51 protein-coding genes (2 of these 51 running past the window's edge) are annotated in these 55,850 nt (G+C 67.9%); 28 read left to right on the top strand and 23 right to left on the bottom strand.

Annotation, left to right across the window (positions count from 1 at the left end; genetic code table 11):
- The 3 genes from D6860_RS06145 to D6860_RS06135 all read left to right on the top strand — a co-directional run.
- Positions 1-1,688 carry the 3' portion of a RelA/SpoT family protein gene (locus tag D6860_RS06145; protein ID WP_076622591.1) on the top strand. It extends 451 nt beyond the left edge of the window, so 1,688 of the gene's 2,139 nt are visible here — the last part of the coding sequence; the start codon falls outside the window, past its left edge; its stop codon occupies positions 1,686-1,688.
- A 74-nt stretch (positions 1,689-1,762) separates the two neighbouring features.
- Complete coding sequence (locus D6860_RS06140) at positions 1,763-2,413, top strand: DUF2062 domain-containing protein (RefSeq protein ID WP_076622590.1); 651 nt, start codon at positions 1,763-1,765, stop codon at positions 2,411-2,413.
- A 50-nt stretch (positions 2,414-2,463) separates the two neighbouring features.
- Positions 2,464-3,324: a DMT family transporter gene (locus D6860_RS06135; RefSeq protein WP_076622589.1), complete on the top strand. Its 861-nt coding sequence runs from the start codon at positions 2,464-2,466 to the stop codon at positions 3,322-3,324.
- 12 nt (positions 3,325-3,336) lie between these two features.
- Here the strand turns inward: D6860_RS06135 and polA are convergent, their stop codons facing one another.
- Positions 3,337-6,144, bottom strand: a complete 2,808-nt coding sequence (gene polA, locus D6860_RS06130; protein ID WP_076622588.1) for a DNA polymerase I — start codon at positions 6,142-6,144, stop codon at positions 3,337-3,339.
- Positions 6,145-6,341: 197 nt separating this feature from the next.
- Between polA and D6860_RS06125 the strand changes: the two genes are divergently transcribed.
- From D6860_RS06125 to D6860_RS06115, 3 genes are read left to right on the top strand one after another with little or no spacing between them, the layout of a single operon-like run.
- Positions 6,342-6,848, top strand: a complete 507-nt coding sequence (locus D6860_RS06125) for a (2Fe-2S)-binding protein (protein WP_017469750.1) — start codon at positions 6,342-6,344, stop codon at positions 6,846-6,848.
- The gene (locus D6860_RS06120) at positions 6,845-7,867 is read left to right on the top strand and encodes an FAD binding domain-containing protein (protein WP_076622587.1); all 1,023 of its coding nucleotides are present in this window, start codon (positions 6,845-6,847) and stop codon (positions 7,865-7,867) included. The genes D6860_RS06125 and D6860_RS06120 overlap by 4 nt, the downstream gene beginning before the upstream one ends.
- Positions 7,864-10,056: a xanthine dehydrogenase family protein molybdopterin-binding subunit gene (locus D6860_RS06115; RefSeq protein WP_076622586.1), complete on the top strand. Its 2,193-nt coding sequence runs from the start codon at positions 7,864-7,866 to the stop codon at positions 10,054-10,056. Before D6860_RS06120 ends, D6860_RS06115 begins: the two co-directional genes overlap by 4 nt.
- 163 nt (positions 10,057-10,219) lie before the next feature.
- Here the strand turns inward: D6860_RS06115 and mbfA are convergent, their stop codons facing one another.
- Entirely contained in the window at positions 10,220-11,194 is a 975-nt protein-coding gene (gene mbfA, locus D6860_RS06110; RefSeq protein WP_076622585.1) for an iron exporter MbfA, read from the bottom strand.
- Between the two features lie 196 nt (positions 11,195-11,390).
- On the opposite strand from mbfA, the gene D6860_RS06105 reads away from it, so the two are divergent.
- Entirely contained in the window at positions 11,391-12,017 is a 627-nt protein-coding gene (locus D6860_RS06105) for a TetR/AcrR family transcriptional regulator (RefSeq protein WP_076622584.1), read from the top strand.
- A gap of 15 nt (positions 12,018-12,032) precedes the next feature.
- Here D6860_RS06105 and D6860_RS06100 read toward each other — a convergent pair whose 3' ends face one another.
- The 4 genes from D6860_RS06100 to gloB all read right to left on the bottom strand — a co-directional run bounded on the left by D6860_RS06100 (position 12,033) and on the right by gloB (position 17,572).
- Positions 12,033-12,743, bottom strand: a complete 711-nt coding sequence (locus D6860_RS06100; protein ID WP_017468857.1) for an NYN domain-containing protein — start codon at positions 12,741-12,743, stop codon at positions 12,033-12,035.
- A gap of 142 nt (positions 12,744-12,885) precedes the next feature.
- Entirely contained in the window at positions 12,886-13,659 is a 774-nt protein-coding gene (locus tag D6860_RS06095; protein ID WP_076622583.1) for a potassium channel family protein, read from the bottom strand.
- Between the two features lie 670 nt (positions 13,660-14,329).
- Complete coding sequence (gene clpA / locus D6860_RS06090) at positions 14,330-16,660, bottom strand: ATP-dependent Clp protease ATP-binding subunit ClpA (RefSeq protein ID WP_076622582.1); 2,331 nt, start codon at positions 16,658-16,660, stop codon at positions 14,330-14,332.
- Positions 16,661-16,816: 156 nt separating this feature from the next.
- Positions 16,817-17,572 carry a hydroxyacylglutathione hydrolase gene (gloB, locus tag D6860_RS06085; protein ID WP_076622581.1) on the bottom strand — a complete coding sequence of 252 codons (756 nt, stop codon included), beginning with the start codon at positions 17,570-17,572 and terminating at the stop codon, positions 16,817-16,819.
- 63 nt (positions 17,573-17,635) lie between these two features.
- On the opposite strand from gloB, the gene D6860_RS06080 reads away from it, so the two are divergent.
- From D6860_RS06080 to D6860_RS06050, 7 genes are all read left to right on the top strand, one after another.
- Positions 17,636-18,385: a class I SAM-dependent methyltransferase gene (locus D6860_RS06080; RefSeq protein ID WP_017468008.1), complete on the top strand. Its 750-nt coding sequence runs from the start codon at positions 17,636-17,638 to the stop codon at positions 18,383-18,385.
- A gap of 462 nt (positions 18,386-18,847) precedes the next feature.
- The gene (locus D6860_RS06075) at positions 18,848-19,414 is read left to right on the top strand and encodes a F0F1 ATP synthase subunit delta (RefSeq protein ID WP_017468007.1); all 567 of its coding nucleotides are present in this window, start codon (positions 18,848-18,850) and stop codon (positions 19,412-19,414) included.
- Positions 19,415-20,953: a F0F1 ATP synthase subunit alpha gene (gene atpA / locus D6860_RS06070; protein WP_076622580.1), complete on the top strand. Its 1,539-nt coding sequence runs from the start codon at positions 19,415-19,417 to the stop codon at positions 20,951-20,953. It begins immediately after the preceding gene.
- 21 nt (positions 20,954-20,974) lie between these two features.
- The gene (locus D6860_RS06065; RefSeq protein ID WP_076622579.1) at positions 20,975-21,859 is read left to right on the top strand and encodes a F0F1 ATP synthase subunit gamma; all 885 of its coding nucleotides are present in this window, start codon (positions 20,975-20,977) and stop codon (positions 21,857-21,859) included.
- A 16-nt stretch (positions 21,860-21,875) separates the two neighbouring features.
- On the top strand, positions 21,876-23,300 hold the full coding sequence (gene atpD, locus D6860_RS06060; RefSeq protein ID WP_076622578.1) for a F0F1 ATP synthase subunit beta: 1,425 nt from the start codon (positions 21,876-21,878) through the stop codon (positions 23,298-23,300).
- A gap of 44 nt (positions 23,301-23,344) precedes the next feature.
- A complete protein-coding gene (locus tag D6860_RS06055) occupies positions 23,345-23,779 on the top strand; it encodes a F0F1 ATP synthase subunit epsilon (RefSeq protein ID WP_076622577.1) in 435 nt (144 codons plus the stop codon).
- Positions 23,780-23,882: 103 nt separating this feature from the next.
- The gene (locus D6860_RS06050; RefSeq protein ID WP_076622576.1) at positions 23,883-24,230 is read left to right on the top strand and encodes an H-type lectin domain-containing protein; all 348 of its coding nucleotides are present in this window, start codon (positions 23,883-23,885) and stop codon (positions 24,228-24,230) included.
- 138 nt (positions 24,231-24,368) lie between these two features.
- Here D6860_RS06050 and D6860_RS06045 read toward each other — a convergent pair whose 3' ends face one another.
- A complete protein-coding gene (locus D6860_RS06045) occupies positions 24,369-25,379 on the bottom strand; it encodes a ribose-phosphate pyrophosphokinase (protein ID WP_076622575.1) in 1,011 nt (336 codons plus the stop codon).
- Between the two features lie 102 nt (positions 25,380-25,481).
- Between D6860_RS06045 and D6860_RS06040 the strand changes: the two genes are divergently transcribed.
- Entirely contained in the window at positions 25,482-26,081 is a 600-nt protein-coding gene (locus D6860_RS06040) for a 2-hydroxychromene-2-carboxylate isomerase (RefSeq protein ID WP_076622574.1), read from the top strand.
- Positions 26,082-26,105: 24 nt separating this feature from the next.
- Here the strand turns inward: D6860_RS06040 and D6860_RS25190 are convergent, their stop codons facing one another.
- The 6 genes from D6860_RS25190 to D6860_RS06015 form a co-directional block, all read right to left on the bottom strand.
- Positions 26,106-26,249 carry a hypothetical protein gene (locus D6860_RS25190; RefSeq protein ID WP_164845631.1) on the bottom strand — a complete coding sequence of 48 codons (144 nt, stop codon included), beginning with the start codon at positions 26,247-26,249 and terminating at the stop codon, positions 26,106-26,108.
- Positions 26,250-26,358: 109 nt separating this feature from the next.
- The gene (gene plsY, locus D6860_RS06035) at positions 26,359-26,970 is read right to left on the bottom strand and encodes a glycerol-3-phosphate 1-O-acyltransferase PlsY (protein ID WP_076622573.1); all 612 of its coding nucleotides are present in this window, start codon (positions 26,968-26,970) and stop codon (positions 26,359-26,361) included.
- Positions 26,970-28,259 (bottom strand): dihydroorotase, encoded by a 1,290-nt coding sequence (pyrC, locus tag D6860_RS06030; protein ID WP_076622572.1) that lies wholly within the window; start codon positions 28,257-28,259, stop codon positions 26,970-26,972. Before pyrC ends, plsY begins: the two co-directional genes overlap by 1 nt.
- 99 nt (positions 28,260-28,358) lie before the next feature.
- Positions 28,359-28,754: a hypothetical protein gene (locus D6860_RS06025; RefSeq protein WP_076622571.1), complete on the bottom strand. Its 396-nt coding sequence runs from the start codon at positions 28,752-28,754 to the stop codon at positions 28,359-28,361.
- A gap of 43 nt (positions 28,755-28,797) precedes the next feature.
- Entirely contained in the window at positions 28,798-29,349 is a 552-nt protein-coding gene (locus D6860_RS06020) for an aspartate carbamoyltransferase catalytic subunit (protein WP_076622570.1), read from the bottom strand.
- Positions 29,346-30,296, bottom strand: a complete 951-nt coding sequence (locus D6860_RS06015; RefSeq protein ID WP_076622569.1) for an aspartate carbamoyltransferase catalytic subunit — start codon at positions 30,294-30,296, stop codon at positions 29,346-29,348. The genes D6860_RS06020 and D6860_RS06015 overlap by 4 nt, the downstream gene beginning before the upstream one ends.
- Positions 30,297-30,435: 139 nt before the next feature.
- Here D6860_RS06015 and D6860_RS06010 point away from each other — a divergent pair, with 139 nt between their 5' ends.
- The 5 genes from D6860_RS06010 (at position 30,436) to D6860_RS05990 (ending at position 37,325) form a co-directional block, all read left to right on the top strand.
- Positions 30,436-31,248, top strand: a complete 813-nt coding sequence (locus D6860_RS06010; RefSeq protein WP_076622568.1) for a uracil-DNA glycosylase — start codon at positions 30,436-30,438, stop codon at positions 31,246-31,248.
- On the top strand, positions 31,245-31,811 hold the full coding sequence (locus tag D6860_RS06005) for a hypothetical protein (protein ID WP_229743257.1): 567 nt from the start codon (positions 31,245-31,247) through the stop codon (positions 31,809-31,811). The genes D6860_RS06010 and D6860_RS06005 overlap by 4 nt, the downstream gene beginning before the upstream one ends.
- Positions 31,812-31,819: 8 nt before the next feature.
- Entirely contained in the window at positions 31,820-32,362 is a 543-nt protein-coding gene (gene moaB / locus D6860_RS06000) for a molybdenum cofactor biosynthesis protein B (protein ID WP_076622567.1), read from the top strand.
- A gap of 106 nt (positions 32,363-32,468) precedes the next feature.
- Entirely contained in the window at positions 32,469-33,932 is a 1,464-nt protein-coding gene (locus tag D6860_RS05995; protein ID WP_076622566.1) for an efflux RND transporter periplasmic adaptor subunit, read from the top strand.
- Positions 33,933-33,935: 3 nt separating this feature from the next.
- Complete coding sequence (locus tag D6860_RS05990; protein WP_093411792.1) at positions 33,936-37,325, top strand: efflux RND transporter permease subunit; 3,390 nt, start codon at positions 33,936-33,938, stop codon at positions 37,323-37,325.
- Here D6860_RS05990 and D6860_RS05985 read toward each other — a convergent pair whose 3' ends face one another.
- Positions 37,326-38,117, bottom strand: a complete 792-nt coding sequence (locus tag D6860_RS05985; protein ID WP_076622565.1) for a protein-disulfide reductase DsbD domain-containing protein — start codon at positions 38,115-38,117, stop codon at positions 37,326-37,328.
- Positions 38,118-38,268: 151 nt separating this feature from the next.
- Here D6860_RS05985 and D6860_RS05980 point away from each other — a divergent pair, with 151 nt between their 5' ends.
- Positions 38,269-38,844, top strand: coding sequence for a YqgE/AlgH family protein (locus tag D6860_RS05980; protein ID WP_076622564.1), 576 nt, complete (start codon positions 38,269-38,271; stop codon positions 38,842-38,844).
- 24 nt (positions 38,845-38,868) lie between these two features.
- Here D6860_RS05980 and D6860_RS05975 read toward each other — a convergent pair whose 3' ends face one another.
- Positions 38,869-40,347: an ABC transporter substrate-binding protein gene (locus D6860_RS05975; RefSeq protein WP_076622563.1), complete on the bottom strand. Its 1,479-nt coding sequence runs from the start codon at positions 40,345-40,347 to the stop codon at positions 38,869-38,871.
- A gap of 144 nt (positions 40,348-40,491) precedes the next feature.
- Here D6860_RS05975 and panB point away from each other — a divergent pair, with 144 nt between their 5' ends.
- Together panB and panC are read left to right on the top strand one after the other, a co-directional pair.
- Positions 40,492-41,325 carry a 3-methyl-2-oxobutanoate hydroxymethyltransferase gene (gene panB, locus D6860_RS05970; RefSeq protein WP_076622562.1) on the top strand — a complete coding sequence of 278 codons (834 nt, stop codon included), beginning with the start codon at positions 40,492-40,494 and terminating at the stop codon, positions 41,323-41,325.
- Positions 41,319-42,164: a pantoate--beta-alanine ligase gene (gene panC / locus D6860_RS05965; RefSeq protein WP_093411790.1), complete on the top strand. Its 846-nt coding sequence runs from the start codon at positions 41,319-41,321 to the stop codon at positions 42,162-42,164. The genes panB and panC overlap by 7 nt, the downstream gene beginning before the upstream one ends.
- Before the next feature lie 15 nt (positions 42,165-42,179).
- Here the strand turns inward: panC and D6860_RS05960 are convergent, their stop codons facing one another.
- Both D6860_RS05960 and D6860_RS05955 read right to left on the bottom strand, forming a co-directional pair.
- Positions 42,180-43,451 (bottom strand): acetylornithine deacetylase/succinyl-diaminopimelate desuccinylase family protein, encoded by a 1,272-nt coding sequence (locus D6860_RS05960; protein ID WP_076622560.1) that lies wholly within the window; start codon positions 43,449-43,451, stop codon positions 42,180-42,182.
- A gap of 107 nt (positions 43,452-43,558) precedes the next feature.
- Entirely contained in the window at positions 43,559-44,506 is a 948-nt protein-coding gene (locus tag D6860_RS05955) for a DUF2125 domain-containing protein (RefSeq protein WP_076622559.1), read from the bottom strand.
- Between the two features lie 65 nt (positions 44,507-44,571).
- On the opposite strand from D6860_RS05955, the gene D6860_RS05950 reads away from it, so the two are divergent.
- The 4 genes from D6860_RS05950 to serB all read left to right on the top strand — a co-directional run bounded on the left by D6860_RS05950 (position 44,572) and on the right by serB (position 49,373).
- A complete protein-coding gene (locus D6860_RS05950; RefSeq protein WP_017468976.1) occupies positions 44,572-45,114 on the top strand; it encodes a gamma-glutamylcyclotransferase in 543 nt (180 codons plus the stop codon).
- Between the two features lie 54 nt (positions 45,115-45,168).
- Positions 45,169-46,380: a biopolymer transporter ExbB gene (locus D6860_RS05945; protein WP_076622558.1), complete on the top strand. Its 1,212-nt coding sequence runs from the start codon at positions 45,169-45,171 to the stop codon at positions 46,378-46,380.
- A gap of 3 nt (positions 46,381-46,383) precedes the next feature.
- A complete protein-coding gene (locus D6860_RS05940) occupies positions 46,384-48,342 on the top strand; it encodes a peptidoglycan -binding protein (RefSeq protein WP_076622557.1) in 1,959 nt (652 codons plus the stop codon).
- A gap of 167 nt (positions 48,343-48,509) precedes the next feature.
- Positions 48,510-49,373 carry a phosphoserine phosphatase SerB gene (serB, locus tag D6860_RS05935; RefSeq protein WP_076622556.1) on the top strand — a complete coding sequence of 288 codons (864 nt, stop codon included), beginning with the start codon at positions 48,510-48,512 and terminating at the stop codon, positions 49,371-49,373.
- A 75-nt stretch (positions 49,374-49,448) separates the two neighbouring features.
- On the opposite strand, the gene D6860_RS05930 is transcribed toward serB, so the two are convergent.
- A complete protein-coding gene (locus D6860_RS05930; RefSeq protein WP_076622555.1) occupies positions 49,449-50,447 on the bottom strand; it encodes an asparaginase in 999 nt (332 codons plus the stop codon).
- 173 nt (positions 50,448-50,620) lie between these two features.
- Between D6860_RS05930 and D6860_RS05925 the strand changes: the two genes are divergently transcribed.
- Positions 50,621-51,151, top strand: a complete 531-nt coding sequence (locus D6860_RS05925; protein WP_179949485.1) for an invasion associated locus B family protein — start codon at positions 50,621-50,623, stop codon at positions 51,149-51,151.
- A gap of 195 nt (positions 51,152-51,346) precedes the next feature.
- Here the strand turns inward: D6860_RS05925 and arfB are convergent, their stop codons facing one another.
- The 5 genes from arfB to D6860_RS05900 all read right to left on the bottom strand — a co-directional run.
- Positions 51,347-51,769, bottom strand: coding sequence for an alternative ribosome rescue aminoacyl-tRNA hydrolase ArfB (gene arfB, locus D6860_RS05920; protein WP_076622553.1), 423 nt, complete (start codon positions 51,767-51,769; stop codon positions 51,347-51,349).
- 286 nt (positions 51,770-52,055) lie between these two features.
- On the bottom strand, positions 52,056-52,697 hold the full coding sequence (locus D6860_RS05915; protein ID WP_017468215.1) for a queuosine precursor transporter: 642 nt from the start codon (positions 52,695-52,697) through the stop codon (positions 52,056-52,058).
- Positions 52,698-52,763: 66 nt separating this feature from the next.
- Complete coding sequence (locus D6860_RS05910; RefSeq protein ID WP_076622552.1) at positions 52,764-53,678, bottom strand: esterase-like activity of phytase family protein; 915 nt, start codon at positions 53,676-53,678, stop codon at positions 52,764-52,766.
- Positions 53,651-54,574 carry a penicillin-insensitive murein endopeptidase gene (mepA, locus tag D6860_RS05905; protein ID WP_017468757.1) on the bottom strand — a complete coding sequence of 308 codons (924 nt, stop codon included), beginning with the start codon at positions 54,572-54,574 and terminating at the stop codon, positions 53,651-53,653. The genes D6860_RS05910 and mepA overlap by 28 nt, the downstream gene beginning before the upstream one ends.
- On the bottom strand, positions 54,559-55,850 hold the 3' portion of the coding sequence (locus tag D6860_RS05900; RefSeq protein ID WP_076622551.1) for an MFS transporter. Its footprint extends 55 nt past the window's final position; the window shows 1,292 of its 1,347 coding nt (coding positions 56-1,347); the start codon falls outside the window, past its right edge; it ends in the stop codon at positions 54,559-54,561. The genes mepA and D6860_RS05900 overlap by 16 nt, the downstream gene beginning before the upstream one ends.

Below are 55,850 nucleotides of genomic sequence, written 5' to 3'. Positions count from 1 at the left end.
GCGCCGAGAAGCAGGTGCAGAAGGCGCGCGAGACGATGGATATCTACGCGCCGCTCGCCGGCCGGATGGGCATGCAGTGGATGCGCGAGGAGCTCGAGGACCTTGCCTTCCGCGTGCTGAACCCCGAGGGGCGCGCCTCGATCATCCGGCGCTTCATCACGCTGCAAAAGGAAGCCGGCGACGTCATCCACCGCATCACCGGCGACATGCGGCACGAGCTGGAAGCGGCAGGCATCGACGCCGAGGTGTTCGGTCGGGCCAAGAAACCCTATTCGATCTGGCGCAAGATGCAGGAGAAAAGCATGGGGTTCTCCCGGCTCTCCGACATCTACGGCTTCCGCGTGATCACCCGGAACGAGATGGACTGCTACCGCGCGCTCGGCGTCATCCACCAGCGCTGGAAGTCGGTGCCGGGCCGGTTCAAGGATTACGTCAGCCAGCCCAAGTCGAACGGTTACCGGTCGATTCACACCACGGTGTCGGGCCGCGACGGCAAGCGGGTCGAGGTGCAGATCCGCACCCGCCAGATGCACGAGGTCGCCGAGACCGGCGTTGCCGCGCACTGGTCCTACCGCGACGGCGAACGCGCCGAGAACCCCTTTGCCGTCGATCCGGCCAAGTGGATCTCGTCGCTCACCGAGCAGTTCGACAGCGAGCAGGATCACGACGAGTTCCTCGAGGCGGTCAAGCTCGAGATGTATTCCGACAAGGTGTTCTGCTTCACGCCCAAGGGCGACGTGGTGAAGCTGCCGCGTGGGGCGACGCCGCTCGATTATGCCTACGCGATCCACACCCGCATCGGGTCGGCCTGCGTGGGGGCCAAGGTCGACGGGATCCGCGTGCCGCTCTGGACGCGGCTGAAGAACGGCCAGTCGGTCGAGATCATCACCGCCGAGGGGCAGACCCCGCAGGCGACCTGGCTCGACATCGCCACCACCGGCAAGGCCCGCACCGCAATCCGTCGCGCCCTGCGCGAGGCCGGTCGCGAGCGCTTCATCCGGCTGGGTGCGGAACTGGCGCGGTCGGCGTTCGAACACGTCGGCAAGAAGGCCACCGACAAGGTGCTCGAGAAGGCGGCGCAGACACTGCGGCTCGAGGGGCGCGATACGCTTCTCGCGCGACTGGGCAGCGCCGAGCTCACCTCGCGCGAGGTGGTGCATGCGGTCTACCCGGACCTCGGCGACAACGTCGAGGCCGAGGTCGACGCCCATCGCGCCGTGATCGGCCTCGAGCCCGGCACCGGTTTCACCCGTGCGCGCTGCTGCCAGCCGCTTCCCGGAGAGCGTATCGTCGGCATCACGCAGCGCGGCAAGGGCGTATTCGTCCACGCCATCGACTGCGAATCGCTCGCTGCCTACGAGGACCAGCCCGACCGCTGGGTCGACCTGCGCTGGGCCGAGGGAACCCATCCCGCTGCCTACGACGTGAGCCTCGAGTTGACCATCGGCAACGACGCGGGGGTGCTCGGGCGCGTTTGCACCTTGATCGGCGAGCGGCAGGCCAATATTTCGGACCTCGAGTTCTTGGATCGTAAACCCGATTTCTTCAGACTGCGCCTGAACGTCGAGTTCAGGGACGCGGAGCATCTGCACTCGGTGATCTCGGTGCTCGAAGCCGAAAGCGACGTTGCCTCGGTGCATCGTTGCCGCGACGCCTCGCACGGGTCGATACCGGCGGCGGCAGAGTGACAGACGCGGCTCTCCCGGCCGCAGCATGAGAACGCGCGGCCCGAGGGTCGCCGAAGTACGGACGGATCAGGCCTTTGGTCTTCAAACGCCGCGACAGACGGCCCCTGCTCAGGATCGTGTTGGAGTTCTTCTGGCCGCGTGGCGGCTGGGCCCGCGCCGCCCGTTATATCCAGCACCGCCTGCACCGTCTGCCCGATCCGCCCGAGAAGATCGCGCGCGGCATCTTCGCCGGGGTCTTCACCACCTTCACGCCGTTCTACGGGCTGCACTTCCTCATCGCCGCATCGCTCGCGTGGATCCTGCGGGGCAACGTCATCGCCTCGCTTCTGGCGACCTTCTTCGGCAATCCGCTCACCTACGTGCCCATCGGCATCGCCGCGCTGCGCACCGGCTACTGGCTGCTCGGGATCGACCGGCACGCGCCGCACCACCGCTCGCTGTTCGAGCAGTTCGGCTATGCCGGCACCGACCTGTGGGACAACCTCTGCGCCTGGCTGCTCGGGGAGCCCACCAACTGGTCGAACCTGCACATCTTCTACGACAAGGTCTTCTATCCCTACATGATCGGGGGCATCCTGCCCGGCATCATAACCGGGCTCGTGGCCTATTATCTTACCGTGCCGGTGATCCGGGCCTACCAGAGCCGCCGGCGCGGCGCGCTGAACGCCAAACTGGCGGCGCTCAAGGCCAAGAAGGCGCGCGAGCGGGGCTCTCCGCCGAACTGAGCCGGACGGGGAGGGGCACCGGAGTGGGAAGCCCATGGAAGGGGAGGCCCATGCGACTGTTTCTGCTGGTGGCGCTGACGATGACGGCCTTCGCTGCCAATTCGTTGCTGAGCCGTGCCGCGCTTGCCTCGGGCGGTATCGACCCGGCGAGCTTCGGCACACTGCGGCTGCTGTCGGGTGCCGTGGTGCTCGCCGCGCTGGTGCTGATCCGCACCGGCGGCCTGCGTCTTGGCGGGCGCGGACGGCTGGCCGGCGTGGCCGGGCTGTTTCTCTACATCTACGGTTTCTCGGCGGCCTACGCCGGTCTGCCGGCGGGGCTGGGCGCGCTGCTGCTCTTCGGAATGGTGCAGGTCACCATGTTCGGCGGCAGCCTTGCGGGCGGCGAACGGGTGCCCGCGCAGCGATGGCTTGGCGCGGCGCTCGCCTTTGGCGGGCTGGTCTGGCTGCTCTCGCCCGGTGGTGCGGCCGCCCCGAGCCTGCCGCACGCGGCGGCGATGCTGCTCGCGGGGATCGGCTGGGGCGTCTACTCGCTTGCCGGTAGGCTGGCAGACGAGCCGCTGGCCTCGACGGCATCGAATTTCGTGCTGACCGCGGGGCTCGGGCTGCTGGTGCAGGCCGGGCTGACGATGACGGGGCAGGGGGCGGCGGACTGGCAGATGAAAGCGGTCACGCTGGCCGTCGTCTCGGGCGCGGTAACCTCGGGGCTCGGCTACGCGCTGTGGTACACGGTGCTGCCGCGCCTGCCGGGATCTGTGGCCGCCGTGGCGCAGCTCACCGTGCCGCTGATCGCCATGGCGGGAGGCATGGCCTTCCTCGCGGAACCGCTGACGCTGCGCTTCAGCCTTGCCGCCCTGCTGGTGCTGGGCGGCGTCGCGGTGTCCATCGTCACGCGCCGCCCCCGGGCGGGGTAGGGCCAGGGCGCCTCAGTGCGCCTCGGCCCAGTTGCTGCCCTGACCCGCATCCGCGACGAGCGGCACGTCGAGCTTCACGACCGGTTCCGCCGCGCCCTCCATGACAGCGCGGGCGGCCTCGATCAGCGCGTCCTCGGCGCCGGTCTCGACCTCGAACAGCAGTTCGTCGTGGACCTGCAGCAGCATCTTCGCGGGCAGGCCCTCGATTGCCTCGGGCATCCGGATCATCGCGCGGCGGATGATGTCGGCCGCGGTGCCCTGGATCGGCGCGTTGATCGCGGCGCGCTTGGCGAAGCCGGCGCGCGGGCCCTTGGCGGCGATCTCGGGCGTGTGGATCACCCGGCCGAACAGGGTCTCGACCCGCTTGTGTTCCTTGGCGAACTCGGTGGTGTCGTCCATGTAGGCCTTGATGCCCGGGAACCGCTCGAAGTAGCGGTCGATGAAATCCTGCGCGTCCTTGCGCGGAATGCGCAGGTTGCGCGCCAGCCCGAAGCCCGAGATGCCGTAGATCACGCCGAAGTTGATGGCCTTGGCCTGCCGCCGGATCTCGGGCGTCATCTCGTCCATCGGCACGTTGAACATCTCCGACGCGGTCATCGCGTGAATGTCCTGGCCGTCGCGGAACGCCTGCTTCAGGGCGTCGATGTCGGCCATGTGGGCGAGGATGCGCAGCTCGATCTGGCTGTAGTCGAGCGATACCAGCGTCTTGCCCTCGGGCGCGACGAAGGCCTCGCGGATGCGGCGGCCTTCCTCCGAGCGCACGGGGATGTTCTGCAGGTTCGGATCGGTCGAGGCCAGCCGGCCGGTGTTCGCCCCCGCGATCACGTAGGAGGTGTGCACCCGGCCGGTCTCGGCGTTGATATGGCCCTGCAGCGCGTCGGTGTAGGTGCTCTTGAGCTTCGAGATCTGCCGCCAGTCGAGCACCCGCGCGGGCAGCTCGTGCTCGGTCGCCAGGTCCTCGAGCACGTCGGCGCCGGTGCCATAGGCGCCGGTCTTGCCCTTCTTGCCGCCTTCGAGCCCCATCTTGTCGAAGAGGATCTCGCCCAGCTGTTTCGGCGAGCCGACGTTGAAGCTTTCACCGGCAAGCTCGTGGATCTCTTCCTCGAGCTGCGCCATCTTCTGGGCAAAGGCGCCGGACATGCGCGACAGCACGTTCCGGTCGACCTGCACGCCGTTGCGCTCCATCTCGGCCAGCACCGGCACCAGTGGCCGCTCGAGCCCCTCGTAGACGCGGGTGACATGGGCCCGGTGCAGCTGCGGCTTGAAGATCTTCCACAGCCGCAGGGTGATGTCGGCGTCCTCGGCGGCGTATTTCACCGCGTCCCCGATCGGCACCTGGTCAAAGGTCTTCATCTTCTTGCCGCTGCCCAGCAGCGTCTTGATCGGGATCGGCACATGCGAAAGATAGCGTTCCGAGAGCGCGTCCATGCCGTGCGTGTGCAGCCCCGCGTTCATCGCGTAGGACATGAGCATGGTGTCGTCGATCGGCGAGATGTCGATGCCGTAGCGCGAGAACACCTTGGCATCGTATTTCATGTTCTGCCCGATCTTCATCACCGCCGGGTCCTCGAACAGCGGCTTCAGCGCGTCGAGCGCCGCCTGCATCGGCATCTGACCCTCGGCAAGGTCGCCGTCGCCGAAAAGCCCGCCGTCGCTGTCGCCGCGGTGGGCGAGCGGGATGTAGCAGGCCTCGCCCGGCTCGATGCAGAGCGAGATCCCCACGAGGTCGCAGGCCATCTCGTCGAGGCCCGTGGTCTCGGTGTCGACGGCAACCCAGCCGCGTTCGTGCGCGGCGGCGATCCACGGCGCGAGATCCTCGGCCGTCTTCACCCAGACGTAGCTCTCGGGGTCGATGGCGGGCATCTCGGGCGCGTCGTCCTCGGGCGGGTTGGCGCCTTCGGGCGTGGTGTCGGGCAGGACCGGCGCCTCGACGCCCAGCGAGTCCGAGATCCGCTTGGTCAGCGAACGGAATTCCATCTTGGTGAGGAACTCCAGCAGCGTCTCGGGATCGGGCTCCCGCACCTCGAGATCGTCGAGCGTGAAGTCGAGCGGCGTCTCCTCGTCGAGCTGGACGAGCCTTTTCGACAGCTCGATCTGCTCGCGTTTGTCGATCAGCGTCTGCCGGCGCTTGGGCTGCTTGATCTGCTCGGCGTTGTCGAGCAGCTCCTCGAGCGAGCCCCACTCGTTGATGAGCAGCGCGGCGGTCTTGATGCCGATGCCGGGCGCGCCGGGCACGTTGTCGACCGAGTCGCCGGCGAGCGCCTGCACGTCGACCACGCGGTCGGGCCAGACGCCGAACTTCTCCATCACCCCGTCGCGGTCGATGCGGCGGTTCTTCATCGCGTCGAGCATCTCGACCCCGTCGCCGACGAGCTGCATCAGGTCCTTGTCCGAGCTGATGATCGTCACCCGCCCGCCGGCCTCGCGCGCCTGCCGCGACAGGGTGGCGATGATGTCGTCGGCCTCGTAGCCCTCGAGCTCCTTGCAGGCGATGTTGAACGCGATGGTGGCCTCGCGGGTCAGCGGGATCTGCGGGCGCAGATCCTCGGGCATCTCCTCGCGGTTGGCCTTGTACTGGTCGTAGAGGTCGTTGCGGAAAGTGTGCGAGCCCTTGTCGAAGATCACCGCGACATGCGTCGGTGCATCGGGGCCGGCGTTGTCCTCGACGTATTTCTGCAACATGTTGCAGAAGCCCGAGACGGCGCCGATGGGCAGCCCGTCCGACTTCCGCGTCAGCGGCGGAAGGGCGTGATAGGCTCGGAAGATGAAGGCCGATCCGTCGATCAGGTGCAGGTGGCAGCCCTTGCCGAACTGGGTCATGGTCGCGTCTCCCTTGGCCGTGCGCTTCGCCGGTTTGCCATGCCCGCGCGCCGGCTTCCAGCCGGAATGAGAGTCTCACGGCGGCGTGAGGGCGCCTTGCGAGGCTCGGAACCCTGCCGCGCTCCACGGGTTGAACGCCGAGACCGCGCGCATCCCGTGCGGCATCTTCCAGCTTCAAGCCAGGAAAGCCGAACACCATGAAAACCAGTTTCACCGTGAACGGGCAGGCGCAGGAGGTCGAGCACGATCCCCGCCGCACCCTGCTCGACACGCTCCGCGATCAGCTCGGGCTGACGGGCACCAAGAAAGGCTGCGACCACGGCCAGTGCGGCGCCTGCACCGTGCTCGTCGACGGCAAGCGTGTGAATTCCTGTCTGTGCCTCACCGCCCAGCAGGAGGGCACCGACGTCACCACCATCGAGGGCATCGGCACCCCCGAGAAACTCAGCGCGCTGCAGAAGGCCTTTGTCGAGATGGACGGCTACCAGTGCGGCTACTGCACCCCCGGTCAGATCATGTCGGCCACCGCGATGCTCGAGGAGCTGTCGCGCGGCGATCCCTCCTATGTCTCGGAAAGCCTCGACGCGCCGAAGCTGCGCGACGACGGCGAGATGGCCGAGCGCATGAGCGGCAACCTGTGCCGCTGCTCCGCCTACCCGCTGATCCGTGAAGCCATCGCCATGGCGGCGGAGGTGAAATCATGAGGGAATTCGATTTCACCCGCGCGGGCGGCCTGTCCGACGCAGCCGAGGCGCTTGGACCCGAAGCCAGCGTCATCGCCGGCGGCACCAACCTGCTCGACCTGATGAAGATCGAGGTGATGACGCCGCGCGCGCTCGTGGACATCACCCACATCGAGGGGCTTTCCGAGATCACGGCCGAGGGAGAGGGGCTGCGCATCGGTGCGCTCGTCACCAACTCGGACCTTGCAGCCGACAAGCGCATCCGCGCGGGCTGGCCGCTGCTGTCGCGGGCGATCCTCGCGGGGGCCTCGGCGCAGATCCGAAACAAGGCGACCACCGGGGGCAACCTGCTGCAGCGCACCCGCTGCCCCTATTTCTACGACACTTCCACGCCCTGCAACAAGCGCAGCCCGGGTGAAGGCTGTGCCGCCAAGAACGGCGTCGGCCGGATGCTCGCGCTCTTCGGCACCTCTGAGCACTGCCTTGCCGCGCACCCGTCCGACATGGCGGTCGCGATGACCGCGCTCGAAGCCGAGGTCGAGATCCGCAGCGCCGATGACAGCACCCGCCGCGTGCCCATGCACGAGTTCTATCGCGGGCCGGGCGACCGTCCGGACGTCGAGACGGTTCTCGGCGCAGATGAACTCGTCACCGCCGTGATCCTGCCCGCGCCGAAGCCCGACACCCTTCAGAGCTACCGCAAGGTGCGCGACCGCGCGTCCTATGCCTTTGCGCTGGTTTCGGTCGCGGCCATCGTGAAGATGCAGGGTGACACCATCGAGAGCGCGAAACTCGCCTTCGGCAGCGTCGCGCCGCACCCGTGGATGGACCATGACGCCGAGCGGATGCTCGAGGGTAAGGCGCCCTCCGACGCGCTCTTTGCCGAGGTGGCGGACGCGATGCTGCCCGACAGCGCGCCGCATCCGGATACCGAGTACAAGCGCCCGCTGCTGCGCCGCACCCTGATCGCCACCCTGCGCGAGGCCACGGGTCTCGTGCCCGACGCGGCTGGCGTCGATACCGCAAGGAGCCCCGCATGACACGCATGTTCCGAATGGATGAAGCGCAGCCGCGGCTGCTGGACGAAACCGGTCAGGGCGTCATCGGCAAGCCGCTCGACCGCACCGACGGGCCCAGGAAGGTCTCGGGCACCGCGCCCTATGCCGCCGACGGGCTGCCCGATGGCGCCGCGCATGGCGTGCTGGTGCGGGCCACGATCTCTCGCGGCCGGGTGACCGACATCGACCAGGGGCCGATTGCCGACATTCCGGGTCTGCTGTGCGTGCTCGCCGACGAGCGGATGCTGCGCAACCCCGCGCAGGGCATGGCCGGTGCCGCCCCGGTCCAGCCGGGCGCCGAGGTGCATTACTACGGACAGCCCATCGCGCTGGCCGTGGCCGAGACCTTCGAGGCGGCACGCGATGCGGCGCAGCGACTCAAGGTGAGCTACGAGACCGAGGACGGCGTCGAGACCCGGCCCGACATGGCCAGCGAACTCGAGGTCGGCGACCCTGAAACCGCTGGAGATTTCGATACGGCCTTCGCCGAGTCCGAGGTGACGATCGACAGCCATTTCACCACCGCGCCGCATGCGGCGGCGGCGATGGAGCCGCATGCCTCGATCGCGGAGTGGGACGGGGATACCGTCACGCTGCACAGCTCGCTGCAGATGCTGCGCTTCAACAAGAAGGAGCTTGCGGACTCGCTCGGGATCGACCCGGACAACGTGCGCATTCTCTCGCCCTTCATCGGTGGCGGCTTCGGCTCGAAGCTGGGCCTCGGTCCCGAGGGCGTCGCGGCGGCGCTGGCGGCGAAGAAGCTCGGTCGTCCCGTGCGCGTCGTGATGACCCGGCAGAACGTCTTCGATGTCGTGCTGCGCCGCACCGAGACCGCGCAGCGCGTGCGCTTCGGCGCCGACAAGGATGGCAAGATCCGCGCGATCTCGCATGACGACCGGGTGTCGAACATCGAGGGCGAGGGCTTCGCCGAGCCGGTCACGCAGGCGTCGCAGTTCCTCTACGGTGCCGACGGTCTCAGCTTCACGCAGACGCTTGCCCGCATCAGCCGCGCGCCGACTGGGTCGGTCCGCGCTCCCGGTGAAGCGGTGGGCATGCTGGCCTTCGAGGCGGCGATGGACGAACTGGCCGAGAAGCTCGGCATCTGCCCGGTCGAGCTGCGCCTGAAGAACCTGCCCGAAACGCACCCGATGACGGGCCAGCCCTACAGCGCCCGCCGCCTGGCGGACTGCCTGAAGGATGGCGCCGAGCGGTTCGGCTGGGCCGACCGTGGCGCGCCGCGCAGTCGCCGCGAAGGCGACTGGCTGATCGGCATGGGCGTCGCCTCGGCCGCGCGGTCGAACACGCTGGTGCCCTCGGCGACCCGCGTGCGCCTCAAGGGCGATGGCGCGGTGGTCGAGACCGACATGACCGACATCGGCACCGGCAGCTACACGATCCTCGGCCAGGTGGCCGCCGAGATGCTGGGCCTGCCCATCGAGAAGGTCGAGGTGCGCCTTGGCGACACCGACCTGCCGGGCGCCTCCGGCTCCGGCGGCTCCTTCGGGGCGAACTCGGCGGGCTCCTCGACCTTCCTCGCGGCCAAGCAGATCCGCGAGAAGATCGCCGAGATGCTCGGCTGCCCGTCCGATGAGCTGACGCTGCAGAACCGCATCGCGCGCGGCGCCAACCGAGAGGTGCCGCTGACCGAGCTGATCGAGGAGGAAATCGTCGAGGAAGCCTCCATCGAAGGCGGCAAGACGGCGGAAAGCCACTTCTCCTCGGGCTTCGGTGCGCATTTCGCCGAGGTCGCGGTGAACGAATGGACCGGCGAGGTCCGCGTCCGCCGGATGCTGGGCGTCATGTCCATGGGCCGCATCCTCAACGAGAAGACCTCGCGCAGCCAAGCGCTTGGCGGGATGATCTGGGGCATCGGCTCGGCGCTGACCGAGGAGATGAGCCACGATCCGCGCACCGGCCACGTGGTGACGCGTGACCTTGCCAACTACCACGTGCCCGCCCATGCCGACGTGCCGGGCGACATGCAGGTGGTGTTCCTCGAAGAGCGTGACGACATGGCAAACCCGATCCAGACCAAGGGGATCGGCGAGCTGGGCATCTCTGGCGCCGGCGCTGCGGTGTTCAACGCCATTGCGCATGCCACCGGCGCGCGGGTGCGTGACTTCCCGGCGCTGCCCGACCGGGTGATCGCCGCGATGGACGGCGCTGCCTGAGGCGCGCATGCCCTGAGTGAATGACGGAACGGCCCGGCATGACTGCCGGGCCGTTTTCTTGTCGGAGGGGGGAGCTGTCGCGTCCCGAACGCCAACGCTCTGATGGCTTGAGGCTCGGGCGTGGCCGTTTCGTCAGTATGAATGCCGAGGACCTCGTGTCCCTTCAGCCACTGCCGATGAGAACCCCCGCCGCCAGCACCAGCGCACCGCCGAGCACGACCTGCATCGAGGCGCGCCAGAAGGGCGTCTCCATGAACTTGTTTTGGATCCAGGCGATGGCCCAGAGCTCGAAGAACACGATGATCCAGGCGATGGTCGTGGCGGTCCAGAAATGCGGGATCAGGTAGGGCAGGGCATGGCCGAGGCCGCCCACGGTGGTCATCACGCCCGACGCGATGCCGCGTTTCATCGGCGAGCCCCGTCCCGACAACTCGCCGTCGTCCGAGGCCGCTTCGGTGAAGCCCATCGAGATCCCCGCGCCGACCGAGGCCGCGAGCCCCACGAGAAACGTCGTCCACGGGTCCTGTGTCGCAAAGGCCGTGGCGAAGATCGGCGCCAGCGTCGACACCGAGCCGTCCATCAGCCCCGCGAGCCCTGGCTGTACCCAGGTCAGCACGAACTGGCGATGCGCAAGCCGATCCTCGTCACTCCGCGCCTCGTCGCCGAGGTGCGCCTCGGCAAGTTCCCCCGCTCGGGTCTCGTGCCCGGCCTCGGCAGCGGCGAGATCGCCGAGCAGCTTGCGGGTCGCCGCGTCGGGGCTGCGCTTCGCCGCCTCGAGGTAGAACCGCCCGGCATCGCGCTCCATGATCTCGGCCTCCTCTCGGATGCGCTCGAGCGACAGGTTCTTCATCAGCCACACGGGCCGCCGTGCGTAGAATCCCGCGACATGCTCGCGCCGGATCAGCGGGATGACTTTGCCGAAGCGCACCCGGAAGGCCGCGATCAGCGCCTTGCGATGGCCGTCCTCTTCCTCGGCCATCCCGTCGAACACCTTGGCCGTGTCCGGGTAGTCGGCGCGCAGCATCTCGGCGTAGCTGCGGTAGATCCGCGCGTCGTCTTCCTCCGAAGAAATCGCGAGCGCCAGGATCTCCTCCTCGCTCAGATCCTTGAAATGGCGGCGTTGAGTGAAAAAGCGCATGTCGAGCCTCTAGTTTGGAATGATTCTAAACTACGGTGCTGCCGCGAAAGCGCAACGGCTTTTTCCCGGCGTCCGTGCAACCGATTGTCGCGGAGACTAGTTTTCCCGGCACAGGGGCGTGATCACGCCCGGCACCGGATCGCTTGCCCGATGGGAGCAGGCCGGTCTAAGGTTGCTGACGAATGGGAGACGAAGCATGCCGGCCAGCACGGTCACCGTCCGGCGTGGACGCAAATACGACCAGGTCCTGAAGGGCGCCCGCGAGGTCTTCCTGCGCGACGGCTTCGAAGGCGCGAGCGTCGACGACATCTCCCGCGCGGCGGGGGTCTCCAAGGCCACGCTCTACAGCTACTTTCCCGACAAGCGCCTGCTGTTCATGGAGATGGCGAGCACCCAGTGCAGGATGCAGGCCGACGAAGCGCTGGTGACGATTGACCTGTCGCAGCCGCCGCAGGTCGTGTTGCCGCAAGTGGGGCGCACCTTCCTCGGCTTCCTGCTGTCGGAGATGGGCCAGCGCGTCTTCCGCATCTGCGTCGCCGAGTCGGACCGCTTCCCCGAGCTCGGCGCCGAGTTCTACCGCTGCGGTCCGATGCGGATGCACCGCGAGGTGAAGCGCTACCTTGGCGAAGCGCAGGCCCGTGGCGAGATCCGCGTGGAGGACAGCGGCCTCGCGGCGGACCAGTTCACCGAGCTCTGCAAGGCCGATCTCTGGTCGAAGTTCGTCTTCGGTGTCCAGACCAGCTTTTCCGAAGCCGAGATCGGTCGGGTGGTCGACGGGGCCGTGACCACCTTTCTTGCCCGCTATGGCGCGCGGCCTGACTGACCGACGCCCGGCGCGCTAGTCGAGGCGCCGGACAAGAAGCTGGTTGCCCGGGCCGCGCTTGGTCTCGAAGACCTTCAGCTCGCCGACGAGATCCGACAGCTTGCGTTTGCCGAAGGTGCGGGTGTCGAAGTCGGGATTGGCGGCGGTGATGAACTGCCCGAGCTGGCCCAGCGTGTACCAGTCGTCTTCCTGCTCGATGGCATCCATCGCGGTGAATATGAGGTTGCGCGCCTCTTCGAGCTTGCCGCTGGGCCGCGGCGCGGTGCTGCCGGTCTTCTGCTCGGGCGCGCCGTCGAGGTTCTCGAGGAAGATGAACCGCTTGCAGGCCTTGCGGAAGGCGTCGGGCGTCTTCTGCATGCCCATGCCGTAGACGTCGAGCCCCTGCTCGCGCAGGCGGCTGGCAAGCCGGGTGAAATCGCTGTCCGAGCTGACCAGCACGAAGCCGTCGAAGCGGTTCGAATGCATGAGGTCCATCGCGTCGATCACCAGCGCGATGTCGGAGGCGTTCTTGCCCACCGTGTTCGCCGGGGAGTGATGCGGCACCAGCCCGAATTCGGCGGAGATCTTCGACCAGCCGGCCAGCTGCTGGCTGGAGAAGTCGCCGTAGACGCGCCGCACGCTGGCCTCGCCCATCGAGGCAAGCTCATCGAAGATGGCCTTGGTGTATTTCGGCGAGGTGTTGTCGGCGTCGATCAGGACGGCGAGCAGGCGGGTGTCTTCGGGCACGAGGTCTCCTTTCGGCGGGTCAGTCCGCACGTCGGGACTTATTACATGAGCGGCGCGGCGACAGAACCCTTTTCACTCTGTCGGAACGCGGCGCGAGACGGGCGGTTCCGGTCGACCTCGGGGCAGGCGGGATCGAGCGGGATCAGGCCTGTCCCTCGGTCTCGATATGGATCACCGCCCCGCAGTGCTTGCAGTGCACCGCGTCGGCGTCATGCAGCGACAGGCCGCAGTTCTGGCAGGTCTGCCGGACCTTGAGCGGCCGGAACAGCACCTGCGCGAGCCGCAGGAACAGGGTGACGCCGCAGATCATCACCACGACCGAGATCGCCCGTCCCAGCGAGCCCTTGAGGGTGATGTCGCCGAAGCCCGTGGTGGTGAGCGCGGTTACCGTGAAGTAGAGCGCGTCGGCATAGTTGTCGATCTGCTCGTTGCGGCCGTGCTGCGTGGCATAGACCAGCCCGGTCATCACGAAGATGAAGACCACGAGGTTGATGCCCGCGACGAAGACGTCCTGGTTGTGGCGGAAGAACGGGAAGTCGGACCGGAGCCGTTTCATCAGCTGGTAGGTGTGCAGGAAGCGCAGCGTCCGCACCACCCGCAGGAACCCCAGCCCCTCGCCCGCGAGCGGTGCAAGAAACGAGACGATGGACACCATGTCGGCCAGCGTCACCGGCTGAATCAGGAACCGCCACCGGTTCGGCGCGATGGCAACGCGGGCGATGAAATCGGCAAGGATGAGCACGCCGAAGACCGCATCGATTCCCTCGACCACGCGCCCATGATCGGTAAACGAGGTGACGATCACGAAAAGGATCGTGACGATATCGAAGAACAGAACGGCATAGCGAAAGCGATAGGCGCGATGGCTCTCGCCCTCGTAGAGTTCCCTCAGGGTGTTCAGAAACCTGTCTTTCATGCCGCTCCGGTCCTTGCCTCCGTCCAGCAGCTATACGCGTGCCCGACGGTCCCGGGCAAGGAGAAGGCCCCTTGGGTCGGCTTGCAATGGTGCATAGGGTCAACAGGCGCGCGGCCTGGGGCAGATCAAGCCGCCTGACTGCCCAGTCCTCTGCGCACGCGGCCGACGCGCCGCCGCACCCGCAAGGCTGCAACGCGTCGTACACTCGGGCGCAGGATGTTTTGTCCGCTCAACCGGAAACGGTCAGGCTCGAGCCATTTCGGCCTGCGCCCCCCTCAAGCATGCCATGCTGCTTTTACCCGCTCCCGACGCCTCCCGTCGACAGCCAACCGCCACCTGGCATAGGCTAGACCCGAGCAGCCCGACATCCGCCGGGACGAGGCGCAAGCGTCAGGCCCTTCTTCTCTTTCAAAATACCTCGGGGGGAGTCCGGGCCGTGCCCGGACGGGGGCGGAGCCCCCGGGTCCGACCGGGCGCAGCCCGGTCGGACGTCTCTCTCGCCCGACGGCATCCAGCCTTGCCGAGGCTCGCCTCGAGACACGCCCTCGAGCGAAGGGCCAAACACTTGAGCCAATCGGCTCCTCCAGACCTGCCACAATCCTAATGAAATAAAAAAAGCCCCGCCGCGCGGAGGGCGCGGCGGGGCCATGTGTCGGATCCCGTGCCGAGATCAGTCGGCGGTCAGAAGCGGCGGGCGCTTTGAGGAGAGCCGCAGCTTGTCGGGGCCGTCGATGGTAAGCGACAGCTGGCCGTCCTTCACGCCGACCTTGACCACGCCGCCCTTGGTGAGCTTGCCGAACAGCAGCTCCTCGGCCAGCGGCTTCTTCAGGTTCTCCTGGATCACCCGGCCCAGAGGGCGGGCGCCCATGCGGTCGTCGTAGCCCTTGTCGGCGAGCCATTCGGCCGCCGGCTTGGTCAGCTCGATGGTCACGTTGCGATCCATGAGCTGCGCCTCGAGCTGAAGGACGAACTTCTCGACCACCGAGAGGATGACCTCCTTCGGCAGCGGCTGGAAGCTGATGACCGCATCGAGACGGTTGCGGAATTCCGGCGTGAAGGTCCGCTCGATGGCGGCGGTGTCCTCGCCCGTCCGGCGGTCGCGTGCGAAACCGATTGCCGCCTTGGCCTGCTCCGCGGCACCCGCGTTCGAGGTCATGATGAGGATCACGTTGCGGAAGTCCACCGTGCGCCCGTTGTGGTCGGTCAGCGTGCCGTGGTCCATCACCTGCAGCAGGATGTTGTAGACATCCGGGTGCGCCTTCTCGATCTCGTCGAGCAGGAGCACGCAGTGCGGGTGCTGGTCCACGCCGTCGGTGAGCTGGCCGCCCTGGTCGAAGCCGACGTAGCCCGGCGGCGCGCCGATCAGGCGGCTGACCGCGTGCTTTTCCATGTATTCCGACATGTCGAAGCGCAGCAGTTCGACGCCCAGCGTGCTGGCGAGCTGGTTGGCCACCTCGGTCTTGCCGACGCCGGTGGGGCCGGCGAAGAGGTAGTTGCCGATGGGCTTCTCGGGCTCGCGCAGGCCGGCACGGGCCAGCTTGATCGATGCCGACAGCGCCTCGATCGCGGTGTCCTGACCGAAGACCACGCGCTTGAGCGAGGCTTCGAGGTCCTTGAGCACCTCGGCATCGTCCTTGGAGACGTTCTTGGGCGGAATGCGGGCGATCTTGGCCACGACATTCTCGATCTCCTTGGCACCGATGGTCTTGCGCCGCTTGCTCTCGGCCACGAGGTGCTGCGCCGCGCCGGCCTCGTCGATGACGTCGATGGCCTTGTCGGGCAGCTTGCGGTCGTTGATGTAGCGCGCCGAAAGCTCGACCGCCGACTTGATCGCGTCCGCCGTGTACTTGATCGAGTGATGCTCCTCGAAATAGGGCTTGAGCCCCTTGAGGATCTTCACGGTGTCCTCGACCGAAGGCTCGGTCACGTCGATCTTCTGGAACCGGCGGCTGAGCGCGCGGTCCTTCTCGAAGTGCTGACGGAACTCCTTGTAGGTGGTGGAGCCCATGGTGCGCAGCTTGCCGCCCTGAAGCGCGGGCTTCAGCAGGTTCGAGGCATCCATGGCCCCGCCCGAGGTGGCGCCGGCGCCGATCACCGTGTGGATCTCGTCGATGAAGAGCACCGCGTCGGGGTGTTCCTCGAGTTCGGTGACAACGGCCTTCAGCCGCTCTTCGAAGTCGCCGCGGTAGCGGGTGCCGGCGAGCAGCGCGCCCATGTCGAGCGAGTAGATCGTGGTGTTGGCAAGCACGGCCGGCGTGTCACCGTTGACGATCTTGCGCGCCAGGCCCTCGGCGATGGCGGTCTTGCCCACGCCGGGATCACCCACCAGCAGCGGGTTGTTCTTGCGGCGGCGGCAGAGCACCTGGATCGCACGCTCGACCTCGTGTTCGCGCCCGATGAGCGGGTCGACGTCGCCCTTGCGGGACTTCGCGTTGAGATCGACACAGTACTTCCCGAGCGCCGATTCCTTGTTGTCGGAGGGCGCTTCCTGCGACTGGGTCTTGGCTTCTTCCTCGGCCTCCTGCGCGCCCTGCACGGGGCGGGCTTCGCCGTAGGCCGGGTTCTTGGCCACGCCATGCGCGATGAAGTTCACCGCGTCGTAGCGGGTCATGTCCTGCTCCTGCAGGAAGTAGGCCGCGTTCGATTCGCGCTCGGCGAAGATCGCGACGAGGACGTTGGCACCGGTCACCTCGGTGCGGCCCGAGGACTGCACGTGGATGGCGGCGCGCTGGATCACCCGCTGGAAGGCGGCGGTCGGGACCGCCTCGGAGCCCTCGATGTCGGTGACGAGGTTCGACAGATCCTCGTCGATGAACTCCACCAGCGTGGTGCGCAGCTCCTCGGTGTCCACGGAGCAGGCCTTCATCACGCGGGCGGCATCGGGTTCGTCGATGAGTGCGAGCAGGAGGTGTTCCAGCGTCGCGAATTCATGGCTGCGCGAGTTCGCGAGAGCCAGGGCAGCGTGAATGGCCTGTTCGAGGGTATTCGAGAAAGACGGCACGGGCGGCGCTCCTCATTGTCTGCGTCGGGCGGCGAGGCCCAACATTGCCTTCTACAGTTAAAGTTTGGTCGATACCGACCACGCTTCAAGGAATTTCTGAGGCCCCGCCGGTCACATTTAAGTCTTACCAGGCAATCTGGCGTGAAAAGCGGCGGGTCAGAAGCTGTCCTTCCGGGCCCGGATTTCGGCGAAAACCTCGGCCGCGGGCGCGCCTTGAAGGCCCAAGAGATCTTGGATCTCGGGGGAGTCGGGACGCAGGAAGGGGTTGGTGGCCAGTTCCTCGGACAGCTTGCAGGCGGCGGTGGGGTGCCCCTCTGTCCGGGCTTTGGCGATGGCGTCTGCCCTAGATTTAAGCGCGGCGTTGTCCGGTTCAATAGTCAATGCGAAGCGGGCGTTCGCGCTCGTGTACTCGTGACCCGAGTAGACCATCGTCTCTGGCGGCAGCGCGGCGAGCTTCGACAGGCTGTCCCACATCATCGCGGGGGTGCCCTCGAAAACGCGGCCGCAGCCGAGCGCCATGAGGCTGTCGGCGGTGAAGACCGCCGCGGCCTCGGGCAGATAGAATGCGACGTGGCCCAGCGTGTGGCCCGGCACGAAGATCACCTCGACCGGCGTGCCGGCCACGGTGATCGTGTCGCCACCCTCGACCGCGCGGTCGAGCGGCGGCAGTTTCGCTTCTTCCGCCCCGGGCCCGATGACGGTGCAGCCGTATCTTTCGCGCAGCTCGGCGACGCCGCCGACGTGGTCGTGGTGATGATGGGTGATCAGCAGCGTGTCGAGGCTCCAGCCACGCGTCTCGAGCGCCTCGATGATCGGCCCGGCTTCGGGGGCGTCCACCAGGCAGACGCCATCGGGTCCCTGCACGAGGTAGGCATAATTGTCGCTGAGGCAGGGGACTGTAATGATCTCCATGGACTTTTCCTCTCGGGCTTTGGCAGTCTGCACCCAGCTAACCGGATGAGGAGCGCCGCCGCAATGCACCTGGACGTGCACGACCTGCGGGATTTCTACTACCGCAGCGCGCTCGGGCGCGCGGCGCAGAGGATCGTGCGGGACCAGGTGGTGCGCTTCTGGCCGGACACCACGAAGCAGACGGTCGTCGGCTACGGCTTCGCGGTGCCGCTGCTGCGCCCCTATCTCAAGACCAGCCGTCGGGTCGTCGGGCTGATGCCCGGACCGCAGGGGGTGATCCCCTGGCCGGCCGGGCAGCCCAACGTGGCGCTGCTGTGCGAGGAAACGCTCTGGCCGCTCGAGACCGGCCATGTCGACCGACTGGTGATGATGCACGGGCTCGAGACCTCCGAGCGGCCCTCCGAGGTTCTGGAGGAATGCTACCGTGTGCTGGGGCCGGGGGGCGAGGCGCTGCTGGTGGTGCCCAACCGCTCCGGGCTCTGGGCGCGTTCCGACAACACCCCCTTCGGTTATGGGCGGCCCTATTCCCTGAGCCAGCTCGACGCGCAGCTCAAGCGGCACGACTTCGTGCGGCGGTCGCATGTCTCGGTGCTTTACCAGCCGCCCTCGAGCCGGCGCTTCTGGATGCGCACCGGTCCGATGTGGGAGAAGGTCGGCCGCGCCATTCCGGCGCTGGTCGCCGGCGGCGTGCTGATCGTGCGGGTCTCGAAACGCTACCCGCCACAGAGGCGCGGGCTGGGTGACAAGGTCCGCGTACCGAACCCGCTCGACGTGCTCACGCCGCGGCCCGAAAAGGGCTCAAAGCCGATCTGAAGACTGCCGGGCGCACCGCAGAATCGGATCACCGGGACGTGACGTGCGCGGCATTGACCCATGCCTCGACCCTGCGCGAGATACACCTCCGGCCGGACCGCAACCCCCGACTTCAGTTGGTGCCGCGGTGTGTCCGGGATGCCGCGAACGGGCATGTTTTGCCCCGTTTGCGCTATCTTGGAGGCTCGATCGACGGGAGCGTCAATATGCGCGCTAACCCCCTGATACGAAGAAAAATGTTTATTTAACAAAACCCTGCCGCACGTGCTCTTGCACGGTCTTTCGGCAGGGGGCGCAAAACCTGCCTTCACCGACCCTTTAAAAACCCCTAAGCATGTTGCGAGCTACGGGTGGCTCTGCTACATCCGCGCTGATTTCGACGCCTTGAGCTCTTTCAAGGCAGGGACAACGCCTCCGGACGCCGGGACGCCCCGTGTGTCGCGGGGGCCTTACGACGGAAGGGTGGACGTGTCAGAACCAGCTTCGATCTCCAGCGGCATCGCGGCACGCTATGCCACGGCGATCTTCGAAATCGCCAAAGAGAACAACAATCTCGAAAAGCTCGAAGAGAACGTGGGCGACCTGGCGCTCGCGATCGGCGACAGCCCGGACCTGCGCGACCTGATCGCGTCGCCCGTCTACTCCCGCCAGTCAATGAAGACCGCGATCCTCGCGGTCGCGGACAAGATGGACCTGATCCCGGCGCTGCGGAACGCGCTTGGCCTGATGGCCGAGAAGCGCCGCCTGTTCGTCGTGCCGCAGCTCCTCGAGCACCTGCGCGAGATGATCGCGGATGCGAAGGGCGAAGTGACCGCCGAGGTGACCTCGGCCACGGCGCTGTCCGACGAGCAGGCTGCGAAGCTGGCGGAGACGCTCAAGTCGAGCGTCGGCAAGGACGTGAAGATCAAGACCACCGTCGATGAGGGGCTTATCGGCGGTCTAGTTGTCAAGGTGGGCTCGAAGATGATCGACACCTCGATCCGCTCGAAGCTCAACTCCCTCCAGAATGCAATGAAAGAGGTCGGATAAATGGGTATCCAAGCAGCCGAGATCTCGGCGATCCTGAAGGAGCAGATCCAGAACTTCGGACAGGAAGCCGAAGTCGCCGAGGTGGGCCGCGTGCTCTCCGTCGGTGACGGTATTGCTCGTGTTCACGGCCTCGACGCGGTCAAGGCCGGCGAAATGGTCGAATTCCCGGGCGGCATCATGGGCATGGCCCTGAACCTCGAGAACGACAACGTCGGCGTCGTGATCTTCGGGTCCGACCGCGACATCAAGGAAGGCGATGTCGTCAAGCGCACCAACTCGATCGTGGACGTGCCGGCGGGTGAAGCCCTGCTCGGCCGCGTGGTCGACGGCCTCGGCAACCCGCTCGACGGCAAGGGCCCGATCGAGGGCTCCGAGCGTCGCGTCGCCGACGTGAAGGCGCCCGGCATCATCCCGCGTAAATCGGTGCACGAGCCGATGGCGACCGGCCTCAAGGCCGTCGACGCGATGATCCCGATCGGCCGTGGCCAGCGTGAGCTGATCATCGGCGACCGCCAGACCGGCAAGACCGCGATCGCGCTCGACTCGATCCTCAACCAGAAGTCCTACAACGACGCCGCGGGCGACGACGAGAGCAAGAAGCTCTACTGCATCTACGTCGCCGTCGGCCAGAAGCGTTCGACCGTGGCACAGCTGGTGAAGCGTCTCGAGGCGACCGGCGCCATCGACTACTCGATCGTCGTCGCCGCGACCGCGTCGGACCCCGCGCCGATGCAGTACCTCGCGCCCTACACCGCGACCGCGATGGCGGAATACTTCCGCGACAACGGCAAGCACGCGCTCATCATCTACGATGACCTGTCGAAGCAGGCCGTGGCCTACCGCCAGATGTCGCTGCTGCTGCGCCGTCCGCCGGGCCGCGAAGCCTACCCGGGCGACGTCTTCTACCTGCACTCGCGCCTGCTCGAGCGTTCGGCGAAGCTGAACGAGGATCACGGTGCCGGCTCGCTGACCGCGCTGCCGATCATCGAGACCCAGGGCGGCGACGTGTCGGCCTTCATCCCGACCAACGTGATCTCGATCACCGACGGCCAGATCTTCCTGGAGACCGAACTGTTCTTCCAGGGCATCCGTCCTGCCGTGAACACCGGTCTGTCGGTGTCGCGCGTCGGCTCCTCGGCCCAGACCAAGGCGATGTCCTCGGTTGCCGGCCCGGTGAAGCTGTCGCTCGCGCAGTATCGTGAGATGGCCGCCTTCGCGCAGTTCGGTTCCGACCTCGACGCCTCGACCCAGCGCCTGCTGAACCGTGGTGCGCGTCTGACCGAGCTGATGAAGCAGCCGCAGTACTCGCCGCTGACCAACGCGGAAATCGTCTGCGTCATTTTCGCCGGCACCAACGGCTACCTCGACGAGGTTCCGGTCAACGAGGTCGGCAAGTTCGAAAAGGCGCTGCTGGCGTACCTGCGCGGCACGCGCAAGGACATCCTCGACTGGATCGAGTCGGAGGATCCGAAGATCAAGGGCGAACCCGCGGACAAGCTGAAGGCAGTGCTCGACGAATTCGCCAAGACCTACGCCTGAGCGCCCTGAAAGGACAGGATCATGCCTAGCCTCAAGGACCTCAAGAATCGGATCTCCTCGGTCAAGTCGACCCGGAAGATCACGAAGGCCATGCAGATGGTGGCCGCCGCGAAACTGCGGCGGGCACAGGATGCTGCCGAAATGTCGCGGCCCTATACCGAGCGCTTCAACAAGGTGCTCGGTGCGCTGGCCGCGTCGGTCGGCAGCAGCCCCACCGCGCCGAAGCTGCTTTCGGGAACCGGTTCCGACGACGTGCACATGCTCGTCGTCATGACCGCCGAACGCGGCCTCTGCGGTGGCTTCAACAGTTCGATCGTGAAGAAGGCGCGCAACGAGATCGCTGCGCTCAAGGCCAAGGGCAAGACGGTCAAGATCCTGACCGTCGGCAAGAAAGGCCGCGAGCAGCTCAAGCGCGACCATGGCGACCTGTTCGTCGGTCACGTGGATCTGAGCGAAGTGAAGAAGCTCGGCTATGCCGATGCGCAGAACATCGCCAAGGACCTGCTGGCCCGTTTCGACGGCGGCGAGTTCGATGTGGCGACGATCTTCTTCGCCAAGTTCCAGTCGGTGATTTCGCAGGTTCCGACCGCGCAGCAGATCATCCCGGCGTCCTACGACGCGCCGGAAACCGATGATGCCGACGCGTCCGGCCCGCTCTACGACTACGAGCCCGACGAGGAGCGCATCCTCGCCGACCTGCTTCCGCGGGGCGTCGCGACCCAGATCTTCTCGGCTCTGCTGGAGAACGCGGCCTCGGAACAGGGCGCGCGGATGAGCGCCATGGACAACGCCACGCGCAACGCGGGCGAGATGATCGACAAGCTGACCATCGAGTACAACCGTTCGCGTCAGGCGGTCATCACCAACGAACTGATCGAAATCATCTCGGGCGCCGAGGCGCTCTAAGAACCGGAGACGATAAATGGCAAACGCAAAAGGCAAAGTGACCCAGGTCATCGGCGCCGTGGTCGACGTTCAGTTCGACGACCACCTTCCCGAGATCCTGAACGCTCTGACCACCGAAAACGACGGCAAGAAACTGGTTCTTGAAGTTGCTCAGCACCTTGGTGAAAGCACCGTCCGCACCATCGCGATGGACTCGACCGAAGGTCTCGTCCGTGGTCAGGAAGTGATCGACACCGACGGCCCGATCTCGGTGCCGGTGGGCAACGCGACCCTCGGCCGCATTCTCAACGTCGTGGGCGAGCCCGTCGACGAGCAGGGCCCGGTGAACGCGGATGAAACCCGCGCGATCCACCAGCCCGCCCCCGAGTTCGACGAGCAGTCGACCGAGTCCGAGATCCTCGTGACCGGCATCAAGGTCATCGACCTGCTGGCGCCCTACGCGAAGGGCGGCAAGATCGGCCTGTTCGGCGGCGCCGGCGTGGGCAAGACCGTTCTCATCATGGAGCTCATCAACAACATCGCCAAGGTGCACTCGGGCTTCTCCGTGTTCGCCGGCGTGGGTGAGCGGACCCGTGAGGGCAACGACCTCTACCACGAGATGATCGAATCCAACGTCATCAAGCCCGACAACCTGTCGGAGTCGCAGGTGGCGCTGGTCTACGGCCAGATGAACGAGCCGCCGGGCGCCCGTGCCCGCGTCGCGCTGACCGGCCTCACGCTGGCCGAGCAGTTCCGTGACCAGTCCGGTACCGACGTTCTGTTCTTCGTCGACAACATCTTCCGCTTCACGCAGGCCGGTTCCGAGGTGTCCGCACTTCTCGGCCGTATCCCCTCGGCCGTGGGTTACCAGCCGACGCTGGCGACCGACATGGGCGCGATGCAGGAGCGGATCACCTCGACCAAGAACGGCTCGATCACCTCGATCCAGGCCGTCTACGTTCCCGCGGACGACCTTACCGACCCGGCACCTGCCACGACCTTCGCCCACCTCGATGCGACCACGGTTCTCAACCGTGCGATCTCGGAGCTTGGCATCTACCCGGCCGTGGACCCGCTCGACTCGTCGTCGCGTCTCATGGACCCGGCCGTCGTCGGCCAGGAGCACTACGACACCGCGTTCGCCGTTCAGGGCATCCTTCAGCGCTACAAGTCGCTGCAGGACATCATCGCCATTCTCGGCATGGACGAACTGTCGGAAGAGGACAAGCTGACCGTGGCCCGCGCCCGGAAGATCCAGCGTTTCCTCTCGCAGCCGTTCGACGTGGCGAAGGTGTTCACCGGCTCCGACGGTGTGCAGGTTCCGCTCGAGGACACCATCTCGTCGTTCAAGGCGGTTGTGGCCGGCGAATACGACCACCTGCCGGAAGCGGCCTTCTACATGGTCGGCGGCATCGACGAGGTGCTTGCCAAGGCCGAGAAGCTGGCTGCGGAAGCGGCCTAAGTCACTGCGGGGGGCCCTGGCCCCCCATCTAACCGGAGGCCCTGATGGCTGATACGATGCAATTCGATCTGGTGAGCCCCGAGCGCAGCCTTCTGTCCGCTCAGGCCTCGTCGGTGTCGATTCCCGGCTCCGAGGGCGACCTGACGGCCGGCCCGGGCCACGAGCCGACCATCACCACGCTGCGTCCCGGTATCCTGACGGTCGTGACCGAGAAGGGCACCGAGGAATTCGTGGTGACCGGCGGTTTCGTCGAGATCGGTGACGGCATGACCGTGCTCGCCGAAAAGGCCGTGCCGCATGCCGACATGGATCAGGCGACCTACGAGGCGCTGGTGAAGGAGGCCGAGGCCACCTACCAGCAGGCCAAGGAAGCCTACGAGAACGAGCCGGGCCCGGTCGACGACGCGGCCAAGCTGCTGCAGGACATGGTTGCCGTGGGCTCGCACATCGGGCTCGACCCGATGTCGCCGAACTTCTGAGGCAGCTTTCCTTTCGGATCATTCGGAGGCCCCGCCATGTGCGGAGCCTCTGGCGTTTCGGGGACAGGGATTGCACCATCGCCGCAGGCAGGGGGGAGGACACATGCGGAAACTTCAGGCGCATCTGATCGGCATCGACCAGGGCAAAACCGAGGTCTTCTCGGAGTTCGAGACAGGCGGCGAGATGTGGACCGGCTCGGGCGCGCGGGAGCGGCGGCAGGCGGTGGTCTTCTCCGAGCCGTTCCGGTCGGCGCCGGTCGTGCAGGTGTCGCTGTCGCTCTGGGACATCGACCAGAGCGCCAACCTGCGGGCCGACGTGCAGGCCGAGAACGTCACGCCTTCGGGATTCGAACTGGTGTTCCGCACTTGGTCCGACACCCGCGTGGCGCGGGTGCACATGTCGTGGACGGCGATCGGAGAGGTGGCGAGCGAGGACGACTGGGATCTCTAGTAGTGCCTGCGATGCCCGGGCGCGGCGCGGGATGGCAGGTCTGGTGGGCCTGACGGCCCACCCGAGGCGGGGGCGCTGCCCCCGCACCCCCGGGATATTTTCAGCCAGAAGAAGGGCAGGGCGCCCGGGGTGGACCGGTCAGAGGATGCCTTCGTAGATCGGTCCGAGGGTCTCGGTCTCGAAGAGCGAGCTGACCGAGGTGCCGTTCCAGATGTTGAGGATCGCCTGCGCGAACATCGGCGCGGTGGGCACGATGCGGATGTTGGGGGCCGCGGCGACGGCATCGGTGGCGGCGATGCTGTCGGTGATGACCAGCGACTTCATCACCGAGTTCGTCACGCGCTCGACGGCGGGGCCGGACAGGACGCCGTGGGTGATGTAGGCATGAACCTCGGTCGCGCCATGCTCGAGCAGCACCTCGGCGGCCTTGCACAGCGTGCCGGCGGTGTCGCAGATGTCGTCGACGATGATGCACTTCTTGCCGGTGACGTCGCCGATGACGGTCATCTCGGCGATTTCGCCCGGCTTCTCGCGGCGCTTGTCCACGATCGACAGGGGCGAGCCGATGCGCTTGGCAAGCTCGCGGGCCCGGGCCACGCCGCCCACGTCCGGGGAAACGACCATGACGTCGTCGAGTTCGCCGGCGAAATGCTTGAGAATGTCGAGCGCGAAGACTGGCGAGGCGTAGAGGTTGTCGACGGGGATGTCGAAGAAGCCCTGGATCTGGGCCGCGTGCAGGTCCATGGTCAGGACCCGTTCGATCCCGGCCTCGGCGATCATGTTGGCGACCAGCTTGGCGGTGATCGGCGTGCGCGCCTTGGTGCGGCGGTCCTGACGGGCGTAGCCGAAGTAGGGCATCACGGCGGTGACCCGCGAGGCCGAGGAGCGGCGCAGCGCGTCGGCCATGATCAGCAGTTCCATCAGGTTGTCGTTCGCCGGGCGCGAGGTCGACTGGAGGATGAACATGTCCTCGCCGCGAACGTTCTCGTAGACCTCGACGAAGATTTCCTGGTCGTTGAACCGCTCGACCCGTGCATCGACGAGACCGACGGACATGCCGCGGTAGAGCGACATCCGGCGCGCGATGGCGCTGGCGAGCGGCTTGTTGGAATTACCCGAGATGAGCTTGGGTTCGATGACGGTGGGCATGGGGCGGGGGCTCCGGCAGCGATTTGACAGATTCGTGACGTTGCCGGTCGCTTAGCACGCAGGTAGCGTGTGGCAAAGACACACGCGAACGGAGGCCGGACAATGGCGCATTTGGATTACTATTTCACGGTTCTCTCGCCCTATGCCTATCTTGCCGGGTTGCGCATGGAAGCGATCGCCAATCGCCACGGGTTGACGGTCACCTACAAGCCGCTCGACATCATGGCGCTCTTTCCCCGCACCGGCGGGGCGCCGCTGCCCGAGCGTCATCCCTCGCGGATCGCCTACCGCGCACAGGAGCTGCCGCGGCAGGCACGCAAGCTGGGGATGCCGCTGACCTTCAAGCCGGCGCATTTCCCGACCAACGCTGCGCCGGCCTCTTATGCGATCATCGCCGCGCAGAAGGCGGGCGGGGGAGATATGGCCGGGCTCGTGCATGGCCTGCTGCGCGCGGTCTGGGCCGAGGAGAAGGACGTCGCCGAGGATTCGGTCGTGCAGGAATGTCTTTCCGCCGCCGGCTTCGACCCGAGCCTGACCTTCAGCGGGATGCTGACCGGGGCCGAGGTCTACAGCGCGAATCTCGAGGACGCGGTGAACGCCGGGGTGTTCGGCTCACCGTTCTACGTGCTCGACGATGGAGAGAAGTTCTGGGGGCAGGACCGGCTCGAGGATCTCGACCTTCACCTCTCGGGCAAGCTCTGATCCGGGCGGTGCCGCAGCCCCGCCTCAGGCGCGCGGGCTGGGGACCGTGGCGCGGACGGCGGCCTGCTCGGTGGGCAGCCGGCCGGCCCACCAGATCATCGCGCCGCTGAGGCCGAACAGGGTGGCCACGCTCGCGGCCATGAGGAGAAGAATGATGAAGGGGCTCATGTTCCTGGGTCCGTTTTTCGTTCGCGTCTCAACGGCCTGAGGGCGCCGTTGGTTCCGCGGAACGAACGTTGGGGCGTTCTGTGGTGTCTGGAAGGTCGCTTTTGCCGGGTCAGCCCTTCTGGCCGATCTTGGGCTCGGTGCCGCTGCGCAGGCGTGCGAGGTTGGTGCGGTGGCGCCAGAAGATCAGCAGGGTGAGGGCGAGCGTGAGCGCGGTGAATTCGTACTCGCGCAGAAGCAGCATCCACGCGGTCGACAGCAGCGCCGCGACCAGCGCACCGACGCTCGAGATCCGCGACAGCGCGGCGGCGGCGAGCCATGTGGCGCAGCTCAGCAGGCCGACGGGCCAGCTCAGCGCGAGGATCAGCCCGAGGAAGGTCGCCACGCCCTTGCCGCCGCGAAAGCCGAGCCATGCCGGGTAGCAGTGGCCGAGAAAGGCCGTCAGCCCGGCGAGCTGGGCGGCGTCCTCGCCGGCGAGCCAGCGGGCGAGCAGCACCGCCACCGCGCCCTTGCCGCCATCGAGGATCAGCGTGCCCGCGGCGGCGGCCTTGTTGCCGGTGCGCAGCACGTTGGTGGCGCCGATGTTGCCCGAGCCGATGCTGCGCAGGTCGCCGAGGTTCATCAGGCGGGTGAGCAGCATGCCGAAGGGGATCGAGCCCAGCAGGTAGCCGAGCACGGCCCAGAGCACGAGCAGGACGGGCGGGGTGGTGATCTCGGGAAGCATCAGGCGCTCCGGTAGACGTTGGTGCCGGCCACGAAGGTCGCGAGAACCTTACCCTGAAGCCGGGCGCCGTCAAACGGGGTGTTCTTGGACTTGGACCGGAGCTTGAAGCGGTCGAGGATCAGCGGCTTGTCGGCATCGAACAGCACGAGATCGGCGGGCGCGCCCTCGGCCATCCGGCCGCAGGCCAGTCCGAGCCGTTTCGCCGGGTTCAGCGACAGCGCGCGGAACAGCGTCGGCAGGTCAAGCTCGCCGGAATGGTAGAGCCGCAGCAGCACCGGCAGCATGGTCTCGAGCCCCACGGCGCCGCTCGCGGCCTCTTCGAAGGGCAGGCGTTTCGATTCCTCGTCCTGCGGGGTGTGGAAGCTGCCGATGATGTCGATGAGCCCGCTGCGCACCGCTTCGACCACGGCCTGTCGGTCGTCCTCCGAGCGCAGCGGCGGCTTCACCTTGAAGAAGGTCCGGTAGTCGGCCACGTCCATCTCGTTGAGCGTGAGGTGGTGCATCGAGGTGCCGGCCGTCACGTCGAAGCCGTTCTTCTTGGCGCGCTCCAGCGCCGGCAGGGCGCGGGCGGTGGTGATCTGGTCGGCGTGGTAGCGCACGCCGGTCATCTCGACGAGCGCGAAGTCGCGGTCGAGCCCCATGCGCTCGGCCATCGGCGACACCGAGGGCAGGCCGCGCAGCGAGGCGAACTTGCCGCTGGTCGCCGCGCCCCCGCGCGACAGGCCGGGCTCCTGCGGGTGGGCCATGATGAGCGCCCCGAGCGACCGGGCATAGGTCATGGCGCGGGCCAGAACCTTGGTGTCGGTCACGACGTGGTCGCAGTCGGTAAAGGCCACGGCGCCGGCGTCGAGCAGGAAGCCGATCTCGGTCATCTCGCGGCCTTCGCGACCCTTGGTGAGTGCGGCCATCGCCAGCACGTTGACGGGCGAGTCGTTCTCGGCCCGGTCGCGGATGAACTCCAGCACCTCGGGCGTGTCGATCGCCGGATCGGTGTCGGGGCGGGTGACCATGGTGGTGACGCCGCCCGCCGCCGCGGCAAGCCCGGCGGTCTTGTAGCTTTCCTTGTGCCGTTCGCCCGGCTCGCCCACCTTCACGCCGATGTCGACGATGCCCGGCGCAAGAAAGGCGCCGCCTGCGTCGAGCGTCTCGGCCGCCTCGGCGTCGGGCTGCGGCGTGTCGAACCGCCGGGCGATCAATCCGTTCCTGAGCAGCACCGCGCCTTCGGCGACGGTCCCCGACTCGGGGTCGATCAGGCGGGCGTTGGTGATGAGCAGGCTCGTGTCGGTCATGGCGCGTGACGGTCCCTCAGCAGACATCGCGGGTGGTGCGGCGGGTGGCCCGGGCAGGGCCGGAGTATTGGAAGAACGGTCGAAGGGGAAGGGGAAAGCTCATGTCGCGGCGGCCCTTGCGGCCTCGATGCGGGCGACTGTGGCAGCCGGGTCAGCCTGGAACTTGACGAGATGCTTGTCGCCGCCGCGCGTGACGAGTTGCACCGCCGATCCGATGCGCCGGACCTTCGCGAGATCGCTCAGCGGCACGTGGCGCATCGCCGGTCCGTCGAGCGCCTCGTCGGTCAGCGTCCAGACGTGGCCCAGTTCTTCCGACATGAGATACCAGCCGCGCAGCGCCACGGCGGCGAGCCCGCCGATGGCGCCGGTCCAGACGTGTGGCGTGCCGGTGAGCCAGAGCACGATCATCGCGAGCGGCATGGCCAGCACCGCGAGCGTCACGTGGCTCTGGATGTAGGTGGCGCGGTCGGGGGCGAAGGTTGCGCGAACGCTCATGCGCCGCTCCTGCAATGCGCCGCGCGATCGGGGGCGGCCGCTGTCATCCGCCGGAGCCCCCGAAGGCCCAGACGAGCACGATCAGCACCAGCACCGCGAGCCCAATCAGCGTGACCGCCAGCGGGCGGCGGCTGTCGGGCGTCTTGCCCGGCACCCCGACGCCTGCGCTTCCCGTGGCCGAAGTCGCGCGCAGCGCCGGGCCGCGCGGTGTCGCGGCTTCCTCAGAGAAGGTGCCGATCCAGCGCAGCGGGCTGGCGACGGTCAGCTCCTGACCGACATGACCGAACGCCTGGCTCGGCAGGATCACGAGATGCCCCCTCAGCGCGTCGAGCTGCGGCTTCATCTGGCGAAGCTCGGGCCCCTGCACCTGGTAGGCCTCGGACAGGTAGGACGACACGCTCATCTCGCCGAGGTCGTCGATGTTCACCACGTCGACGAAGCTGGCGCGCAGGTCCTTTGCCCCCAGCGCATATTGCAGGGGAAACTCGCCGGTGCCGGCCTGCGTGGTGAACCGCTCGACCGCTTCCGGCGGCAGGTCGAGGTGAAAGACGCGGACGGTGCCGGTCTCCGACCCGTTGATCCGCATGGTGGTCATGCGGAAAGCTCGGTGGGACGCGCGCGCAGGTTGCGTGCCAGCAGGTCCATCGCCGCCATGCGCACCGCGACGCCCATCTCGACCTGCTCCTGGATCACGGACCGGTTGATGTCGTCGGCGAGCGTGCCGTCGATCTCGACGCCCCGGTTCATCGGGCCGGGGTGCATCACGATGGCATCGTCCTTGGCGTGGGCGAGCTTGTCGGCATCGAGCCCGAAGCGATGGTAGTATTCCCGTTCGGAGGGGATGAAGCCGCCGTCCATGCGCTCTTTCTGAAGGCGCAGCATCATCACCACGTCGGCGTCCTTGAGGCCTTCGCGCATGTCCTCGTAGACCTCGACCCCGAAGGCGTCGATGCCGCTCGGCATCAGCGTCGACGGCCCCACCAGACGGATGCGGTTCTCCATCTTGTGCAGCAGCAGGATGTTCGAGCGGGCGACGCGGGAATGCGCGATGTCGCCGCAGATCGCGATGTTGAGCCGGTGCAGCCGGCCCTTGGCGCGGCGGATGGTCAGCGCGTCGAGCAGCGCCTGCGTGGGGTGCTCATGGCGCCCGTCGCCGGCATTGAGCACGGCACAGTTCACCTTCTGCGCCAGCAGGTCGACGGCGCCGGAATGCGGATGGCGCACCACCAGCAGGTCGGGGTGCATGGCGTTGAGCGTCAGCGCCGTGTCGATCAGCGTCTCGCCCTTCTTGATGGAACTGGCCTGCATCGCCATGTTCATCACGTCCGCCCCGAGCCGCTTGCCGGCGATCTCGAAGCTCGCCTGCGTGCGGGTGGAATTCTCGAAGAACATGTTGATCTGGGTGAGCCCCGCCAGCGCGTTCGAGTGCTTCTCGCGCCCGCGCGAGAGCGTCACGTACTGGTCCGCGAGATCGAGGATCGTAGTGATCTCGTCGGGTCGCAGGGGCTCGATCCCCAGAAGGTGACGCTGGTCGAAACGCATGGCTTGGCCTCCACGGAAAACGGGTCGGTTATAGGAACGTGCAGGGCGGGCGACAAGGGCTCGCCCGTGAATTGCATCCGCGCATGTCTCCGCGTTTGAGGGTGGAGGCCGCGGGGCGCGGCGCGTAAACTCCGGCATCATGGATTCGGGCTTCACGGAAATGGACTGGCACTGGGCGCGCGCGGCGCTGGACTGGCAGCTCGAGATGGGCGCCGACGAGACGATGGGCGAACTGCCGGTCGACCGCTTCGCCGCCGAGGCCGAGGCGCAGGCGGCCCGTGCCGCCGCGCGTGCCACCCCCGCCGCCGCCGCTGGCGGACGTGCGCCGATGCCGGGCCCCGTGCCGCTGGACACCGGACCCGACCCGGTCGAGGTCGCGCAGCAGGCCGCCGCACAGGCCACCACGCTCGATGCCCTGCGCGAGGCCATGGCCGCCTTCGAGCACTGCGAACTGAAGCGCGGGGCGCGGAACCTCGTGTTCTGCGACGGCACCGCCGATGCGCGGGTGATGATCGTGGGCGAGGCGCCGGGGCGCGACGAGGACCGTCAGGGCAAGCCCTTCGTCGGGCGCGCCGGGCAGCTTCTCGACCGGATGCTCGCGCCGGTGGGCCTTTCGCGCGATCGCAACGTCTACATCACCAACGTGCTGCCGTGGCGGCCGCCGCAGAACCGCGACCCGAAGCCCGACGAGATCGCGATGATGAAGCCGTTCCTGGCCAAGCATATCGCGCTGGTCGATCCCGAGCTGCTGGTGATCATGGGCAACATCTCCTGCGATGCGCTGCTGGGGCGGCGCGGCATCACCCGGCTGCGCGGCAAGTGGGCCGAGGCCGAGGGCCGTCCGGCGCTGCCGATGTTCCATCCCGCCTACCTGCTGCGCCAGCCGCAGATGAAGCGCGAGGCCTGGGCCGACGTGCTCGAGCTTGCCGCGAAGCTGAAGGCAGGCGGGTGAGCGCGGCCCCGCGTGCCGCGCTGGCGCTGGCGCTGGGACTCGTCGCCTCGGCGGCCGCCGCGCAGGACGGGTTCGTCATCGACTACGACGCGGTCTTCGCGCGCCACGCGGCAGAGGTCGAGCGCCCTGCGCCGGGCGTCGAGTACTTGGAGCTGCCGGGACCGGTGATCCTTGAGCGTCGCGGCAAACGCATCCGGGTGGCGGACCAGAGCGCCTGGGGGCCGGCGGGCTGCGCCCTGCGGCGGCTGGTGACGGCCGCGGCGGCCGTGCAGAGCTGCCCTGCGCAGTTCACGGCCGAACAGCGCGACCGGGTTGCCGGGCAGCTCCTGCGCGGCGTCGACTTCTTCGCCGAGACCACCGTGCCGCGCCTCACGCCCGAGGCGCGCCGGACGGCCATGCACACGGCGCTCTCGGCCGAGCGCGCCCGGCTGGCGCTCGATTGCGCCGACCGCGACACAGCGCCTCTGGCATTCGCGGCGCATATCGCGGAAGACTCTTCGCTGCGGCGGTTCGACCGTATCTTCGAGACGCCGCGCCTGCCCGTGACCGATCCCTGCCGCTGAGGCCCGCCATGTCCCGTATCGACGAGTCCAAGGACTTCATCCCCGTCCGCATCGCGGTTCTGACCGTGAGCGATACCCGCACGCTGGCCGACGACCGCTCCGGCGACACGCTGGTGCAGCGGCTCACCGACGCCGGCCACGTGCTCGCCGCGCGCGCCATCACCACCGATGATCGCGATGGCATCGCCTCACAATTGCGTGAGTGGATCGCCGATCCCGAGATCGACGTGATCCTGTCGACGGGCGGCACCGGGCTGACCGGGCGCGACGTGTCCGTCGAGGCGCACCGCGACGTCTACGAAAAGGAGATCGACGCCTTCGGCACGGTCTTCACCATGATTTCCATGCAGAAAATCGGCACCAGCGCGGTGCAGAGCCGCGCCACGGGCGGTGTCGCAGGGGGAACCTATCTCTTCGCGCTGCCCGGAAGCACCGGCGCCTGCAAGGACGCCTGGGACGAGATCCTGGCCTTCCAGCTCGACTACCGGCACCGCCCCTGCAATTTCGTCGAAATTTTTCCACGTCTCGACGAGCACAAGCGACGGAAATAGCCCGGCCTCGCGTATGATGTGAGTGGCGCGTGACTGCGCGCGCCCTCTACGATGCGGATGGCCGCGCCTCCGGGGCGGCCACGATGAAGGGTCAGGGCGACAGGATATGCGTTTTCTTCGACAGAGCCTGCTGGGGCTGTTTCTGCTCTCGCTGACGCTGGGACTGCTGGTCTATGCCGGCGTGCTGGTGCGCGACGCGGTGCAGGCGCGCCTCAACGACACGCCGCGGATGCCGCAGGCGCGCGAGCGGGTGTTTGCGGTCAATGTCGTGCCGGCCGAGTTCGAGACGCTGACCCCCGTGCTCACCGCCTTCGGCGAGGTCCAGAGCCGCCGCACGCTCGAGCTGCGGGCGGCGGTCGCCGGCACGCTGATTGATTTCGCGCCGGAATTCGTCGATGGCGGCCGCGTCACAGAAGGCCAGCTTCTCGCCCGGATCGACCCCGCCGACATGGAGGCCGAGCTTGCCCGTGCCGACAGCGCGCTGCTCGATGCCGAGGCGGAGCTGCGCGAGGCGCGGCGCGCCGTTGGTCTCGAGGAAGACGTTCTGGCCTCGGCCGAGGAGCAGGCAGCGTTGCGCCAGCGGGCCTTCGAGCGGCAGCAGGATCTTGCGGCGCGCGAGGTCGGCACCGCGGCGGCCGTCGAAGAGGCGGAGCTGACCGCCGCCTCGGCCCGGCAGGCGGTGGTCTCGGCCCGGCAGGCGCTGGCACAGGCCGAGGCGCGCGTCGATCAGGCCGAGACCAGCCTTGCCCGTGCCCGCATCGCCCGCGACGACGCGCAGCGCCGGCTCGACGAGACCGAGATCCGCGCCGGCTTCGATGCACAGCTCAGCGATGTGTCGGTGGTGGCCGGGCGCCGCGTATCCGCCAACGAACAGCTTGCCATGCTGATCGACCCGGAGGCGCTCGAGGTGGCGTTCAGGGTCTCGACCCAGCAATACGCCCGGCTGCTCGACGAAAACGGCCGGCTGCGCGAGGCGCCGGTGACCGCGCGGCTCGAGCTGTTCGGCAGCAGCCTGACCGCGAGCGGGACACTCTCGCGCGAGGGCGCGGCGGTGGGCGAGGGCCAGACCGGCCGGCTGCTCTATGCCACGCTCGACCGCGCGGCCGGGTTCAAGCCGGGCGATTTCGTCACCGTCGAGGTGACCGAGCCGCCGCTCGACCGGGTGGTGCGCCTGCCATCCACGGCGCTCGACGCGGCCAACCAGGTGCTTGTTCTGACCGAGGACGAGCGGCTCGAGCCGATCCGGGTCATGCTGCTGCGCCGTCAGGGCGACGACGTGCTGGTGCGCGCCGACGAGCTGCAGGGCCGCGAGGTGGTGATGGAGCGCACGCCCCTGCTGGGCGCTGGCATCAAGGTTCGCCCGATGCGTGGGGCCGGGGCCGCCGAGGCGCCGCCGGCCGAGCCCGACCTGATCGAGCTGACCGAGGACCACCGCGCGCGGCTCGTCGCCATGGTCGAGGACAACGCCATGATGCCCGACGAGGCCAAGCAGCGCATCCTTGCCCAGCTGGCGCAGGAGCGCGTTCCCGCACAGGTGGTCGAACGGCTCGAAGCGCGGATGGGGGGCTGATCCATGCGCCAGATCCCCGGACAGGCTGGCGGCATCCTCAGCTATTTCACCCGCCACCCGACGGTGGCGAACCTGCTTTTGGTCATCCTGCTTGCCGCCGGTCTTCTGGCCGCGCCCAACATGCGCGCGCAGTTCTTTCCGGACGTGATCGACGATGACGTCAGCGTCTCGGTGCGCTGGGACGGCGCCGGTCCGGAGGACGTGGACTCCGGCATCGTGCAGGTGCTCGAACCGACGCTGCTGGCGGTCGAGGGGGTGGTGAACTCGGAAAGCCGCTCGACCGAGGGCAGCGCCAGCATCGACCTGGAATTCGAGCCCGGCTACGACATGATGAAGGCCGTCGACGATGTCGAGGCGGCGGTCGACAGCATCAGCGAACTGCCCGAAGAGGCCGACGACCCGGTGATCCGCAGCGGCGGCTGGCGCGACCGGGTAACCGACGTGGTCATCACCGGGCCGGTGGCGGTCGCGCAGCTGGGCCGTTTCGCCGATGAATTCGTCGTGCGGCTCTTTGCCGAGGGCGTGACGCAGACCACGATCCGTGGCCTCGCCGCGCCGCAGGTGATCGTCGAGGTGCCGTCGCGCAACCTCATCGCCTTCGACGTGACCATGCAGGAGATTGCCACCGCCATCGCCGGCGAAGTCGATGCCAGCCCGGCCGGCGACGTGACCGGGGCCAACGCCCGGGTGCGCACCGGCATCGAGAAGCGCAGCGCCGAGGACATATCGGCCATCGTGCTGCGCTCGGACCGCGACGGCACCAAGCTGACGGTCGGCGACGTGGCCAACGTCCGGCGCGAGGGGATCGACCGCGAGCGGACTTATTTCGTCGGTGACGACCCGGCGATCTCGGTGCGCGTGGACCGCTCGGCACAGGGCGACGCCATCGAGATCCAGCACACGGTCGAGGACGTGGCCCGCGAATTCCAGGCGGCGTTGCCCGAGGGCACCCGCGTCGATCTCATCCGCACCCGCGCCGAGGCGATCACCGGGCGGCTCAACATCCTGCTCGACAACGGCGCGACGGGACTGTTGCTCGTGGTCGTGCTGCTGTTCCTCTTTCTCAACGCCCGCACCGCGATCTGGGTCGCGGCGGGCATCCCGACCGCGATGCTCGCGGCGCTGGCGCTGATGTATGTGTCGGGGCTGACGCTCAACATGATCTCGCTCTTCGCGCTGATCATCACGCTGGGCATCGTGGTCGACGACGCCATCGTCGTGGGCGAACACGCCGACCACATGTCACGCCACGGGCTGACCCCGGTCGAAGCCTCGGAAACGGCGGCGAAGCGCATGGCGCTGCCGGTGTTCTCGTCGACGCTGACCACGGTCATCGCCTTCTTCGGCCTCACCATCATCGGTGGCCGGTTCGGCGACATGATCTCGGACATCCCCTTCACGGTGATCGTGGTGCTGATCGCGAGCCTCGTGGAATGCTTTCTGATCCTGCCGAACCACATGTCGCATGCCATTGCCGCCTCGCAGAAGGCGCATTGGTACGATCTTCCGTCGCGCATGGTGAACCGCGGCTTCCGCTGGGTGCGCGAGCGGCTGTTCCGCCCCTTCATGGCCGGCGTCATCACCGCCCGCTACGTGGTCCTGGCCGGCGCGGTCGTGGCGCTGGCGAGCCAGGCGGCGCTGTTCATCGAGGGCGACGTGCAGTGGCGCTTCTTCAACGGTCCGGAGCGGTCGTCGGTCACCGGCAACTTCGCGATGGTGCCGGGCGCCACCCGTGCCGACACGATCGCCCAGATGCGCCGGCTGCAGGAAACCACCGAGGCGCTGGGCCGCGAATACGAGGAACGCTACGGCCGCAACCCGCTCGACTACGTCATCGCCGAGATCGGCGGCAACGCCGGGCGCGGCCTGTCGGGGACCGAGAGCAAGGACGCCGACCAGCTCGGGGCCATCTCGATCGAACTCATCGACGCAGACCTGCGGCCCTATTCCAGCTTTGCCTTCGTCGGCGAGTTGCAGGAACGCGCCGAGCGCCACCCGATGGTCGAGACGATCAGCTTCCGGGGCTGGCGCTCGGGGCCGGGGGGCGATGCGCTCGACGTGCAGTTCTACGGCGCCACCGCCGATACGCTCAAGGCCGCTGCCGAGGACCTGAAGACCGCCGTGCTGCGCTTCCCCGAGGTCTCGGCGGTCGAGGACAGCCTGTCCTACGACAAGGAAGAGCTGGTGCTCGAGCTGACGCCGCAGGGCAAGGCGCTGGGGTTCACCATCGACGCGCTGGGCACGGTGCTGCGGCACCGGCTGGGCGGGATCGAGGCGGCGACCTACCCGGAGGGCCCGCGCTCGGCGGCGATCCGGGTGGAACTGCCCGAAACCGAGCTGACGGCGGATTTCCTCGAGCGGATGCAGATGCGCACCCCCGACGGGGAATACGTGCCGCTCGCCGATATCGTCAGCGTCACCCGCGACACCGGCTTTGCCACCGTGCGCCGCGAGAACGGGCTGCGGCTGATCTCGGTCACCGGCGACATCTCCGAGGACAGCCCCGAGCGCGCCTCGGAGATCATGCAGGCACTGCAGGACGAGATCCTGCCGAAGATCGCTGCCGAGCGGCAGGTCGACTGGCGCATGTCGGGCCTGTCCGAGCAGGAGAGCGACTTTCTCACCGACGCCCGCAACGGGCTGATCCTCGTGTTGCTGGGGATCTACCTGACGCTGGCATGGGTCTTCGCCAGCTGGACCCGGCCGCTGGTGGTGATGTCGATCATTCCCTTCGGCCTTGTCGGCACGATCTACGGGCACGCGCTCTGGGACGTGCCGCTGTCGATGTTCACCGTGGTCGGCCTGCTCGGCATGACCGGCATCATCATCAACGATTCGATCGTGCTGGTGACCCAGATCGACGAATACGCCTCGGACCGGGGCATCTTCGATGCGATCATCGACGGCGCTGCGGATCGTCTGAGGCCGGTGTTCCTGACCACCGCGACCACGGTGCTTGGCCTCGCGCCGCTGCTCTACGAGCGCTCGCAGGACGCGCAGTTCCTGAAGCCCACCGTCATCACGCTGGTCTACGGGCTGGGCTTCGGCATGGTGCTGGTGCTGATGGTGGTTCCCGCGCTGATCGCGGTGCAGCACGACATCGGGCGCCGCGTCGGCGCCTTCCGGCGGGGCCTCCGCTTCCGCCACGGCCGGGTGCGGGCGCTGATGGTGGCGGCGCTGGCGGTGATTCTGGGCTGGCTGGGCGCGACGATGGGATATGTCGCGGCGACCGGAGAGTTGCTGCCGGCCTTCGTGCTGCCGGGCCTTGCGGCGTTGCCGCCGCTGACGGCGGCCCTGCTGCTGTTCATTGCCGGTGCGGCGCTGGGCGTGGTCGTGATCTGGGTGCTGGCGTCGTTGATCCTCGGGCTCGGCCGCAGGGGCCGGGCGGCCTGATCAGCTGTCGCAGCCGCGAATGTCGACGGCGTGGTCGCTGCCCAGCACGGTGATGCGCACCTTCGAGCGGTCGAGCATGAAGGGCTTGCCCTCCATGTGCATCAGGCGGCTTTCGGTAACCAGCGTGCGGCCCCGGCGTTCGCTGCGCGGCTCGGACGACCAGACCGAGGGCTGACCGCTTTCGATCACCGTCTGCTCGTTGCCGCCCGCCGAGGGCATGTCGATCTCGGCGGTGAGCGCGATGCCGTCCTTGATCGGCCGGATCGAGCAGCGCACCCCTTGCACCGAGGCCTCGCGTTCGGTGAACGGCGCCGAGGCGAGGGCCGAGGCGATCATCGGGTCCGGCGTCGACCCGCCCGAGGGCAGGGTCGCGTTGATCTCCAGCGTGTGGGGCAGGCAGACATCGTTGCACAGTCCAAGCTGCATCTCGGTCCTGAGGCTGATCGGACCGCCCGCGTCGGGGGTGATGCGCAGCGGCAGCACGAGGTCGTGCTTGTAGCCGACCGAACGCATCCCGGATTGCCAGAACACCGTGGGCGTCGGCCACAAAACGTCGATCCGGCGCAGGTTGCGCGAACCCTTCCAGTCGAACATCGGCGGGATGCCGGCGTCGCCCGGCGCGCGCCAGTAGGTCTTCCATCCCGGCGCGAGCGAGAGGTGCAGCGCGGCCATGTGGTCGCCGTTCGGCAGGCGCCAGCCGGGCCTCAGTTCAGCCTCCACCGGAACCTCGGCAAGGGCGGTATGAGCGAGCGCGAGACAGGTGGCGAGGGAAAGGGCGAAGCGTCTGAACATGCCAGAAGAGATGGCGGGTCACCTCTGAAATGCCAAGTCACATTGCGGCGATACCCTTGTCATCCTTCCCGAGTGTTGCAGCTCTTCCCTTGCACCGCCCTCATCCGGGGGCCATGTTCGAACCACACCTTCGCGCAGAAAGCTGAGCATGATGGACACCGCCAACGGCGCAACCGATCTCACGGGCAAGCTTCTGATCGCCATGCCGGGCATGGGCGATCCCCGATTCGAGCACTCGGTCGTCTACATGTGCGCGCATTCCGACGAGGGCGCGATGGGGCTCATCATCAACAAGCCCTCGGGCGACGTGACGATGGCAGCATTGCTCGACCAGCTCTCGATCACGGCAGAGCCGGGGCTCGATCTCAAGCACGTGCATTTCGGCGGTCCGGTCGAGATGGGGCGCGGTTTCGTGCTGCATTCGCCCGACTACATGTCGGGGCTGACCACGCTTCAGGTCGATCCGCGTTTCAGCATGACCGGCACGCTCGACGTGCTCGAGACCATCGCCCGCGGCGAGGGCCCGGCGCATTGGCTGGCAATGCTCGGGTACGCGGGGTGGGGTCCCGGCCAGCTCGAGGCCGAGCTGACGCAGAACGGCTGGCTGGTCTGCGACGCGACGCCGGATCTCGTGTTCGAGACGCCCGACCTCGGCAAGTGGGAAGCCGCGCTGAACTCGATGGGCATTCCCGCGCACCTGTTGTCGGCCGAGGGCGGCAGCGCCTGAACACGCCGCCCGCGGCCCTTTTCTTCACTCGGTCCAGTGCACGCCTGTCAGGTCGGTGGCCTGCGTCGGCTGGTTCTCCCAGAGCCCTTCGAGCCGCGCGTCGGCCACGGTGGGAAAGGCGAGCTGGAACAGGTAGCCGTTGACGTAATCCTCGGCGATCGTGGTCTGCGCCTGCTTCAGAAGCTCCGAACGCTGCGCCGGGTCGGTGGTCTTCGACAGCGTCGCCATGAGCTCCTGCAGCTCCGGGTTGTCATACTGGAAGTAGTAGTCGGGGCGGGCGTAGATGCCGATATCCATCGGCTCGGTATGCGACACGATGGTCAGGCCGAAGTCCTTGCCGCGAAAGACCTCTTCCAGCCACTGCGCCCATTCTAGGTTGGTGATCTCGGTGTCGATGCCGACCTCGCGCAGCTGTGCCGCGATGATCTCGCCACCGCGACGCGCGTAGGAGGGCGGCGGCAGCTTGAGCGTCGTGGTGAACCCGTCGGGGTAGCCCGCGTCGGCAAGCAGGGTCTTTGCCTTCTCGGGATCGTGCGGGGACAGGTCGGTCAGGTCGACGTAGTCGGGATTGTGCGGCGCGAAATGGGTGCCGATGGGGGTGCCGAGCCCGAACATGGCGCCGTCGATGATCGCCTGCCGGTCGATGGCATGGGCAATGGCCTCGCGCACCAGCTTTTCGGAAAGCGGCCCTTCCTTGTTGTTCATGGCGAGGATCGTCTCGCCCTCGGTCGAGCCGACGATCACCTTGAAACGCGCGTCGGCCTCGAACATCGGCAGGTTCTCGGGGGCGGGGAAGCCCGCGAAGGCGTCGATGTCCTGCGCCATCATCGCGGCATAGGCCGCCGTCGGGTCCGAGATGAAGCGGAAGGTCACGTCGCTCAGCGCCGGGGCCTCGCCCCAGTAGTCGGCGTAGCGGTCGAGCTCGATCCGGTCGCCGGTCATCCAGCGGTCGAAGGCGAAGGGGCCGGTGCCGACCGGGTGCTGCTTGATCTCGCCGATGCTCTCGGGCGCGACGATCACCGCATCACCCCACGCCATGTTGAACAGGAAGCTGCCGTCGGGCGCGCCCAGCGTCACCCTGACGGTTTGCGGGTCGACGACCTCGACCGACGCGATCCCCTCGAAGAGCGCCTTCTGTGCGTTCTGGCTGTCCTCGCCACGGGCGCGGTCGAGGCTGAACTTCACGTCTTCGGCGTCCATCGCCGTGCCGTCGTGAAAGGTGACCCCCTCGCGCAGATGGAAGGTATACGCGGTGCCGTCCTCGGAGATGTCCCAGCTTTCGGCCAAGCCGGGGACGATCTCGCCTGTTTCGGTGAACCGGGTGAGCCCTTCGAAGACATTGGCATAGAGCACGCTGTCGATGGCGCCGGCGGCCGCCGAGGTCGGGTCGAGATGCGGCGGTTCGAGCTGCAGCGCGATGGTCAGGTCGGTCTGCTGGGCGACGGCGGCCGAGGCCTGCGCGCAGAGCGCGAGCGCGGCGAGGCCGGGAAGGATGCGGGACATGAGGGGGCACTCCGTTGCGGTGGGGCGGGCTGGTGACGGGGGAAGTGTGCGCGATTTGGCCGGCGGTGCAAGCGCCTGCGGACTGGAACTGACCGGCCCGGGCTGGTAGATGGCGCCAGCCGTTCCGAGGAGGAGGACAAGCCTATGAGCGCTACCGCGCGCAAGACCGCGCCGCTGCCGGATGACATCCGCGCCCGCAAGGGCGGTGCGCCGCTGGTCAGCCTGACCGCCTACACCACGCCCATGGCCCAGATGATCGACGCGCATTGCGATTTCGTCCTTGTCGGGGATTCCGTCGGCATGGTGCTGCACGGTCTGCCGTCGACTCTGGGCGTGACCATGGAGATGATGATCCTGCACGGGCAGGCGGTGAAACGCGGTCTCACCCGGGCGATGATGGTCGTCGACATGCCCTTTGGCTCCTACGAGGAAGGTCCGCAGCAGGCGTTCCGCAACGCTGCGCGGCTGATGGCCGAGACCGGCGCCGGCGCGGTGAAGCTCGAGGGCGGGGTCGCGATGGCCGAGACCATCGGCTTTCTCGTGGCGCGGGGCATTCCGGTGATGGCCCACATCGGGCTCACGCCGCAGTCGATCAACACGCTGGGCGGCTACAAGGTGCAGGGCCGCGGCGCGGCCGGAGACCGGCTCATGGCTGACGCGCGGGCGGTGGCCGAGGCCGGCGCCTTTGCGGTGGTGCTCGAAAAGGTGCCGCAGGGGCTGGCCGACCGAGTGACATCGGAACTGCCGATCCCGACCATAGGCATCGGCGCGTCTGCGGGCTGTGACGGGCAGATCCTTGTCGTCGACGACATGCTGGGTCTGTTCACCGCCTTCAAGCCGAAGTTCGTCAAGCGCTACGCGACGCTCGGGGAGGAGGCCGAGGCGGCCATCGCCGAATACGCCCGCGAGGTGCGCGAGCGGCGCTTCCCCGCCGCCGAGCATGTCTTCGCGGATACCGTGCCGGGACAGACATCATGACCGAGATCCTGCGCGACAAGGCGGCGCTTCGGGCGCAAGTCTCCGGCTGGAAACGGGCGGGCGAGGTGGTTGGCGTGGTGCCCACCATGGGGGCGCTGCATGACGGGCACCTGAGCCTCGTCGAAGCGGCCTGCGCCGGCTGCGACCGGGTGATCGTGACGATCTTCGTCAACCCGAAGCAGTTCAACAGCGCCTCGGATCTCGAGAACTACCCGCGCACCGAGGAACAGGACGCGGCCAAGCTCGCGCCCTACGCGGTCGACGTGGTCTACGCCCCCACGCCCGACCAGATCTACCCCGAGGGTTTCGCGACCACGGTCTCGGTCACCCGCCTGACCGAGGGGCTCTGTGGCGCGCACCGGCCGGGGCATTTCGACGGCGTGACGACGGTGGTCTCGAAGCTCTTCCTCCAGACCGGTGCCGACCGCGCCTATTTCGGCGAGAAAGACTACCAGCAGTTGCAGGTGGTGACCCGGATGGCAGCGGACCTCGACATTCCCGTCGAGGTGATCGGCTGTCCGACGGTGCGCGAGGCCGACGGGCTGGCGCTCAGCTCGCGCAACGTGCTGCTGCCGCCCGAGGCACGGGCCGCCGCGCCGGCGCTCAGCCGCGCGATGCGGGAGATGGCCGAGGGGCTTGTCGAGGGAGGGGCGCTCGATTCGTTGCGGGCCGGGGCCGAGGCCGAGATCCTCGCGGCGGGGTTCGAGCGGGTCGAATACCTCGAGCTGCGCGCGGCCAGGGGGCTTGCACCGCTCGAGACCCCGGACCGCCCGGCCCGGCTGCTCGCCGCGGCATGGATCGGCGGCGTGCGGCTCATCGACAACATTCCGGTGGGATAGGGCCGGGGCCGCGTCTCAGCGCAACAGCAGGGTCTCGAGGCTGCGCCCCATCACGCGGGCGCTGTCGAGCATGTCGGTCACGCCGACCCATTCGTCGGGCTTGTGTGCCAGTTCGAGGATGCCCGGCCCGTAGGCGATGCAGTTCTTCAGCTTGCCGATCCGGTCGATGTGCTTCTGATCGTAGCTGCCCGGCGAGGCGACATAGGTCGCCTCGACCCCGAGCTCGGCGCGGATGGCCTCGGTCACGGTGGTGACCACGGGCGCTTCGCGGGAGGTCATAGAGGGGATCACCCGGTTCAGCTCGCGGATTTCGTAGTCGAAGGTCTCGCGCCGCGCCTTGAGGTCGTCGAGCAGCGCGATCACCTCGTCGCGCACGCCCTCTACCGTCTCTTCCACCAGAAAGCGCCGGTCGATCACGATGCGGCAGCTGTCGGGCACGCAATGCGCCGGCAGACCGTCGAAATCGGCCGGCTGCTCGGGCTGGCCGCCGTGGATCGAGTTGATGTTCATGGTCGACTGCCGCGCGCCCTCGGGCACCACCGGCATCGCCGTGTGCCGCGCCGCCATGGCCGGAAAAAGCCGCTCCTCGAAGGCGGCGAGCACCGCTCCCATGTGGCGCACCGCGCAATCCCCGAGAAACGGCATGGAGCCATGCGCGATCTCGCCCTTGGTCTCGATCTCGGCCCACCAGCCGCCCCGGTGGCCAAGGCAGATGCGGTCCTTGTCGAGCGGCTCGGGAATGATGACGTGCTGCACCCGGGCCGGGTCGAACCAGCCCTTCTCGGCCAGGTAGGCGACCCCGCCGTAGCCGCCGGATTCCTCGTCGGCGGTGGCGCTGATCTCGATGGCACCGGCGAAATCGGCATGTTCTTCGAGAAACGCCTCCGCCGCGATGACCGAGGCCGCGAGCCCGCCCTTCATGTCGCAGGCGCCACGGCCGTAGATGCGGTCGCCCTCGAGCGCGCCGCCGAACGGGTCTCGGGTCCAGCCGTGGCCGACCTCGACCACGTCGTGATGGCTGTTGAAATGCACGCAGTCGCCGGGGCGCGAGCCCTCGCGGCGGGCCACGAGGTTCCAGCGCGGGTAGCGGTCGCTGTCGCCCGGCGCGCCCTCGGCGCGGACCATCTCGCAGGTGAAACCGCGTGCGGCGAGCCGGTCGTGCAGCAGTTCGCAGATGGCGCGGTAATGCTCTCCCGGCGGGTTGAGCGTGGGAATGCGGATCAGGTCCTGCGTCAGCGCCACGAGATCGTCGCGCTTCGCCGCGATGCGTCGGGAAAGCTCGGTCATGGCCGCACTGTTCCCCGGTTCGGCGCGGCGCGCAAGCGGTCTCGCTTTCGAAGATTTTTCGTCCGAAAAATCTTGCGGGAAGAAAATTCGGACGAATTTTCTTTGACTCAGCGCAGCCGGGGGGCCTCGCCCAGGGGCAGGAAGCCGAGCCAGGTCTTGCGGTCCCGGAATTCGAACGTCACATCGATGCTGTCCTCGCGCCCCGAAAGCCCCGACAGCAGCTGCGCCGCGCCCTCGACGATCGACAGCACCTCGGGCGGCAGCCGTCCGGCGTCGCGCTCCGCCGCCAGCGCCTCGGAGAGGTTCTGCACCCGCAGCGACAGCTGGCCGTCGAGGTGGCCGCTGTCCAGCACGTCGACTTCCCCCGTTGCAGCCATCTTGAGCGCGTTCATGTCGAGCTCGGCGCGGTCGATCTCGATCCGCCGTGGGCGGGCCTCGGCGTAGTCCTCGAGCCGCAGCGGCGCGTTCAGCGTCAGCGTGGTGTCGAGCCGCAGCCCGTCCTGCGTGCCGGAAGAGGCCGAGGCGCCGGTTGCGATGCCCTCGGCGTTCACCGCGATGCGGTAGCGGTTCGCCTCGGCGTCGGCGCGGGAGATGGCGGCGGTCAGGTCGGACAGCGCGAGCGGCGCCTCGCCCGAGATGTTGAGAACCTCCGCCTCGGCATTGGCGCGCACCAGCAGCGCGCCGTCGCGCACGAGGCTCGCCCGCAGCCCGTCCGAGGCGATCTCGTAGCGGGCCCCCTCGTGGCTGACGGTCTGGCTGTCGGGGAAGGCGACGATCACGTGGTCGCGGTTGTAGACCACCTGCAGCACCTGCAGCATCGGCGCTTCCCAGATCGTGTCGGTCTCGGGGTCGGCGAGCAGGAGGCCGGTAAAGGTGGTGTCGAGCCGGTTCGGGAAACCGCGGATCGACAGGTCGTCCCAGACCACTTCCCAGCCGTCGGCCCGGCGCGCCTCGGCCCAGCTCTCGATGGCGCGGCGCTGCGCCCATGCGGAAAAGGCCCAGTAGCCGGACCAGGCCAGCGCGGCCACGATTATCAGGATTGCCAGGCGTTTCATCTGAGGGGCCCCTTTCATGGCTCGGCGCGATGGTGTTTACAGCGCGTGAGGTGAAAGGAAAACACATGTCTCTCTGGGTCTTCGGCTACGGCTCGCTTCTGTGGAACCCCGGCTTCGAGGTGGCGGAGGACGCCCACGCGAGCCTTCCGGACTATCACCGCAGCTTCTGCATGCGCTCGATCCACCACAGGGGCTCGGTCGAGACGCCCGGGCTGGTGCTGGCGCTCGATGAACAGCCGGGCGCGATCTGCGAAGGGGTCGTGCTGCGCGCCGCACCGGGGACCGAGGACGCGACGCTCGCCTACCTGCGCGAGCGCGAATTGGTTTCGGCGGCCTACATCGAGAAGGTGCTTCCGGTCGACCTTCGCGACGGCCGCCGGGTCGAGGCTGTGACCTACGTGATCGACGCCGACCACGTGCAGTATTGCGGCGGCATGCCGCTCGAGGAGCAGGCGCAGATTATCGCCCATGCGGTCGGCGGGCGCGGACCGAACACCGAATATCTGTTCAATACGGCTGCACATCTCGACGAACTGGGCATACCCGATGCGGAACTGCACTGGTTGAGGGATCGCGTGCGCCAGCTCGTGGATCACGGCTTGGCTTGACCCCGAGCCCGCAATAGGGTCGGCCCAATGAGACCAACCCCGCCGGGAGCCCAGATGCAAAAGCCCGACTTCGAGGCAGAGGCCCATTTCAGCCAGCCGTTTCGCCAGATCGCGATGATGCTGGTGGTGCTCGGCCTGTGCGGCGCCGGAGGCTTCATCGCGCTGCCGCGCGTTCTGCCGGTGTTCCAGGCCAATCCTTGGCTGAACGGCTTCATCGCCTTCGTCTTCGTGCTGGGCGTCGTCGCCTGCTTCCTGCAGGTGGCGCAGCTCATCCAGTCGGTGCGCTGGATCGAGACCTTCCTCGCCGACCGTGACGCGGGCGCCCAGCCGCCGCGACTGCTGGCGCCGCTCGCATCGCTCCTGCGTCGTCGCGACCGGCGGCTGCAGATCACCACGACCTCGACCCGGTCGATCCTCGATTCCGTCGCCACCCGGATCGACGAGGCGCGCGAGATCACCCGCTACATCGTCTCGCTGCTGATCTTTCTCGGCCTGCTCGGCACCTTCTACGGGCTCGCGACGACCGTGCCCGCGCTGGTGGACACCATCCGCAGCCTTGCGCCCGCCGAGGGCGAGAGCAACATGGACGTCTTCTCGCGGCTGATGTCCGGGCTCGAGGGGCAGCTCGGCGGCATGGGCGTGGCCTTTGCCTCGTCGCTGCTGGGGCTTGCGGGTTCGCTCATCGTCGGCCTGCTCGAGCTCTTCGCGGGACACGGGCAAAACCGGTTCTACCGCGAGCTCGAGGAATGGCTCAGCTCGATCACCAAGCTCAGCTTCTCGAGCGGTGAGGGCGAAGGCGGCGGCGAGACCGGCGTCGTCGCGCAGGTTCTCGACCAGATGACCGACCAGATGGAACGGCTGACGCTGATGTTCTCGCGCGCGCAGGAGGGGCAGAACGAGGTCGACGCCCGGCTTGGCCAGCTTGCGGATTCCGTCGAGCGGATGACCGAGCGGCTCGAGGCGACGGCGCCCTCGGCCAAGTCGCTGGCCCGCATCGCCGAGGGCCAGGAGCGGCTCGCCGAGGTGCTCGCCGACCGCGAGACCGCCGAGGGCTTCGATGCCGAGAGCCGCATGCGGCTGCGCTCGATCGACGTGCAGATCCTGCGCCTGCTCGAAGAGGTCTCGGCCGGGCGGCAGGAAAGCATGGCGGAACTGCGCACCGATCTCGCCGCCCTGAACCGCACGCTGACCAAGATCGGCGGTCGCGCCGCTGCGCCGCGCGTGATCCGTCCGGCCGAGGGCGGACCCGGCAAGGGCGGGGCCTGATCCATGTCGCTGTCGCGACGCACCGGGGCACGCTTCCAGGCCAACATCTGGCCCGGCTTCGTCGATGCGATGACCGGGCTTCTGCTCGTGCTGATGTTCGTGCTGACCATCTTCATGGTCATCCAGTCGGTGCTGCGCGACACGATCACCGGGCAGGAAAGCCAGCTCGACCGGCTGTCGTCGGAGATCGCGGAACTCTCGTCGGCGCTGGGCCTGCAGGAGCGCCGCAATACCGCGCTGAGCACCCAGCTCGGAGAGCTCGAGACGACGCTCGACGACGCCGAAACGCGACTGGCCGAGCAGCAGAGCATCATCACCTCGCTGACCGCCACCCGTGACCGGCAGGCCGAGGAACTGTCCGCGGCGCGGGACCGGATCGCGGGCTTCGAGGATCGGGTCGCTGCGCTGCTCGCGCAGCGGGACGAGGCGCGCGACGAGGTGGCCGATCTGGCCGCCGCACGGGATGAGCTGGAGGCGGCGCGCGACGCGGTGCTGTCCGAGCGCGATGCATTGGATCTCGCGCTGGCCTCGGCCCGCGAGGAGATGGATGCTCAGGCCGAGACCGCCCGTCTCGCCGCTGCCCGCCGCGAGGCCCTTGAGGCGCTGGTCGAGGACCTGAGGACGCAGGCAGAGGAACGCGAGACGCAGATCGGCGGGCTGTCGTCGCAGGTCGATGATTTGCAGGCGGCGCTCAGCGAGGAAGAAGCACAACGGCTGGCCGAGGCAGAGGCCGCCCGGGCGCTGCGCGCCCGCCTCGAGAACGCCGACAGCGAGCTGACGGCGATGAGCATGGCGCTCGAGGAGCAGCGCAAGAAGGCCGAGGAGACGCTCACCTTGCTTGCCGCGGCGCGGGCCGCCGAAGACGACCTGGACGCGCGCCTCGCGGCAGCCTTGCTGGCCCGGCAGGAGACCGAGGATGCGCTCGCGCAGGCCCGGTCGCGTGCCGAGGCGGCAGAGGATGCGGCAGACCGGCAGGCCTCCGACGCGGCCTCGCTGGAGGACCGGCTTGCCGCGGCGCAGTCGGCGCGGCAGGAGGCCGAGCAGACCGCCTCCTCGCTGCGCGAGCGGCTCGCGGCGGCCCTTGCGGGACAGAGCGACGCCGAAGGCTCGGCCGAGAACCTGCGGGATCAGCTTGCCGCTGCGCTCGCCGCGCAGAAGGCGGCGGAGATCGAGGCGGGGGAGCGGATGTCCGAGGCCGAACGCCAGGCGGCGCTTCTGGCAGGCGCGCGCGCCGAGCTGAACGAGACCGAGACGCGCGCCTCGCGGGCCGAGCGCCAGACGGAGGTTCTCAACCAGCAGGTCTCGGCGCTGCGCAACCAGCTGTCGCAGTTGCAGGGGCTGCTCGACGAGGCGAAGACGCAGGACGCGGAGGCGCAGATTCAGATCCAGAACCTCGGCTCGAAACTGAACGCCGCGCTGGCGCGCGTTGCCGCCGAGGAGCGGCGGCGCCGGCAGCTTGAAGAAGACGAGCGGAAGCGGCTCGAGGCCGAGGCCGAGGATCTCGCACGGTACCGCTCGGAGTTCTTCGGCCGGCTGCGCGACATCATCGGCGATCAGGAGGGCATCAGGATCGAGGGCGATCGCTTCGTGTTCTCTTCGGAGGTGCTTTTCGCGCCGGGGGAGGCAACCCTGTCGCCCGCGGGCACGCGCGAGATCTCGAAGATCGCCGGGATCCTGCGCAACGTGATGGACGACATCCCCGAGGGCATCGACTGGATCCTGCGGGTGGATGGCCATACCGACGACACTCCGCTGCGCTCCGGTGCGCGCTTCGCCGACAACTGGGAGCTCAGCCAGGCGCGGGCGCTGTCGGTGGTGCGCTACCTCGTCGAGCAGATGGGCATGCCGCCGGACCGTTTGTCGGCAAACGGGTTCGGGGAATACCAGCCCGTCAACCCCGACGATACGGCGGAGGCACGGGCGCAGAACCGCCGGATCGAACTGAAGCTCACCGAGCGCTGACGGTCGGAGCCGGTCCGGAGAAAAATTCGTCCGAATTTTTCTCTGTCGAAGATTTTTCGTCCGAAAAATCTTGGGTGCGGGCGGGGAGCAGGCACCTTCGTGCCGGGCTGGTCAATCCGCCCGGGCCGTGCCAGAAGCGCGGCGAGGAATTTCAGGAGGTCGCGCCCATGTTCATCGTGTCGCTCATCGCAAGACCGGGGTCGCTCGACCCTTCGCTCGTCTCGTCATTGCGCAATGCCATGGGCGGTGGCGAAGCGGTCTGGCTGGCGCAGGGCGAGGCCGCGGAATTTCCGCTCGACGCGGCGCCTGCCAATCTCGAGGAACTTCGTGGCGCGGTGGCCGACCAGGCGGACCTGAACCTCGTCCCGGTCGAGGGGCGGCGGAAGAAGATGCTGTTGGCCGACATGGATTCGACGATGATCCAGCAGGAGTGCATCGACGAGCTGGCTGAAGAGGCCGGCGTGGGGGACCACGTCCGCGACATCACCGCCCGCGCGATGAATGGCGAGCTTGATTTCGAAGGTGCGCTGACCGAGCGCGTGGCGCTGCTGCGGGACCTGCCGGAGACGGTCATCGCCAAGGTGCTCGAGGACCGGATCTCGCTGATGCCGGGCGGACGCGCGCTGGTTGCGACGATGAAGGCGCAGGGCGCCTACACGGTGCTCGTGTCCGGTGGCTTCACCGCCTTCACCGCCCGGGTGGCCGAACTGGTGGGCTTCGACGAGAACCGTGCCAACACGCTGCTGATCGATGGCGGGCGTCTGACCGGGGAGGTGGCACGGCCGATCCTCGGGAGGGCTGCCAAGGTGCAGGCGCTGGAGGAGATCACCGCGCGGCTCGGCATCACGGAGGCCGATGCGATTGCCGTGGGTGACGGGGCCAACGATCTCGGGATGCTGGGGCGCGCAGGGCTCGGCGTGGCACTGCACGCGAAACCCTCGGTGCAGGCGGAATGCGACCTGCGGGTGAACCACGGCGATCTCACGGCGTTGCTCTACCTGCAGGGCTACGCGAAGGGAGAGTTCGCCTGAACGCGGCTGGGCGTGCGGAGACGGGCGAGGGGCCAGCCCCTCGCGCTCCCCGGGATATTTGCGGCCAGAAGAAGCTCAGGGGAAGCTCGGCGCAGGCCTGATCTCTCCGGTGCGCAGCCCGCGACGGTTGCGGATCTCGGGGTTGAGCGAGCGCTTAACGTCCGGGTGGCCAGGATCGAGCACGCCGAGCTTCACCAGCAGTGCGGCGATGGCGCAGTCGGAGGCGCGGGTGGCGCCGTCGGTGATCTTGAGCGCGATGCCCTGGCCGCGCTTCGGCAGGATCGCCACGAAGTAACCCTCGGCGCCGGTCTTGATCGCGACCGGCTCGGTCGCCGCGCGCATCAGGTGGGTGCAGGCGCGGCCTTCGCCGGCGACATGGGCCGGGTGGGCGATCATCGCTTCGGTGAGTGCCGCCCCGGCACGTGAGAGCGCGTCGCCGCCGGTGTGGGCGTTGGCGAACCACGCCATTGCCCGGGCCATGCCCTGCATCGTGGTCGCGAAGTTCGGCGCCGAGCAGCCGTCGATGCCGAAGCCGGGGCTTTCGCGGTCGGTCACCGTCTCGAAGGCGTCGCGCACGGCGCGCTGCACCGGGTGGTCAGGGTCGACGTAGTCGGGGCCCGCGCCGAGGTGGCGCGACAGCGTCAGGAAGCCCGCGTGCTTGCCCGAGCAGTTGTTGTGCACCTGGCAGGGCATCCGGCCGTCGCGGATCATCTCGAAACGCAGATCCTTGTCGCGCGAGGGCTCCGGTCCGCAGAGCAGGTCCTCGTCACCGAGGCCGAGGTCGGCGAGCCAGGCGTTCACTGCCGACACGTGCAACGGCGCACCCTGGTGCGAGGCGCAGGCCAGCGCCAGCCGCTCGGTGCCCAGGCCCTGCGCGGCGGCGGCGCCGGAGGCTACCAGCGGCAGCGCCTGGATCATCTTGGCGGAGCTGCGGGGCAGAATCACCGCGTTCGGGTCCCCCCAGGATTGCAGGATATCGCCGCGCGCATCGCAGATCACCGCGTGACCGCTGTGCAGACTCTCGGCGATCGGGCCACGGTGGACCTCGACCATCGGGGCAGGGGAGGGGGACATGCGGGGCTCCTTCACAACTCGGCGATATATTGCCCACCAGGGCTTTATGGTCAGAGGTTTTTCAGTCTATCCTCGCCGCGTCGAGTAGAAAACGGGGGTGCCTGCGCCACGCCGGAAGACTCGGGTGACGACAGCAGGGACCGAGGCGAAAAGACAGCTGGAGGCTGCAAGGTATGAAGTCAATTCTCGGTGGGGTTCTGGGCGGAGCAATGCTGGCGCTCGCCGCGACGGGCGTCGTGGCACAGGAAGAGAGCCAGAATCGCGTGAACGCGATCACCGACTGGTCGGTTTTCGAGGGCAACGACCCGCGCGAATGCTGGGCGGTGACGACCTACAAGGAAAGCGTGAACACCAAGGACGGGCGCGTTGTGTCGGTCCGGCGCGGCGACATCCTGCTGATGGTGTTCTTCCGCCCCGGTGCGGACGTGTCGGGCCAGGTGGCCTTTACCGGCGGTTATCCCTTCGCGGGCGGCTCGACCGTCGAGGTGGACATCGGCGGGTCCGAGTTCGAGCTCTACGCGGAGGGCGAATGGGCCTGGCCGGCCACGCCCGAGGATGATGCCAAGATCATCGCGGCGATGAAGCGTGGTGCCGATGCGGTGCTGACCGCGCGATCCTCGCGCGGGACGCAGACCAAGGATACCTTCTCGCTCCTCGGGTTCACTGCTGCAGTGGAAGACGCCGAGACACGCTGCTCGAGCTGAGGCCGGGAAAGTCTCGCCATCCGCGCGGGAGGGCTCGCGCGGGGGTGCGGTGGGTTGAAAACCCACCCTACGGCGGCAGCGCGTCGTTCAGCTTTTCTCGAAAGCCCTTTCGCCTCTGCCGCCCCAGCCGCGGCGGATGCCGGGCTTAACACCGGACATGCTGCTGCGTCTCCGCGGTGCCGGCGATTCGCGTGTTCAGTTGCTTGGGTCCACCTTGCCGCGCAGCGCCTTGACCTCGCCGCGTGCCTTCTTCGAGGCCAGTCTGCGGCGCTTCGAGCCGAGCGTCGGCTTGGTGGGGATGCGGCGTTTCGGCTTTTCCGTGGCCTTCCGGATCAGGTCCGCCAGCCGGTCGCGCGCGATCTCGCGGTTGCGGGCCTGGCTGCGGGTCTCGTCGACCTGAAGCACCAGCGCCCCGTCCTTGGTCCAGCGGCGGCCCGCGATCTTGCGCAGGCGGGTCTTGACCGACGCCGGCAGGTTCGGCGAGCGGTCGGCCTCGAAGCGCAATTCCACCGCCGAGGAGACCTTGTTCACGTTCTGCCCGCCGGGTCCCGAGGCGCGGATGAACTGCTCGGTGATCTCCCAGTCCTCGATGCTGATGCGGTCGTTGATCTTAAGCATGGGCCTGATCTAGGGCAAAACACCGGCCATGGAAACGCGGCCGGAAACGGAAATGGGCCGCCCTGCCTGTGGGGCGACCCATTCGAGACGTCAAGGAGGCGTGCCGGTTAGGCAAAACCAATTCGGATTTCCTTGCGCCAGAGGCTGCTCTAGCGCGCAATCCTCCGAACTGTTCCGACACCTCTCTCCAATGTGACTCTAGACACTGGATCACCTCCTTTCAGCTGTTGAAAAACGCAAGTTCAGCGTGGCATGGAACCGCGCTTTCTCAAAACGTTTTCTTGGCTTACGCGACGGCGCGCTGTGCGAGTGCCTTCGAAACGATCAGCCGGAACGGAATGAGAGCGACGACCGCGAGAGCGAGCTTCACCAGCCAGTCCGCGACGCCGAGCGACACCCAAAGCGGTACCACCGGACCCACGCCCAGAAGCGGCAGCGTCTCGTTGGCCCAGCTCACGTCATTGGAGGGCTCGATGACGCTCAGGGCGCCCGAGAAGGCGATGGTGAAGAAGATCGCGGTGTCGAGCGCGCTGCCCACGAGCGTCGAGGCGAGCGGGGCGCGCCACCAGCGGCCCTGGCGCAGTCGGTCGAAGATGGCGACGTCGACCAGTTGCGCCGTCAGGAAGGCGAGGCCCGAGCCGATCGCCACCCGCAGCGTGACCGCCGGGTAGGTGTAGCCGTCGCCTTCGAGCATGATCTGCGTGCCGATCAGCGAGCAGACGACACCCACGAGAAAGCCGGCGAAGACCACCTTGCGCGCGGCGGGCGCGCCGTAGAGGCGGTTCATCAGGTCGGTGACGAGAAAGGCGATGGGGTAGGTGAAGGCCCCCCAGGTCAGCCACTGGCCGAAGAGGAACTGCACGAGGATGTTCGAGGCCAGCACGGTGGCGGCCATGGCAAGAATGCCGGGAAGATGTTTGCGCGTCATGTTCTGTGACCCGTTTTGACAAGGTTGCGGGGACTTGGCCTGCCGTGGCTCGGCAGACGCGGTCCCTTACGGCTTGTCGGAGGGTGACGCAAGCGTTTCCGGCACCGCGTATTCGACCAGCTCGGTGCGCTGGAGCAGGTTGAAGTTGTCGTCCGAGATCATCGTGAGCCGGATCGCGCCGCTGTCATCGCGCCACACGGCGAGCCCTTCGAGGTTGTCGTGCCGCAGGATCGGGCTTTCGAAGAGCGTCACCTCGTTGGTGAGCGCGGTCTCGGTCATGTCGAAGCGGCGCACCCGGCTGCGGAAGGCGTAGCCGGTGAACACCCGTTCGAGCAGGTAGAAGCGGCCGTCGGGGCCGATGTCGGCTCCGACCGCCAGGAACCCGCCCCGGCGGGGAATGTCGAAAGGCTGCGTCCAGCCGTTCGCGTCGTAGCGCCAGACGGGGAACGGCTGGGTCAGCTCGCCGGAGCGTTCCGGCAGCGTGTAGAGACGACCGCGTCCGTCGATGGCCAGCGCCTCTAGCCCGGAGTTGGGCTGCAGCGAGCTGAAGCCCTCGGCGCGCGGGAGCCAGGCAGCCTGCTCGAGCGTGACGAAGGTCCAGACCCGGCCCTTGCCCTCGTAGGATACGTAGATGCGCCCGTCGTCGCGAATCGCGAGCCCCTCGGAATCGCCGCCGGCGGTCGTGGGCACCTCGCCATCGGGGTTGCGCAGCCGGGTGATCTCGTCGGCCTCGATCCCGGTGATCTGCCCGTTCTCGCGCAGGATGCGGCCCGAGACGATCGCCGAGCGGTCGCTGATCGCGGTGAACCGGCGACCGTCGGCCGATATCTCGAGCCCCGAGAAGCCGCCGAACAGCGGATCGTCCCACCGCCAGGTGTAACTGCCGGAATACCGGGCCTCATCGCCGCTGCTGGCCGCAGCGGCGAGCGCGAGGCATCCGGCCAGCAGCGCGCTTACTGCGCTGCGAGTACGGATGCGCATTGGGCCGGAAGGTCTCCCATGGTGAGTTCACGCCGGGGTTTCGGCGGCGGTGCGTTCGGATCGGGCGGCGGCGGGTTGAGGATGTTGTTCACCCAGTCCTGCGCGGCGGCGCAGCCGTCGCCCGGCGGCGGCGGATCCTGGTTCACGCAGCCGCGCGCTCCGTCGGGGCAGTTGAGCCGGACGTGGAAATGGTAGTGATGCCCCCACCACGGCCGGATCTTGCGCAGCCAGGCGCGGTCGCCGGACTCGTCGTTGCACATCTGCACCTTGGCGCCGGGGAACACGAAGATCCGGGCGACGCGCGGGTCCTGCGCGGCGGCCTTGAGGATCTCGTGGTGGGCGCGGGTCCAGTTGTTGTTGGTGTAGGCCCCGGACGAGCGGCGCATTGAGATCGAGGAAATCTCTTCGCGCGCACCGCGGCTCATGCGGAGATCGTCGGCCGGGCGCATCCATATGTCGGCGTCCAGCCCGATCTGGTGGCTGCGGTGGCCGGTAAGCATCGGTCCGCCGCGCGGCTGGCTCAAGTCGCCGACGTAGAGTCCGTTCCAGCCCGGCTGGCGGGCCGCCTTGCGCGACAGGTCCTCGACGAAATCGATCAGCTCGGGGTGGCCCCAGTTGCGGTTGCGCGACAGGCGCATTGCCTGCCACGTCGGGCCGGTTTCGGGAAGCTGCGCCGCGCCGGCAAGACAGCCCTTGGCATAGCTGCCGTAGGGCGCGGAACTCTGCGGCGAGCCGGCGCTTTCGGCGCCGAAGAGCTGCTTGGCGCTCTTGGTGGACAACACGCCGGTGACGCGGGGCAGGTCGGCCTCGGTGGTGGTGTTCTTTTCTGGACGTTCGCCGCCGCAGCCCGCGAGCAGGGTCGCGGTGACGGCAAGGGCGGTCAGGGTGCGGAACATTCTGCTCGATCTCCGTCTGGTTGCACCCAGCGTAGCAGAAGGAGTCCGAGAAGAAAGAGAAAGATCACCGGCGAGACTCCGATGCGTTGGCTTCCGCTTACCGCGGTGGCGACCCCGATGAGCAGCGGTGCAAGGAACGAGGTCGCCTTGCCCGACAGCGCGTAAAGGCCGAAGGCCTCGGTGATGCGCTTGGGGTTGGCTTGTGTGCACATCATGGTGCGCGAGGCGGCCTGGATCACGCCCCCTGCGGCACCGATGATCGCGCCGAAGAGCCAGAAGGCATAGTCGGGGATCCGCGAGCCCTCGGCCAGCGGGATGCCGAACAGCGCCGTGCGGTCGACCGAGACGATGCCGATGCCGACGGCGGTCAGCACGAGGATGCAGACGGTGATGACAGGCTTCGGGCCGAAGCGCGCGTCGGCCTTGCCGCCGAGCCAGGCGAACAGCGCGCCTGAAATGATCGCGATGATGCCGAAGACGCCGGTGTCGACCACCGACCAGCCCAGCACGCCCGCCGCGTAGATGCCGCCGAAGGCATACATGCCGTTGAGCGCGTCGCGGTAGAACATCGACGAGGCGAGGAAGGCGAAGAGCGACGGCGTGCGCGGCAGACGCTTGAGCGTCCCGCGCAGGTCGGTGAGCGCGCGTTTCACCGCGCCGGGCGGGCTCGGCTGGCTGCGCGGGTCACGGACCCAGAGGAAGAAGGGCACCATGAAGACCACGTACCAGATCGCGGTCAGCGGACCGACGAAGCGCGTGCCCTCGCGCATCGCCGGGTCCAGTCCGAACGCCGGGGGCAGGCCGAGAAAGGTGGTGCCGGTCGTGGCGCTCTCGGCGAAGAAGCCCAGCATCAGCACCAGCGAGATCAGCCCGCCGACATAGCCGAAGGCCCAGCCGTTGCCCGAGATCCGTCCGATCTGGTCGCGCGGGCCGAGGTCGGGCAGCATCGCGTTGGTGAAGATCGTGGCGAACTCCATCCCGACGAGGCCGATGGCGAAGAAGAACAGCGTCGCGAGCAGGTTGAAATCGCCGGGCGCGGCGAACCACAACATCGCCGCGCCCGTGACGTAGAGCGCCGAGAACCCCCAGATCCAGCGCAGCCGGTTGCCACCGGTATCCGCCAGCGCGCCGAGTATCGGGGCGAGCAGGGCAATGGCGATGCCGGCGGCGGCGATGCCGAAGCCCCAGGCGGCCTGCGCGGCACTGCCGTCGCCCATCAGCTCCTTGACGTAGGGCGCGAAGATGAAGGTGAGCAGCAGGGTGTTGTAGGGCTGGC

Source organism: Salipiger sp. D13 (genome assembly GCF_003703915.1).
Taxonomy (GTDB): Bacteria; Pseudomonadota; Alphaproteobacteria; order Rhodobacterales; family Rhodobacteraceae; genus Salipiger; species Salipiger profundus.
Note: the sequence above shows the minus strand (reverse complement) of the source record. Positions and strands in the feature narration are given on the sequence as shown.

Bases quoted from the DNA above. Each gene is read 5' to 3' on its own strand.
- D6860_RS06135 (WP_076622589.1), top strand. From the start codon at position 2,464: ATGCGACTGTTTCTGCTGGTGGCGCTGACGATGACGGCCTTCGCTGCC.
- polA (WP_076622588.1), bottom strand. From the start codon at position 6,144: ATGACCCAGTTCGGCAAGGGCTGCCACCTGCACCTGATCGACGGATCG.
- D6860_RS06125 (WP_017469750.1), top strand. From the start codon at position 6,342: ATGAAAACCAGTTTCACCGTGAACGGGCAGGCGCAGGAGGTCGAGCAC.
- D6860_RS06120 (WP_076622587.1), top strand. From the start codon at position 6,845: ATGAGGGAATTCGATTTCACCCGCGCGGGCGGCCTGTCCGACGCAGCC.
- D6860_RS06115 (WP_076622586.1), top strand. From the start codon at position 7,864: ATGACACGCATGTTCCGAATGGATGAAGCGCAGCCGCGGCTGCTGGAC.
- mbfA (WP_076622585.1), bottom strand. From the start codon at position 11,194: ATGCGCTTTTTCACTCAACGCCGCCATTTCAAGGATCTGAGCGAGGAG.
- D6860_RS06105 (WP_076622584.1), top strand. From the start codon at position 11,391: ATGCCGGCCAGCACGGTCACCGTCCGGCGTGGACGCAAATACGACCAG.
- D6860_RS06095 (WP_076622583.1), bottom strand. From the start codon at position 13,659: ATGAAAGACAGGTTTCTGAACACCCTGAGGGAACTCTACGAGGGCGAG.
- gloB (WP_076622581.1), bottom strand. From the start codon at position 17,572: ATGGAGATCATTACAGTCCCCTGCCTCAGCGACAATTATGCCTACCTC.
- D6860_RS06080 (WP_017468008.1), top strand. From the start codon at position 17,636: ATGCACCTGGACGTGCACGACCTGCGGGATTTCTACTACCGCAGCGCG.
- atpA (WP_076622580.1), top strand. From the start codon at position 19,415: ATGGGTATCCAAGCAGCCGAGATCTCGGCGATCCTGAAGGAGCAGATC.
- D6860_RS06065 (WP_076622579.1), top strand. From the start codon at position 20,975: ATGCCTAGCCTCAAGGACCTCAAGAATCGGATCTCCTCGGTCAAGTCG.
- atpD (WP_076622578.1), top strand. From the start codon at position 21,876: ATGGCAAACGCAAAAGGCAAAGTGACCCAGGTCATCGGCGCCGTGGTC.
- D6860_RS06055 (WP_076622577.1), top strand. From the start codon at position 23,345: ATGGCTGATACGATGCAATTCGATCTGGTGAGCCCCGAGCGCAGCCTT.
- D6860_RS06050 (WP_076622576.1), top strand. From the start codon at position 23,883: ATGCGGAAACTTCAGGCGCATCTGATCGGCATCGACCAGGGCAAAACC.
- D6860_RS06045 (WP_076622575.1), bottom strand. From the start codon at position 25,379: ATGCCCACCGTCATCGAACCCAAGCTCATCTCGGGTAATTCCAACAAG.
- D6860_RS06040 (WP_076622574.1), top strand. From the start codon at position 25,482: ATGGCGCATTTGGATTACTATTTCACGGTTCTCTCGCCCTATGCCTAT.
- D6860_RS25190 (WP_164845631.1), bottom strand. From the start codon at position 26,249: ATGAGCCCCTTCATCATTCTTCTCCTCATGGCCGCGAGCGTGGCCACC.
- plsY (WP_076622573.1), bottom strand. From the start codon at position 26,970: ATGCTTCCCGAGATCACCACCCCGCCCGTCCTGCTCGTGCTCTGGGCC.
- pyrC (WP_076622572.1), bottom strand. From the start codon at position 28,259: ATGACCGACACGAGCCTGCTCATCACCAACGCCCGCCTGATCGACCCC.
- D6860_RS06025 (WP_076622571.1), bottom strand. From the start codon at position 28,754: ATGAGCGTTCGCGCAACCTTCGCCCCCGACCGCGCCACCTACATCCAG.
- D6860_RS06020 (WP_076622570.1), bottom strand. From the start codon at position 29,349: ATGACCACCATGCGGATCAACGGGTCGGAGACCGGCACCGTCCGCGTC.
- D6860_RS06015 (WP_076622569.1), bottom strand. From the start codon at position 30,296: ATGCGTTTCGACCAGCGTCACCTTCTGGGGATCGAGCCCCTGCGACCC.
- D6860_RS06010 (WP_076622568.1), top strand. From the start codon at position 30,436: ATGGATTCGGGCTTCACGGAAATGGACTGGCACTGGGCGCGCGCGGCG.
- moaB (WP_076622567.1), top strand. From the start codon at position 31,820: ATGTCCCGTATCGACGAGTCCAAGGACTTCATCCCCGTCCGCATCGCG.
- D6860_RS05995 (WP_076622566.1), top strand. From the start codon at position 32,469: ATGCGTTTTCTTCGACAGAGCCTGCTGGGGCTGTTTCTGCTCTCGCTG.
- D6860_RS05990 (WP_093411792.1), top strand. From the start codon at position 33,936: ATGCGCCAGATCCCCGGACAGGCTGGCGGCATCCTCAGCTATTTCACC.
- D6860_RS05985 (WP_076622565.1), bottom strand. From the start codon at position 38,117: ATGTTCAGACGCTTCGCCCTTTCCCTCGCCACCTGTCTCGCGCTCGCT.
- D6860_RS05980 (WP_076622564.1), top strand. From the start codon at position 38,269: ATGGACACCGCCAACGGCGCAACCGATCTCACGGGCAAGCTTCTGATC.
- D6860_RS05975 (WP_076622563.1), bottom strand. From the start codon at position 40,347: ATGTCCCGCATCCTTCCCGGCCTCGCCGCGCTCGCGCTCTGCGCGCAG.
- panB (WP_076622562.1), top strand. From the start codon at position 40,492: ATGAGCGCTACCGCGCGCAAGACCGCGCCGCTGCCGGATGACATCCGC.
- D6860_RS05960 (WP_076622560.1), bottom strand. From the start codon at position 43,451: ATGACCGAGCTTTCCCGACGCATCGCGGCGAAGCGCGACGATCTCGTG.
- D6860_RS05955 (WP_076622559.1), bottom strand. From the start codon at position 44,506: ATGAAACGCCTGGCAATCCTGATAATCGTGGCCGCGCTGGCCTGGTCC.
- D6860_RS05950 (WP_017468976.1), top strand. From the start codon at position 44,572: ATGTCTCTCTGGGTCTTCGGCTACGGCTCGCTTCTGTGGAACCCCGGC.
- D6860_RS05945 (WP_076622558.1), top strand. From the start codon at position 45,169: ATGCAAAAGCCCGACTTCGAGGCAGAGGCCCATTTCAGCCAGCCGTTT.
- D6860_RS05940 (WP_076622557.1), top strand. From the start codon at position 46,384: ATGTCGCTGTCGCGACGCACCGGGGCACGCTTCCAGGCCAACATCTGG.
- serB (WP_076622556.1), top strand. From the start codon at position 48,510: ATGTTCATCGTGTCGCTCATCGCAAGACCGGGGTCGCTCGACCCTTCG.
- D6860_RS05930 (WP_076622555.1), bottom strand. From the start codon at position 50,447: ATGTCCCCCTCCCCTGCCCCGATGGTCGAGGTCCACCGTGGCCCGATC.
- D6860_RS05925 (WP_179949485.1), top strand. From the start codon at position 50,621: ATGAAGTCAATTCTCGGTGGGGTTCTGGGCGGAGCAATGCTGGCGCTC.
- arfB (WP_076622553.1), bottom strand. From the start codon at position 51,769: ATGCTTAAGATCAACGACCGCATCAGCATCGAGGACTGGGAGATCACC.
- D6860_RS05915 (WP_017468215.1), bottom strand. From the start codon at position 52,697: ATGACGCGCAAACATCTTCCCGGCATTCTTGCCATGGCCGCCACCGTG.
- D6860_RS05910 (WP_076622552.1), bottom strand. From the start codon at position 53,678: ATGCGCATCCGTACTCGCAGCGCAGTAAGCGCGCTGCTGGCCGGATGC.
- mepA (WP_017468757.1), bottom strand. From the start codon at position 54,574: ATGTTCCGCACCCTGACCGCCCTTGCCGTCACCGCGACCCTGCTCGCG.